The following is a 56,113-nucleotide window of genomic DNA, read 5'->3' as shown; positions in this document are numbered from 1 at the left end:
AGAGTCGTCTTGCCCGCCCCGTTCGAGCCGAGCAGCGCGAACACGGTGCCGGGCGAGACCTCGAGGTCGACGCCTCGCAGGACGTGCAGCTGGCCGTAGGACTTCTCGACGCCTCGGAGCCGGATCGCCGGTTCTGCGGTGGTGGTGGTCATGGTCGTGGTTCCTCTCGTGCGCGTGCGTCCTCAGCGGGCGCGCTGAACGGTGATGTCGCCGGACTGGGTGCGGGCGCGGACGGCGACCGCCTGCTCGGACTCGGCGGGCGCGGCCTCCGCGTCGAGCTTGTTGCGGACGTGGCCGGTCTTGGCGGACAGGTCGAGCCAGGCGGCGACGCCCGGCAGGACGCCGATCGTGACCTGGCCGTGGCCGCTCTCGACCTGGACCGAACCGGTCGAGACCTCCGCGAGCTCGACGCTGCCGTAGGCCGTCCGTGCGGTGACGGAGCCGAGGGCCCGAGCGATCTCGAGGTCGCCGTAGGAGAGCTTCGCGTCGACGTCGCCGCCGACCTCGTCGATCCGGACGGTGCCGTGCGACGCCTTGAGCAGGGCGTCGCCGGTCGCGGTGCCGATGCGGATCTGGCCGTAGTCGGCGGTGACGTCGGCGCCGCCGTCGACGGTCCCGACGGTCACGTTGCCGTGCGAGGCGCGCACCGACAGGTCGCTCGTCGCCTCGAGGTCCACCGAGCCCGACGAGCTCTTGATGCGGGTCGCGCCGAGCCGGCCGACCGCCCGCAGGCCGCCGAGCGCGACCTCCGCGGTCAGCCGGGAACCGGCCGGCAGCTCGACCGAGATGTCGACCGACTCGTTGGGGCCGATCCAGGCGAACCGGGGCCGAGGACCGGTGATGGTCAGACGCTGTCCGTCGAAGTCGACCTTGGTGTCCTGGGCGCCGCGGACGTCGTTCGCCTTGGCCGGGTTGGTGGGCGTGACCGTGACGACGGTGTCCTGACGGTCGCCGGCCACGATGTCGATCGCACCGACCGGCAGGTTGACGGCGAGGTCGATCGGGGTGGGGGTGCTGTACGCGGGCATGCTGACGCCTTCCTTCATTTCGGGTGTGTTCGGCCGGCCCCGCGGGTTCGCGTGGCTGGTGGGTCGTGCGGGTGAGGGCCGGGGCTAGCGCGCCCAGCCGGCGAAGCTGTCTCCGGTGCGCAGCGCCCGCTGCGCGGACCGGCGCTGCTTGGGTTCGAGCGCGGCCGCGACGGCGCGGACGAGCCAGGTGTTGACCGACAAGCCGTCGGCCGTCGCGGCCTCGTCGACCCGGGCCTTGAGGGCGTCCGGGAGGCGGAGCGTGGTGCGCGACGTGCTCACGTCGTCGAGGTCGACGGCCGCGGGTGCCGGCTCGTCGCCCTCGGTCTCCGTGCTCGGCTGCGTGACGACGAACTCGACCTCCCGGCCGCGCAGCCGCAGGTCGACCGAGCCCGGGGCGAGGTCACGCGTGATCTCCCCGACCGCAGCCGACAGGACGTCCAGCAGGACGAGCCGCGCGGCGGCGTCCAGCCCGGCGGCGATCCGCTCGGCCACGGCACGGGTCTCCTCCGTGCCGGTGTCGGCGGTGCTCACCAGCTGGCGCTGGAGGTCGCTGAGGTGCTGTCCGATGTCCATGGCACCAGCGTGACACCATCGTGGTGTCACGTCAAGCCCTTCTGGTGTCACGTGGTGTCACGACCTCAGATCCGGGTCGCGACCACCTGCCACATGCGCGCAGTGCGCAGGTACGGCTCGCGGTCGCAGAGCACGAGCTCGAGCGCCTCGAGCTCGGCGTAGAAGGCGGGATCGCCCTTGCGCTCGTCGTCCGTGAGGTAGTCCGTCACGCACCGCACGCCGTACTGGGTGACGGCGCCGAAGCCCGCGCCGGCGAGCGCCGCGATCGCCTCGTCGGCCTCCACGCGGCGCACGTCGTGCTCGAAGGTGACGGTGCGGATCGTCGGCGCGTCCAGCAGGGCCGTCGCCTCGGCGAGGTCCGCCCGCCGGATGGCGGCCACGAGCACCTCCGCCGTCGGGTTCGGTGCCATGAGCGAGATCGCGCCCGACGTGGCGACCGCGCCTGCCAGCGCCTCGACCGCGAGGGGCGTGGACGGGAGGTGCTGGACGACGTTGTGGCACAGCACCAGGTCGAACGCGCCCAGCCCGAGCGAGCCCAGGTCGCCGAGGTCCGCTCGTATGGTGGCCAGCCCGCGCGAGGCCGCCTGCTCGAGCAGGTCCGTCGACCGGTCGAGCACGGTGACGTCATGCCCGGCGGCAGCCAGGGGCGCGGAGTCGGCACCGTCGCCCCCTCCGACGTCCAGCACCCGTAGCCGGCCGGAACCCAGGGCCGCGCACGTGCGGGCCAGGGTCTCGGCGACGACCCGGTACCGGATCCGCCCCCAGGGCGACTCCTGCCACGTCCGCCACGCGTCGAGGTGCTCGTCGAAGGCGGTCATCGACCCGACCCTAGACGGACCAGTCTCGCCCACCCGCCCCGCGCGTGAGAACCTGCGGGGGTGTCTCACGGCATCGAGGACGTGGCACGTGCAGCGGGCGTCTCCACGGCGACCGTCTCGCGCGCCCTGCGCGGGCTGCCCAACGTGGCGCCGTCCACGCGCGACCGCGTGCTGGCGATCGCGCACCAGCTGGGATACGTCGCGTCGCCCTCGGCGGCCTCGCTGGCCTCTGGTCGCACCCGCACCATCGGGGTCCTGACGCCCTGGATCAGCCACTGGTTCTTCGCGAGCGTGATCGAGGGGGCCGAGCGCACCCTGCGCGCGTCCGACTTCGACGCGCTGCTGCACACGTTCGAGATCTTCCGCGGCGGCCCGCGACGCGTCGTGGACGCCTCGGTCCTGCGGCGACGGGTGGACGGCCTCCTCGTGGTCGGGCTCCCGCTCGCCGACGACGAGATCGGCGACCTGGCCGGGCTGGGGGTGCCGCTGGTGTTCGTCGGCTCCGGTCCGCCGGGCCGCGTCCTCGTCCGCCTCGACGACCAGCTCGCAGCCCGGACGGCGACCGAGCACCTCATCGAGCTCGGGCACACCCGCATCGCCCACCTCACGGGGGACCCCGGCGACGTGCTGCCGTGGTCGCCCGCTGAGCAGCGCGTCGTCGGGTGGCGCGAGGCGATGGCGGCCGCCGGGCTGCCGGCGCCGAAGGAGCTCGAGGTGCACGGGTACTTCGACGTCCCCGGCGCGCGGGAGGCGGCGACGGGTCTGCTGCGGTCCCGCCCCGACGTGAGCGCGGTGTTCGCGTCGTCGGACGAGATGGCGATGGGGGTCGTGCTGGCGGCGGCCGACCTGGGCCTGCGCGTCCCGCAGGACCTGTCGGTGATCGGCATCGACGGGCACGACCTCGGGGACCTCATCGGCCTCACGACGGTCGCGCAGCACGCGGTCGAGCAGGGCGTGCGCGCCGCGACGATGCTCCTGGACCTCGTCGCGGGGGGCGTCGTGCCGCTCATCACGACGTTCCCGACGCGCCTGGTGATCCGCCGGACGACGGGTGCCGCGCCCGTCGGGTGACCCAATCGTTACCTTTCTGTGCGCCCGCTGTGGTTGTGCCTCGGCGCCGTAAGCGCTTACATCGAGGGCACGGCTTCCGTGCGAAACGGGAGGAAACGCCACCCCCAACGATGTGGAGTGCTCGATGAAGAGTGTGCGTACGCGCGGCCTCGTGGTCGCGACGACGGGCGCGGCCCTGGCCCTGAGCCTGGTCGGCTGCTCGAGCGACGACAGCGGCGACGGCGACAGCGACAGCCCGTCGGCCTCGGCCGACTGTGCCGCCTACGAGCAGTATGGCGACCTGAGCGGCAAGGAGGTGTCGGTCTACACCTCGATCGTCGCCCCCGAGGCCGACCAGCAGACCGACTCCTACAAGCCGTTCGAGGAGTGCACCGGCGCCACCATCAAGTACGAGGGCTCGCGCGAGTTCGAGGCGCAGCTCCCCGTCCGGATCAAGGCCGGCAACCCGCCGGACATCGCCTACGTCCCGCAGCCCGGCTTCCTCAAGTCGCTGGTGCAGGACAACCCCGATGCCGTGGTCCCCGCGCCGCAGAGCACGATCGACAACGCGAACAAGTACTACACCGAGGGCTGGGTCAACTACGGCACGGTCGACGGCAAGCTCTACGCCACTCCGCTCGGTGCCAACGTCAAGTCGTTCGTCTGGTACTCGCCGCAGGCCTTCGAGGACGGCGGCTACGCCGTGCCGACGACGTGGGACGACCTGATGACGCTCACCGACAAGATCGCGGCCGACCACCCCGACGCCAAGCCGTGGTGCGCGGGCATCGAGTCCGGCGACGCGACCGGCTGGCCCGCGACCGACTGGCTCGAGGACGTGGTCCTGCGGACTGCCGGGCCTGACGTGTACGACCAGTGGGTCAACCACGAGATCCCCTTCAACGACCCGCAGATCCTCACCGCGCTGCAGACCGTCGGAGGCATCCTCAAGAACCCGGCCGACGTCAACGGCGGTCTGGGTGACGTGAAGTCCATCGCGACGGCGCCGTGGAACGAGGCGGGCAACGGCATCCTCGACGGCACCTGCTTCCTGCACCGCGCGGCGAACTTCTACCAGGCCAACTGGGACGAGGGCGTCAAGGTCCAGGAGGCGCCGACCGACGACGGTGTCTACGCGTTCTACCTCCCGGGCAAGACCGAGGCCGACAAGCCGCTGCTCGGCGGCGGGGAGTTCGTCACGGGCTTCTCCGACCGTCCCGAGGTCGAGGCGTTCCGCACCTTCCTCGCCAGCCCCGAGTGGGCGAACGAGAAGGCCAAGGTCACGGGCCAGGGCTGGATCTCGGCCAACAAGGGCCTCGACGGCACCCTGCTGCAGTCCCCGATCGACCAGCTCTCGTTCAAGCTGCTCACGGACGACAGCTACACGTTCCGCTTCGACGGCTCCGACCAGATGCCCGGTGCCGTGGGTGCCGACGCGTTCTGGAAGCAGATGACGGCGTGGATCGGCGAGGACCAGGCTGACGACGTCACCCTGGCGAACATCGAGAAGGCCTGGCCGGCCTCCTGACCGGTCGAGCGCGGGAGGGGTCGCCCAGGCCGGCGGCTCCTCCCGCGCTCGTGCTCGCCCGCTGTCTCCTGCACCCCACCCGCCCGGACCGCACGACGACGTGCTGACGAGAGGCTGAATCGATGGACTGGCTCCTCCACGCGGACACGACCGGTCACAAGCTCGCGCTGATGGCCGTCGCCATCCTGCTGTTCGTCGCGGTGATGGGGATCGTGCTGTTCGGCATCGACCGCCTCAAGCGCGCACCCACGTGGCTCATCGTCGCCGGGTTCCTCGGCCCGACGCTGCTGTTCCTGGCGTTCGGGCTGGTCTACCCCGGGCTCAACACGATCTGGCTCTCGTTGTTCGACGCCAAGAGCAAGAACTTCGTCGGTGGGGACAACTACGTCACCGCGTTCACGGATCCGCAGTTCCAGGTCGTGCTGCGCAACACGGTCCTGTGGGTCGTGCTCGTCCCGCTGTGCGCCACGGCCATCGGCCTCGTCTACGCCGTGCTCATCGACCGCGCGCGCTTCGAGTCGTTCGCGAAGACGCTGATCTTCCTGCCGATGTCGATCTCCCTGGTGGGCGCCTCGATCATCTGGAAGTTCGTCTACGAGTACAAGCCGGACCAGGGCAACATCCAGCAGATCGGCCTGGCCAACCAACTGCTCGTCTGGGTCGGTCTTCCACCGCAGCAGTTCCTGCTCGACCAACCGTGGAACACGCTGTTCCTCATCGTCGTCATGATCTGGATCCAGGCCGGGTTCGCGATGACCGTGCTCTCGGCCGCGGTGAAGGCGATCCCCGACGACATCGTCGAGGCGGCCCGCCTCGACGGCCTGCACGGCCTCGGCATGTTCCGGTTCATCACCGTGCCGTCGATCCGGCCCGCGCTCGTGGTGGTCCTCACGACGATCGCGATGGCGACCCTCAAGGTCTTCGACGTGGTGCGGACGATGACGGGCGGCAACTTCAACACGTCCGTCGTGGCGTACGAGTTCTACACGCAGAGCTTCCGGGCCCAGAACGCCGGGCTGGGCGCGGCGCTCGCGGTGATCCTGTTCGTGCTCGTCATCCCCATCGTGATCTACAACGTGCGACAGCTGAAGCTCGCGGAGGAGGTCCGATGACCGTCATCCCGCCGACCGATCTCCTGGACGACGAGGTCGGAGACACGCGCAAGAAGGAGGGGCGCCTCTCCCGGGCCGACAAGCGCGCGATCGCGGTCAAGGGCCGGCTCTCGTCGCCGTGGGCCTCGACGATCGCCGTCGTCATCGCCGTGCTGTGGACGATCCCGACGCTCGGTCTCCTGGTCACGTCGTTCCGCCCCCGCGCAGACATCCGCAAGTCCGGCTGGTGGACCCTGTGGCAGGACCCGAACCTGACGCTCGACAACTACCACGAGGTGCTCTTCGGGTCCTCGACGAACCTGTCGACGTACTTCGTGAACTCCGTGGTCATCACGCTGCCCGCGGTCGTCATCCCGATCTCGCTCGCCCTGCTCGCCGCGTACGCGTTCGCCTGGATCGACTTCAAGGGTCGCAACATCCTGTTCGTCGCGGTCTTCGCGCTCCAGGTGGTCCCCATCCAGGTCACGATGATCCCGCTGCTCAGCCAGTACGTGAGTGCGGGCCTGAACGGCTCGTTCTGGGTGATCTGGCTCTCGCACTCGATCTTCGCGCTGCCGCTGGCCATCTACCTGCTGCACAACTTCATGAAGCAGATCCCGCGCGAGCTGGTCGAGGCTGCGCGCGTGGACGGCGCCGGGCACGTGAAGATCTTCTTCACCGTGCTGCTGCCGCTGCTCACGCCCGCCATCGCCTCGTTCGCGATCTTCCAGTTCCTCTGGGTGTGGAACGACCTGCTCGTCGCGCTCGTCTTCGGCACCACGGACACGTCGCCGCTCACGGTGCGCGTCGCCGAGCTCGCCGGCACGCGCGGCCAGCAGTGGCAGCTGCTGTCCGCGGGCGCCTTCGTGGCGATGGTCGTCCCGCTGATCGTCTTCCTGGCGCTGCAGCGCTACTTCGTGCGCGGCCTGCTGGCAGGCTCGGTGAAGGGGTAGCCGGGCTCAGGACTTGATCGCGAACCCCGCCCGCAGCAGGGCCTCGTCACGGGAGGACGGGCCGACGAGCAGCTCGAACGCCCCCGACTCGACCATCCGCACGCCGTCGGCGTCGACGAGCGTGCAGTCCGCCGCCGGCAGCGAGATCGACACCGTGCGCGTCTCGCCGGGAGCCAGGGGCACTCGCCGGTAGGCCTTGAGCTCCTTCTCGGCCCACGTGACCGAGGAGACGACGTCGTGCACGTAGACCTGCACGGTCTCGACGGCCGGCCGCGCACCGGTGTTCCGGAGCGTGACCTCGGCCTCGATCGTGTCGCAGGCGGTGACCGCGGGGGTGAGCACCTGCAGGTCGCCGTACTCGACCGTCGTGTAGGTCAGGCCCTCGCCGAACGCGAACGCCGGGCTCTGCGTGAGGTCGGCGTAGCGCTGGCCGTGCTGGCCGGGGAGCTGGTTGTAGAACGTGGGCTGCTGGCCGACGTGACGCGCGTAGGACAGCGGCAGGCGTCCGCTGGGCTCGATGAGGCCGAGCACCAGCTCGGCGACCGCCCGGCCGCCCCGCATGCCCGGGTTGGCGGCGTGGATGATCGCGGCCGCGCCGTGCGCCGAGGGCGGCAGGACGAGCGGCTTGGAGCTGATCACGACGACGACCATCGGCGTCCCGGTCTCGGCGAGCGCGTCGAGCAGCGCCACCTGCCCACCGATCAGGTCGAGCGTGGCCGTCGAGCGGCCCTCGCCGACGAGCTCGATGCAGTCGCCGACGACGGCGACGACGTAGTCCGCGCCGCGCGCGGCCTCGACGGCCTCGGCGATCAGGGCGTCGTCGGGCTCGGACGGGATGACGACCTGCGGGCGCGGCTGGCCGTCGGGGAAGAACTCGCCCTCGGGGTCGGCGCCGACGGTGAGGATGTCGGCGCCGCGCGCGTGCGTGACGGTCCAGCCTGCGGGGACGTGGTCGCGGAAGCCGTCGAGGACGGTCTGCGTCATGTGGCGCGGGTGGCCCTCGGGCAGCCAGTCGGCCTGGCCCGACGCGCCGGCCCAGTCGCCGAGCTGCGTGTGCTGGTCGTCGGCGTTCGGGCCGACGACGGCGACGGTGCGAGCCGACGTCCCGCCGGCCGCGCGCCCGTCCTCGTCGGCAGAGAAGCCGCCCTCGAGCGGCAGGGTGCCGTCGTTGGTGAGCAGGACGAGCGAGCCGCGGGCGACCTCGAGGTTGAGGGCGGCGTGCTCCGCCGAGCCGATGTGCCGCTCCTGCAGCGCGACGTCGGGGTGGCGAGGGTTCTCGAACAGGCCGAGCTCGAACTTCAGGGTGAGGATCCGCGCGACGGCGGCGTCGACCTGCGCCTCGTCGACCAGGCCCATGGCCACAGCCTCCTGCGCGCCGGCGAAGAAGTTGGGCGTCGTCATCACCATGTCGTTGCCGGCCTTGATGGCCCGCGCGGACGCCTCGGTGTAGTCGGCGGCGATGTGCTGCTCCCACACCATCCGGCCGACGTTGTCCCAGTCGGTCACGAGCGTGCCGGTGTAGCCCCACTCGCCGCGCAGCACGTCGTTGAGCAGCCAGTTGTTGACCGTGATCGGCACGCCGTCCATGGACTGGTAGCCGAGCATGAACGTGCGGCAGCCCTCCTTGGCCACGCGCTCGAAGGGCGGCAGGAACCAGGAGCGCAGCTTGCGTCGTGAGATGTCCGCCTCGCTCGCGTCGCGGCCGCCCTGCGTCTCGGAGTACCCGGCGAAGTGCTTGGCGGTGGCGAGGATCGCCGTCGGGTCGGCCAGGCCGTCGCCCTGGTAGCCGCGGACCATCGCGGAGGCCATCTCGCCGATGAGGAACGGGTCCTCGCCGAAGGTCTCGCTCACGCGGCCCCAGCGCAGGTCGCGCGTGATGCAGAGCACCGGGGAGAACGTCCAGTGGATGCCGGTCGCCGCGACCTCGACGGCGGTCGCGCGGGCGACCTGCTCGACGAGCTCGGGGTCCCAGGTCGCGGCCATGCCGAGCTGTGTCGGGAAGATCGTCGCGCCCACCCAGAACGAGTGGCCGTGGATGCAGTCCTCGGCGACGAGCAGCGGGATCCGCAGACGGGTCTTCGCGGTCAGCTCAGCAGCCTCGCGGACGCGCTCGGGCGACGCGTGCAGGATCGAGCCGGCATGCATCTCCTCGATGGCCGCGACGACGCCGTCCTTGGCGTTCAGCTGCAGCATCTGGCCGACCTTCTCGGGCAGCGTCATGCGACCCAGGAGGTCGGCGACGCGGTCCGCGACGGGCAGCTGCGGGTTCAGGTACGGCATCTCGGCAACCACGGCGGTGCCCCCTCTCGAAACGATTCGAAACGCATGGTAGCGCTTTCACCTACCGAACGGTAAGTCTTCGGAGGGGGTTCCCGCAGCGATTCAGCGGGTCGGCTTCAGGCGGTGCGTCGACCCGTCGCCGACGCGGCGCCGAGCCACGTGTGCGGGTTGCGGTCCCAGCACCACCCGAGCTTCGCCCGACGCTCGCTGATCCACACCGCCGGCACGCGCTGGTTGGTGCCCGTGCGCGACCCCATGAGCGAGAAGCACCGGTTGGGTCGCAGCATGTCCGGCCGGACGACGGCCAGGGCGACGCCCTCGTCGATGGTCAGCGGGACCCGCCCACGCCCGACGACGGTGCGCAGCGCGTCCTCGGGCCGGACGTTGCAGAACTCCGAGCCGGTGTCGATGCCCCACAGCAGGTACGGGCCGGTGGGCACCTCGAGATCGGGCAGCGGGAGGTAGGTCGGCGCCTCGTCACGGTCGATCACGCTGACGCCGAGCTTGGCGCCGCGGCGCATGGCGGGCGCGAGGTCGTTGGCGTCGATCCCGGGGACGACGAGCACGAACGCGACCGCGTCGTCGGCCTGGGTCGCTGCGGGGGTGGGGTCGAGCGCGGCCACCACCTGCGAGACGGGGGCGACGAGTGCGCGGAAGCCCGGCCCGTCGAGCCCCAGCAGCGCGGGAACCCCGAGCTCGACGTACGCGGTCACCTGCCGTTCGAGCTCGGCCACCGCGCCTGCGGTCGCGTCGAACGCGGTCGCGGCGGGCGACGGTGGTGCTGCGGCGGTGGGCAGTGCGGGGTCGACGACGGTCAGCGGGACGCCCATGGGGAGCTCCTGTCCGGTGGGGATGAGGCCCTGGTTCAACGGGCGCTGATCCGCGAGAGTTCCGTGGGTCGGCTCCGCTAGCGTCGTCGACACCCGAACACGGAGGAAGCGATGTCGTTCCAGGCGTACCTCGACACCATCGAGAAGAAGACCGGGCTCACCCCGCGCCAGCTCGTCGAGCAGGCGCACGAGCGCGGCTACGACGACCCGTCGGTCAAGGCCGGCGTGATCCTCGAGTGGCTCAAGACGGACTACGAGCTCGGCCGTGGGCACGGCATGGCGCTCGTCCACGTCATCAAGAACGGGCCGCAGATCAGCACGAAGTTCGTCGGGGACGACGGCGTGCACCGCGACGAGACGGACACCCTCTGGCTCGACGGGATCGCGACGAAGCCCACGCCGTAGCCGCGGCGCTCGCGCGGTGGGAGGCTGGCGGGCATGAGGCCGTTCACGCCGCAGGACTTCGCCGTCCGGCGTCGCCGCGCGGCCGCGCAGGCGCGGACTGCGGGCATGGCCGGCATCCTCGTCGCGCCGGGGCCGGACCTCGCCTACTTCACCGGGTACACCCCGACCGCGGTCACCGAGCGGCTGACGATGCTGGTCATCCCGGCCGAGGGGGACCCCGTCGTCGTGGTCCCGCTGCTCGAGCGCGGTGACCTCGTGCAGGCGACGGGCGGCGAGCTCGAGTCGTCGGCCTGGAACGACGGCGACGACGAGTACGCGACCGCCGCCCGGCTGCTCGCCGCGGACGGCCGCTACGCGGTGTCGGACGCGACCTGGGCGATGCACGTCCTCGGCCTGCAGCGCACGCTCACCGACGCCACCTTCGTCGCGTTCACGGACTCGCTGCCCATGCTGCGCGCCGTCAAGGACGCCGAGGAGATCAGTCGGCTCGCTGCAGCGGGTGCCGCCGCCGACGCCGCGTACGCCGACGTGCTGGGCCTGACGTTCTCCGGCCGCCGGGAGCGGGACGTGGCCGACGACCTCGGCCAGCTGCTGCGCGCGCACGGCCACGAGCACGTCGACTTCACGCTCGTCTGCGCGGGCGAGAACGGCGCGGACCCGCATCACGAGGCCGGCGGCCGCATCATCACCGACGGGGACATGGTGGTGCTCGACTTCGGCGGCCTGATGTGGGGCTACGGGTCGGACACCAGCCGCACGGTGCACGTCGGCGACGACTTCACCGGCCAGGAGCGCGAGGTGCACGACGTGGTCCGGGCCGCCCAGCAGGCGGGTGTCGAGGCGGTCCGCCCGGGCGCCACGTGCCAGGACGTCGACCGCGCCGCCCGCGCGGTGATCACGGACGCGGGATACGCCGAGCAGTTCATCCACCGCACCGGCCACGGCATCGGCACGACCACCCACGAGCCGCCCTACATGGTCGAGGGCGAGGAGCGGCTCATCGAGCCGGGCATGTGCTTCAGCGTCGAGCCGGGGATCTACCTGCCCGGGCAGTTCGGTGTGCGGATCGAGGACATCGTCGTCGCGTTCCCGCCGGGCAGCCCGGACTCGGCCCTGCGCCTCAACACCAGCCCGCGCGAGGTCCAGGTCGTCGCCTGACGGTCACGCCCCGACGTACGCGGCCAGGTGCTCGCCGGTGACGGTCGACCGCGCGGCCACGAGGTCGGCCGGTGTCCCCTCGAACACGACGCGCCCGCCGTCGTGCCCGGCGCCCGGGCCGATGTCGATGATCCAGTCGGCGTGCGCCATGACCGCCTGGTGGTGCTCGATGACGATGACGGAGCGGCCGGAGTCGACGAGTCGGTCGAGCAGACCGAGCAGGTTGGCCACGTCGGCCAGGTGCAGGCCGGTGGTCGGCTCGTCGAGGACGTAGACGCTGCCCTTCTCGCCCATGTGCGTGGCGAGCTTGAGCCGCTGGCGCTCGCCGCCGGACAGCGTGGGCAGCGGCTGGCCGAGGCGCAGGTAGCCCAGGCCCACGTCGGTGAGCCGGGCGAGGATCGCGTGCGCCGCGGGCGTGCGGGCGTCGCCCGAGCCGAAGAACTCCTCCGCCTCTGCCACCGACATGGCCAGGACGTCGCTGATGTCGCGGCCGCCCAGGTGGTACTCGAGCACCGAGGCGTCGAACCTCTTGCCCTCGCACACCTCGCACGTGGTCGCGACGCTCGCCATGATCCCGAGGTCGGTGTAGATCACGCCGGCCCCGTTGCAGTTGGGGCACGCGCCCTCGGAGTTGGCGCTGAACAGTGCGGGCTTGACCCCGTTGGCCTTGGCGAACGCCTTGCGGATCGGCTCGAGCAGACCCGTGTAGGTCGCCGGGTTGCTGCGCCGGGAGCCCTTGATCGCACCCTGGTCGATCGACACGACGCCGGAGTCGGCGGGGATCGAGCCGTGCACGAGCGAGCTCTTGCCCGACCCGGCGACCCCGGTGATCGCGACGAGCACCCCGAGCGGGACGTCGACGTCGACGTCGCGCAGGTTGTTGGCCGTCGCGCCCCGGATCTCGAGGGCGCCGGTCGGCGTGCGGACCGTCTCCTTGACCGCCGCGCGGTCGTCCAGGTGCCGGCCGGTCAGGGTGTCGCTCGCGCGCAGCTCGTCGACCGTGCCCTCGAAGCAGACCGTGCCGCCCGCCGTGCCCGCGCCGGGCCCGAGGTCGACGACGTGGTCGCCGATCGCGATCGCCTCGGGCTTGTGCTCGACGACGAGCACGGTGTTGCCCTTGTCCCGCAGGCGCAGGAGCAGGTCGTTCATCTGCTGGATGTCGTGCGGGTGCAGGCCGATCGTCGGCTCGTCGAAGACGTACGTGACGTCGGTGAGCGACGAGCCGAGGTGGCGGATCATCTTGGTCCGCTGGGACTCGCCGCCCGAGAGCGTGCCGGACGGGCGGTCGAGCGAGAGGTACCCGAGCCCGATCGTCACGAACGAGTCGAGCGTCTCCTGCAAGTTGGTGAGCAGCGGCGCGACCGACGGCTCGTCGAGCCCGCGCACCCACTCCGCGAGGTCGCTGATCTGCATCGAGCACGCGTCGGCGATGCTGACCTCGCCGATCTTCGAGCTCCGCGCACCCTCGCTGAGCCGCGATCCGCCGCACTCGGGGCACGTCGTGAACGTGACCGCGCGGTCGACGAACGCCCGGATGTGCGGCTGCATCGCCTCGCGGTCCTTGGACAGGAACGCCTTCTGCACCTTGGGGACCAGGCCCTCGTAGGTCATGTTGATGTCGCCGACCTTGACCTTGACCGGCTCCTTGTAGAGGAAGTCCGCGCGCTCCTGGGCGGTGTAGTCGCGGATCGCCTTGTCCGGGTCGACGAAGCCGGACCCGGTGAAGATCCGCACGCCCCAGCCGTCGGCGGTGTAGCCGGGGATGGTGAGGGCGCCCTCGTGCAGCGACTTGGAGTCGTCGAACAACTGGCTCAGGTCGATGTCCGTGGCGCTGCCCATGCCCTCGCACCGCGGGCACATGCCGCCCGTGACCGAGAAGCTGCGGCGCTCCTTGACCGTCTGGCCGCCCTTCTCCATCGTCACCGCGCCCGCGCCGGAGATCGAGGCGACGTTGAAGGAGAACGCCTGCGGCGAGCCGAGGTGCGGCTGCCCGAGCCGGCTGAACAGGATGCGGAGCATCGCGTTGGCGTCGGTCGCTGTGCCGACCGTCGAGCGGGCGTTCGCGCCCATGCGCTCCTGGTCGACGATGATCGCCGTGGTCAGCCCGTCGAGGACGTCGACGTCCGGGCGGGCCAGGGTCGGCATGAAGCCCTGCACGAAGCTGCTGTAGGTCTCGTTGATCATCCGCTGCGACTCGGCGGCGATCGTGCCGAACACGAGCGAGCTCTTCCCCGAGCCCGAGACGCCGGTGAAGACCGTCAGGCGGCGCTTGGGGATCTCGACGCTGACGTCCTTGAGGTTGTTCACCCGCGCACCCGTCACGCGGATCCGGTCGTGGCTGTCGGCAAGCGTCATGCGCGCGGCTCCCTCAGTCGGGCGGGAGCGTCCCCGCCGGCTCAGGTCACGAGTATGGCGGCAGCCGCCGACACGAGCGCCCACCCCTTGTCCGTCTCGTCGCGGCGGGGCAGGGTCGTCAGGTATGGACGAGTGGTGGATCTGCGCGACCTGCGCGGTGGAGCACGACGAGCAGCCCGAGGTCTGCACGATCTGCGCCGACGAGCGGCAGTGGGTGCCGGCCTCCGGGCAGGCCTGGACGACTCTGACCGAGCTCGAGGAGGCCGGCGTCCGCGCCGAGATCCACGTGCTCGAGCACGACCTGTACGCCCTGCGCACGACGCCCGATGTGGGGATCGGCCAGGAGTCGAAGCTCGTCGTGACCCCGGACGGCGTGCTGCTCTGGGACCCGATCGGCTACCTCGACGATGCACTGGTCGCGGCCGTCCGCGCGCTCGGCGAGGTCGTCGCCGTGGTCGCGAGCCACCCGCACATGTATGGGGTGCAGGTCGAGTGGTCGCGGCGGCTCGGGGGTGCCCCGATCCTGGTCGCCGAGCCCGACCGCGGCTGGGTTCAGCGCGAGGACGAGGCGATCGCGTCGTGGCAGGGCGACCTCGAGGTCCTGCCCGGCGTCGTGCTGTCCCAGCCGGGCGGTCACTTCCCGGGCAGCGCCGTCGTGCACTGGGCCGCGGGCGCGGGAGGGCGCGGGGTGCTGCTCAGCGGCGACACGATCTTCGCCAACCCCGACCGCACGTCGGTCAGCTTCATGCGCAGCTACCCGAACCGGATCCCGCTGTCCGGCGCGGTGGCCGAGCGGGTGGCGCAGCACGTCGCCCGGCGGCCGTTCGACCGCCTCTACAACAACTTCGCGGGGGTCATCCCGACCGGTGCGCGCGACGTCGTGCTGCGCTCCGCCGCCCGCCACGCCGCCTGGACCCGCGGGGACCACGACGGCCTCACGTGAGCAGGGCGAGGACCTCCGCGGTCGTGCCGGTCTCGCCGAGCTTCGGGAAGATCGACTCCACCGCGCGCCGGTGGTTCTCGGCGTCGCGGTCGCCCATCGCGTCGGTCACCAGGGCGACGTGGTAGCCGTGCTCGTGCGCGGCGCGCGCGGTCGACTCGACGCCCATGCTCGTCGCGATGCCCGTGAGCACCACCTGCGTGATCCCGCGGCGACGCAGCTGGACGTCCAGGTCGGTTCCGTGGAACGCACCCCAGTTCCGCTTGGTCACCACGACGTCCTCCGGGTGGCCGGCGAGCGCGTCGACGATCGTGTCCCAGCCCTCCGGGCGCGGGGTCGACGGGCGGACGGCCTCGGTGCGGCCGGGGGCGGCGTCGGAGCCGTCGGCGGCGAACGAGACGCGGACCAGCACGACGAGCCGGCCCCGGGCGCGGAACGCGTCGGCGAGCTGGACGGTGCGGTCGACGATGTCGGAAGCAGCCACCGGCACCGTCGGTGCGCCGGCGATGCCGTTCTGGAGGTCGATGACGACGAGGGCAGCGCGGTCGTCGATGGTCGTGAGCGTCATGCGGGAACCTCTCGGGTGGTGGGCACGCCGGTGCGGCGCAGGGAACGGTCGAGCAGGGTCAGCACGACGAGCGCCGCAGAGACGGCGACCATGAAGACCGTCAGCTCGTGCAGGCCGGGGGTCGTCGCGCCGTCGTCGAAGAAGGTGGCGGTCGCGGCCGACGAGGCGATCGCGCCGAGGTAGGTGAAGGTGCGCAGCAGGCCCGCGCTCGCGGCGATGCGGCCCTCGTCGGCCTGGTGGTAGAGCGCGTTCTGGTTGGCCAGGCTGTTCAGCCCCTGCGGGACGCCGGCCAGCAGCGCGAGCACCACCAGGACGACGATCGCGGTCTCGGCGTCCACGGCGAGCAGCAGGCCGCAGACGAGCAGGAGCGTGAGCGAGCCCACGACGAGCTTCCCGCGCACCTCGGGCCGCCGGCCGGACACGGTGGTGACGACGATCGCTCCCGCGAACATCGGCAGCAGCACGAGCCCCGCCCCCGACGCGGACAGGCCCCGCCCGGCCTCGAGCCACTGGGTGTACCCGTAGAGGAACGCGTAGGAGACGGTCGAGGCGAGCAGCTGCCGGACGTACGTCGCCAGCTGCGGCCCGTTGCCGCCGAGCACCCGCAGGTCGATGAACGGCTCGGCGGTGTGCAGCTCGCGCCACGCGAAGCCCGCCCCGGCCAGCACGGCAGCCGCGGCCTCGGGCCAGTGCCCCGCCTGCGGGCTCATGAGGAAGAGCATCAGCGAGACGAGGGCCACGGCGAACAGCGCGATCCCGAGCAGGTCGAGGCCGCGCCGCGGACCCCGCTCGACCCGCGGCAGCCGCATGGTCCCGAGCACGAGGCAAGCGATCGACAGCGGGACGTTCACCGTGAATATCGCGCGCCAGCCGCCGATCGCGATGAGCAGTCCGCCGAGCGTCGGGCCGATGACGGCGACCACCTGGTTCGCGACCGCGAGGATCGCCAGCACGCCGCTGGGTGAGTCGATCCCGGTCCGACGCGACTCGCGTCGGATGAGGTACATCGCGGCCGGGTAGCCGGCGCACGTGCCGAACCCGATCAGGACGCGCGCGGCGACGAGCGTGCCGAGGTTGGGGGCGAACGCCCCGACGAGCCCGGCGACACCGACCAGCGCGGTGCCGATCAGGTAGAGCGGCCGGGGACCGTACGTGTCGACGAGCCGCCCGACGACCGGTTGGCCGACCGACGTCGCGAGGTACAGCGAGGTCACCAACCAAGCGGTGTCGGAGGCGGGCACGCCGAGCGCGATGCCGATCGGGACCAGCGCCACCGCCAGCATCGAGGAGTTGACGGGGTTGAGCAGGGACCCCAGCACCATCGGCGGCAGGAGCCGCCGGTCGAACGTGGCGGGCGGGGCGGTCGTCGTCACTGCTCGGTGAGCCGTCCCAGCAGGTGCATCGCCTGCCCGATCGTCGCGAGCTCGTCGGCGTCGAACGCCTCCTCGAGGCTCGTCGCCAGCCACTCGGCCCGCGCCTCCCTGTCGCCCGCTGCACGCTCGCGGCCGGCCTCGGTGAGGTCGACGAGCTGGCGCCGGCCGTCGTCGGGATCGGGCGTGCGCCGGATGAGCCCGTGCTGGTCGAGGGCTGCGAGCGTCGCGGCCATCGACTGCGGGCGCACGCCCTCGGCGGCGGCGAGCGTGCTGGCCGAGCCGATCTCGCCCTTGCCGAGCCGCGTCAGGACGGCGACCTGCGAGGGCGTGAGGTCGTCGGCGCTGCCGACCACCTGCATCCGGCGGCGCAGGCGGGAGAACACGACCCGCAGGTCCCTGGCCACCTCGGCGGCGTTCGTCTGGCTCACGTCGTCCACCGTACGCTCGACAGGCTGAACTGAACAGTTAGGACTGTCTATCCACGATGTGCTGTGCAGATCCTGTGGACGCGCTTGACCCCGCGGCCGCGCCGGCCCGACGGTGAGCCATGGCTCGCGAGCGGACGTGGACGGTGCGTGGACTCGTGGTGCTCCTGGTCGTCGGGGGACTGGCGCTGCAGCTGGTCATCCCCGGGGCCGCGGCCGGCGTCGCGCGCACGTTCCCCGAGGTCACCCACCTCGTCGTGCCCTACTCGCTCGCCGCGATCGCCGCGATCGCGTGCCTGCAGGTCGCCCTCGTGGCGGTGTGGTTCCTGGTCGCCAGCCCGCGCCCTCTCACGAGCCCGAGCCGGTGGATCGCGACGTGTGGCGTCGCGGCGGCCACCGCGATCTCGGCCGTCGTCCTGGTCCACCTCTCTGGCCCGGACGGGACCGGGGGCCCGCTGCCCGTCCTGTTCCTGCTGGCCTCCGTGGTGTGCGGGACCGGGCTGACCGCGTGGGGGCTCCTGGCCGGCCGGGCGCTCGACGAGGCGTCGGTCTTCGCCCGCCCGGCGCGCGACCTTCCTCCGGCGAGCTGGTCTAGCCAGACCTGACAGGGAGCGTGGCCACCAGCGCCGCGACCTCGTGGTCGTCCAGCGTCAGGCCCAGGTCGGCGAGGACCGGGCCGAGCTCGTCGTCCTCGGCCTCCCGCTCGGACACCGTCCCGCCGGGATCGTCGACCCGCAGCGTGCGCCCGGTGAGCCAGCGCAGGCGGTCCTCCTCCTTGCGCTGCACGCGGATCGCGTGCGTGAAGTGGGACCGCGCGCTGGTCGACGTCACGTGGTTCGCGCCCTCGACATCGACCAGATACGTCGCCTCGTCGGGCACGGTGTAGAGCGAGGCCCACTCGCCGGCGCGCTGCTCGGAGAGCCGCCAGCCGCCGGCGACCAGATCCGTCCGGAAGGACCACGCGCCCTGCCGCACCACGGCCCCGTCCCGCAGGACCACGGGCTCGAGCAGCCCGGCGCCGAACCCCGTGTCCGCCAGGACGACCTCGTCACCGACCCGGACCAGCAGCACCAGGTGGGACCGCGGCCGCGGCTGGACGGCCGGGTCCCCGATCCGGGCCAACCGCCGCTCGACGTCATACCCGAGCCGCTCGAGCGCGGCCGCCAGGAGCAGCGCATGCTCGTAGCAGTACCCGCCGCGGCGCTTGCCGACGATCTTCGCGGCGACGTCCGGCAGGTCGACCGAGACGCCGCGGCCCAGCATCACGTCGAGGTTCTCGAACGGGATCGCCGCCAGGTGCGCGCGGTGGATCGTCGCGAGGTCGGAGTCTCGCGCCGCGCCGATCCGTCCCAGGTACGCGTCGAGGTCGAGCCGGTCCACGCCCCACTGGTCGTCCACCCGCAGAAGTCTGCCCGAGTAACCGTGCGGCCGGGAGTCGGCCCGGCGGGCAGGATGGCGACGTGCTCCTCACCGTGACGTCGACGGCCGCCGATGCGACCGACCTGGGCTTCCTCCTGCACAAGCACCCGGACCGGGTGCAGCGGTTCGAGCTGCCCGTCGGTGTCGCGCACGTGTTCTACCCCGAGGCCACGGCGGAGCGATGCACGGTCGCGCTTCTGCTCGAGGTCGACCCCGTCGCGCTGGTCCGCGGGCGGGCCGCGAGCCAGGACCAGTACGTCAACGACCGCCCGTACGCGGCGTCGTCGCTGCTCGCGGTCGCGCTGGGCAAGGTGTTCTCGACGGCCAGGAAGGGCCGCTGCGCCCTGCGCCCGGACCTCGAGGGCGTGGCGCTGCCGCTGACCGTGCGCGTGCCGGCCGTCCCGTGCGCGGACGGCCCGGAGCTCGTCGAGCGGCTGTTCGCGCCGCTCGGCTGGGACGTCGCCGCCCGCACCGCGCCGCTCGACCCGGAGGTCCCGCAGTGGGGCGACGCCCCGTACGTCGACCTCGCGCTCGTCGGGACCCTGACGCTCGCCGACGCGCTCACGCACCTGTACGTCCTGCTGCCCGTGCTCGATGACACCAAGCACTACTGGGTGGGGCCCGACGAGGTCGACAAGCTGCTGCGCGCCGGCGGCGACTGGCTCGCCGAGCACCCGGAGCGCGAGCTCATCACGCGCCGCTACCTCGCGCACCAGCGCGCGTACGTCGACGACGCGAGCACGCGGCTCGACGGCCCCGCGACGGAGCCGGCCGCCCAGCCTGCCCCCCGCGTCTCGCTGGCACGGGTGCGCCGGGACGCGGTCGCCACCGCGCTGCGGGACGTCGGCGCGCACCGGGTCGTGGACCTGGGCTGCGGCGAGGGTGCCCTCCTGCGGGACCTGGTCACCGACCCGGCGTTCACCGAGCTGGTCGGCATCGACGTCGCGGCGCGCGAGCTCGACCGCGCGGGGCGGTGGCTCGAGCGGCTCTCCGACCAGCAGCGTGCGCGGGTCACGCTGCGCCAGTCGTCGGCCACCTATCGCGACCCGGCGATCGCCGGGTTCGACGCGCTCGTGCTCATGGAGGTCGTCGAGCACCTCGACCCGGACCGGCTGCCCGCGCTGGAGGCGACCGTGTTCGCGCACGCCCGCCCGCACGCGGTCGTCGTGACGACCCCGAACGCCGAGTACAACGTGCTCTACGAGCGCCTCCAGCCCGGCGGGATGCGGCACCCGGACCACCGCTTCGAGTGGACCCGGGGGGAGTTCGCCGCGTGGGCCTCGGGCGTGGGCGAGCGGCACGGGTACGCGGTCGAGCTGCGGGACGTCGGCGAGCCCGACGAGGCCCTCGGGGCACCCACGCAGCTCGCGATCCTCACGGAGGTGGCCCGATGATCGGCATCCCCGAGCTCTCGCTCGTCGCGCTCGTCGGGACCTCCGGCTCGGGCAAGTCCACGTTCGCCGCGCGCCACTTCGGGCCGTTCGAGGTCGTCTCGAGCGACTACTGCCGCGGTCTGGTGGCCGACGACGAGAACGACCAGTCGGCCACCAAGGACGCGTTCGAGCTGCTCGGCGCCATCGTCGCCAAGCGGCTGTCCCGCGGGCGACTCACCGTGGTCGACGCGACCAACGTGGGCCGCGAGGGGCGCAAGCAGATCCTCGACCTGGCCCGGGCGCACGACGTGCTGCCCGTGGCGATCGTGCTCGACGTCCCGGTGGCGGTCGCGCTCGAGCGCAACGCCGGGCGCGCGGACCGCGACTTCGGGGCGCACGTCGTCCGCCGCCAGCACGACCAGCTGCGCCGATCGCTGCGCGGCCTCGAACGCGAGGGCTTCCGCACCGTGCACGTGCTGTCGGGCGTCGAGGAGATCGACACCGCGCAGGTCGTGCGCGAGAAGCTGCGCAACGACCTGCGCGACCGGCACGGACCCTTCGACGTGATCGGCGACGTGCACGGCTGCCTGCCCGAGCTCACCACGCTGCTCGGCCGCCTCGGCTACGCGATCACCCGCGACGAGCGCGGCCCGGTCGACGCCGCCCACCCCGACGGTCGCACCGCGGTGTTCGTCGGCGACCTCGTCGACCGCGGCCCCGACAGCCCGGGCGTGCTCCGTCTGGTGATGGGCATGTCGGCGGCCGGCCACGCGCTCGCGGTGTCCGGCAACCACGAGGCCAAGCTGGTTCGCGCGCTGCGCGGGCGGCAGGTCCAGGTCAGCCACGGGCTCGAGACGACGCTCGAGCAGCTCGCCGCGGTGCCCGACGACGAACGCCGAGCGGTGCTCGACTGGTGCGACGGCCTCCTCGCCCACCTGGTGCTCGACGACGGGCGACTCGTCGTCGCGCACGCCGGGCTCAAGGAGGAGTACCACGGGCGCGCCTCGGGCCGGGTGCGCTCGTTCGCCCTCTACGGCGACACGACCGGTGAGACCGACGAGTTCGGCCTGCCCGTGCGCTACCCCTGGGCGCAGGACTACCGCGGCCGCGCCACCGTCCTCTACGGCCACACGCCCACGCCCGAGCCGGAGTGGGTCAACAACACGATGTGCCTCGACACCGGCGCCGTCTTCGGCGGCCGGCTCACCGCGCTGCGCTACCCGGAACGCGAGATCGTCCAGGTCGACGCGGAGCAGGTCTGGTACGAGCCAGCCCGGCCGTTCCCGGCCGTGGCGGACGTCCGCGCCGACGACGACCTCGCGATCACCGACGTGCTCGGGTCGCGCGTCGTGGAGACCGCTCACCACGGCCGCATCACCGTCCGCGCCGAGCAGGCCGCGGGCGCGCTCGAGGTGATGAGCCGTTTCGCGCTGCACCCGCGCTGGCTGCCCTACCTGCCGCCGACGATGGCGCCCGTGGCGACCTCGCCGCGCCCGGACTTCCTCGAGCACCCGGACGAGGCGTTCGCGGCGTTCGCCGCCGTCGACGTGCCGCGCGTGATCTGCGAGGAGAAGCACATGGGCTCGCGCGCCGTCGTGCTCGTGTGTGCCGACGCGTCCGTCGCGGCCCGACGCTTCGGGGGCGAGCCCGGCCGGACCGGTGCCGTCTACACCCGCACCGGGCGGGCGTTCCTGGACGACGACCTCACGGAGCAGCTGCTCGCCCGCGTCCGCGCGGCCGCCGCGCCGGTCTTCGCCGAGCTCGGGACGGACTGGCTGCTGCTCGACGCCGAGCTCCTGCCGTGGTCGCTCAAGGCGGACCCCCTGCTGCGCACCCAGTACGCGGCCGTGGGTGCGGCCGCCCGCCTGGCGCTGCCCGCGGCGCTGTCCGCGTTGGGCACGGCCGCGGCCCGCGGCCTGGACGTCGCCGACCTCACCGCCCGGACCGCGGTGCGGCGCGAGGACGCCGACGCGTACTCGGCCGCCTACCGCCGCTACCGCTGGGACACCGACGGGCTCGACGGCGTGCAGCTCGCGGTCTTCCAGGTGCTGGCCGCCGAGGGCTCGACCTTCCACGACCGCGACCACCTGTGGCACCTCGCGATCGCCGACCGCCTCGTCGCCGCCGACCCCGAGCTGTTCCGCACCACGGGCCGCGTCGTCGTGGACACCGCCGATCCGGCCGAGGCCGTCGAGTGGTGGACGACGCTCACGGCCGCCGGCGGCGAGGGCATGGTCGTCAAGCCGGTCACCAACCTCACGCGCACCCGCCGCGGGCTGGTCCAGCCCGGCCTCAAGGTGCGTGGTCGCGAGTACCTGCGGATCATCTACGGCCCGGACTACACGGTCCCGGAGAACCTGGTCCGCCTCAAGGACCGGCACATCGGCCTCAAGCGCTCGCTCGCCCTGCGCGAGTACGCGCTGGGCCTGGAGTCCCTCGAGCGCCTGGCCCGTGCGGAGCCCCTCTGGCGCATCCACGAACCGGTCTTCGCGGTCCTCGCGATGGAGTCGGACCCGGTGGACCCCCGCCTCTAGCCCCCCGCGAGTGCTACCCCGCGAGTGCTACCCACGCGTGGGTAGCACTCGCGGGTGGTGGGTCAGCGGTACAGGCGGATGTCCGCCAGGGACCACCAGTTGCCGGCCTCGCCCGCGGCATTGACCCGCAGGTAGCGGGCCGTGGTGCGGGTGTCGACCGTGGTCAGCTGGCCCGTGCCGGTCCCGCTGCCGATCGTGTGCCAGATGCGGCCGTCGCGGCTGGCGGTCAGCGTCCACGACCGGGCGTAGTCGCCCAGGTTGTCGCCGCTGTCGATCGCCACCTGCCGGAACGTCTTCACCTTCCCGAGGTCGACCTGCAGGTACTGGCCCGGGGCTTGCGCGGCACCGCTCGACCAGCGGGTCGAGGCGTCCCCGTCGATGGCGAGCGCCGCGTCGGACGGGTTGAGCGACGCGTTCGCGGTGGCGTGCGTCATTGGCACGGCGTGCAGTGCCGGCTTCAGCGCGCGCGAGGCGGGCCACGTGAACGTCGCCAGCGATCCGCCGGGCAGCGTGTACTCGAACGTGCGGTCGCCCACGGCGACCGCGAACGAGCGCGGGTCGTCGTTCTCGTTGTGCACGACGAGCGCGGTCGAGCCGTCCGGGTTCCGGAAGGCCACGTCCATGATCTGGCCGTTCCACCCGGTGGTCCCGAACGACGTGGACCCGATGCGCACGGCGCCCGGCTTCACGAACTTCGAGAGGTGCCCGATCGTGTAGTACTCCGCGTCGGTCCGCACGGTGCCGTCGTCGGCCACCGTCACCAGGCCCGTGCAGGTGTCGCAGCCGCCGAGGTGCGGGCCGCCGTCCTCGCGCAACGCGATGTTCCAGTTGACGACCGACTTGGCCCAGTTCCGGGTCGTGCCGATGGTCAGCGTCCGGGCGTGCCAGGTGAGCGTGCCGCGGAAGATCTGCTCAGGGGTGTCGGTCGCGCCGTGCGAGCCGGAGCACTCCGTGAACCAGATGCCCTTCTTCGGGTAGGCGTCGTGCAGGGCGGTCTGCGCCGACGGGTCGCCGTAGTAGCAGTGGTAGGCGGTGCCGGCGACCCACTTCGCGGCCGGGCTGTCGAGCAGCTGGTACGGGTAGTCCGTGCCCGGGTCCTCACCGGGAGGGGTGTTCGCGGCGTCGTTCGGGTGCGTCTCCCAGTTGTGGTCGTAGCCCAGGATCTGGGTGCGCGGGCTGGCCTTCTTCAGCATCGGGCCGAGCGCCTCGATGACCTTGATCTGCTGCGCGACCGGCATGTCCGTGCCCGGGTACTCGCTGGGCGTGCGGTTCTGCGGCTCGTTCTGCACGGTCAGGTAGTCGACCGGCACGCCCGCCTTCGCGTACGCCTGCACGAACTTCACCAGGTAGCGCGCGTAGGCGTCGTAGATCTTCGGGTCGTCCTTGAGGCGGCCGCCGACGAGGGAGTCGCCGGTCTTCATCCACGCCGGCGGGCTCCAGGGGGTGGCCAGGACGGTGAGCTGCGGGTTGAGCCTCTTGGCCTGGCGCAGCAGAGGCAGCACCTGCTCCTCGTCGTGCGCGATGCTGAACCTCTTCAGCGGGAGGTCCGTCTGGCCGGGGGCGACGTCGTCGAACGTGTAGTGCTCGTCGGCGGCGGTGAAGTCCGACGAGCCGACGGGCTGGCGCAGGAAGCTGACGCCGATGCCCGCGCGGGGGTCGAACAGCTTGCGCATGGTCGCGTCGCGGGTCGCCTTCGGCATCGCGGCCAGGAGCGCCGCGGACGAGTCCGTGATCGAGGCGCCGAAGCCGTCCATCGTCTGGAAGCGCTGGTTCGGGTCGACGACGATCGTCGTGAGGTCCGACGCGTCCTTCGTGAACGCGACCGGCGCGCGCTGGTGCAGCAGCTCGGCGCGGTCGACCGTCGTCACCCACACCTGGGCCTGCGGGTCGTCGTGCCTGGCGCCACCGTGCGCGGCGGCCGGGGTGGTGACCCCGACGACCAGCGCGAGCGCCGCCGTGGCGGCGAACGTGGATCTCCTCATCGCACTCTCCATTGAGTCGAGTCATGTAACATCCTGAAACATCGGACGAATCGCCCGACAAGTGACAGAACACCCGCGATTTGTGTGCCTGTCAACCGCTGCAGCCTGTGAAACAGGAGATGTAACGATGGCGCGGTCCACGGTGCGTGAGGTGGCCGCCGAGGTCGGGGTGTCGATCGCGACGGTCTCCCGGGTGCTCAACGGCCAGGACAACGTGACTCCCGCGACGAGGGCCCGCGTCGAGGCCGCTCTGGCCGCGCGAGGCTCGTCGGCCCCCTCGCCCCGCGCTGCGGCGGGCGTCCGGACCGGGCCGGTCTTCGTGCGCTGCCCCTACGTGCTGTCCGACTACTTCGGCCCGATCGTCTCGTCGATCGCGGAGGCCCTCGACCTGCACGGCCGGAGCATGCTGCTCGACGCGGGCGAGTCCGCACAGGCCGCGCACCCGCTCGCCACCCTGCCAACCCGCGACGTCGCCGGAGCGGTGCTCGTCCTGCCGCCGGAAGCCGACGACGAGCTCGTCGCCCTCCGGAGGCGCGGCTTCCCGTTCGTCGTCGTCGACCCGCGCGTCGCCCCGCCCCGGGACATCGCGGCCGTCTCCGCGGCCCACTTCGCCGGCGCCCGGCAGGTCACCCAGCACCTGCTCGGGCTCGGCCACCGCCGGATCGGCGTCGTCGCGGGTCCGCGCGAGTGGGTCGCGGGCAACGACCGCTACTCGGGGCACGCCGCGGCGATGGTCGACGTCGGGATCCTGCCGCCCCCCGAGCTCGTCCGGTTCACCCACGCCACCTCCGACGACGGCGAGCGAGCGGCCGGCGAGCTGCTCGACCTGCCGGACCGCCCGACGGCGCTGGTCTGCTTCAACGACCAGAGCGCGGTCGGCGCACTGCGCGCCGCCGCCGCGCGAGGGCTGCGGGTGCCCGACGACGTCTCGGTGGCCGGGTTCGACGACCTCGAGCTGAGCCGTGCGACCACACCGCAGCTCACGACGGTCCGGCAGCCCCTCGCGGAGATGGGCCGGATCGCGGTGAGCCTGCTGGTCCGCCTCCTGGAACGCCACAAGCTCGACGCGCTCCACGTGGAGCTCGCGACGGAACTGGTGCCGCGCGGCTCGACCGGCCCGGTCCCACCCGCCTGACCCGGGGGCTGGTGGGCGCCAGCGGTGCCACTTCCACCAGGACTGGGAGCGCGTCCAGTTGCGGCCGGTTCCCACGCCTACTTTCCACTCAGTAAGGGTTGACAGCCGCTGCCCGAACGGTACGTTTTGTCCTACCTCGTGACGGCCGGTGCTGCACCCGACGAGGCGCCAACGAGGGCGCCTCGATCCCAGGTCGGCACGCACCGAGACGAGGCCCGACATTGACCTCCCCTGCAGAAAGGTCGATTCATGCTGCCCACCACGCGCCGCCCGCACCGGCGGACGCACAGCCCTCGGTCAGCCCGGCGCCTCGGCGCCGCCGTCCTCTCCCTCGCCCTCGCGGCAACGGTCGCGGCCGCCGTCGCGTCGCCTGCAAGCGCTACCAACAAGAACGAGCCGGACCTGGGCCCGAACACGATCGTCTTCGACCCGAGCATGCCGGTCGACCAGATCCAGGCGACCGTCGACGCGATCCACGACAAGCAGGTCGACGCCGAGATGGGCGACGGCCGCTACGCGCTGCTGTTCAAGCCCGGCACCTACGGCACGGCCGAGCACCCGCTGCGGTTCCAGGTCGGCTACTACACCGAGGTCGCGGGCCTCGGCCTCAACCCCGGCGACGTCAAGATCAACGGCGCGATCGAGGTCTACAACCGCTGCCTGCCGGTGGAGCCCGGAGCCGACAGCAACTGCATCGCGCTGGTCAACTTCTGGCGGTCGCTGTCGAACCTGTCGATCAACTTCGTCGGGGGCGGCGACGGCTGCCGCGACTCGGCCAACTTCTGGGCCGTCTCGCAGGCCGCGCCGATGCGCCGGGTCGAGCTCACGGGCGCGAACCTCTCGCTCATGGACTACTGCACCGCCGGACCGCAGTACGCCAGCGGCGGCTTCATCGCCGACTCCGCGCTGCCGTTCGTGGTGAGCGGCTCGCAGCAGCAGTTCCTCACGCGGAACAGCTCGGTCGCGGGCTGGAGCAACTTCGTGTGGAACCAGGTGTTCTCCGGCGTGGAGGGCGCGCCCGCGGGCGGCCCGTTCACCGACGACAACAAGTACACGACCCTCGCCGCGACGCCGCTGTCGCGTGAGAAGCCGTTCCTCTACGTCGACGCGAAGGGCAAGTGGAACGTCTTCGTCCCGGACGCGATCAAGGACTCCTCGGGCACGTCCTGGAAGTCGGGCTCGACGGCGGGGAAGTCGATCCCGCTGAACAAGTTCTTCGTCGCCAAGCCCGGTGACAACGTCAAGTACCTCAACGCGGCCCTCCTGGCGGGCAAGCACCTGCTGCTGACCCCCGGGATCTACCACAACAGCAAGCCCATCACCGTGGTTCGGCCCGACCAGGTGGTGCTCGGGCTCGGCCTCGCGACGATCGTGCCCGAGAACGGCTCGGTCGGCCTGCAGACCCTCGACGTCAAGGGTGTGAAGATCGCCGGCATCATGTTCGACGCCGGCGCGCAGAACTCCCCGGCGCTGCTCAAGGTCGGCACGGCGCTGTCGAAGATCGACGGCCTGCTGCGCAAGCAGCACCTGTCCGACCCGAAGGACCCGACGACGCTGAGCGACGTCTTCTTCCGGATCGGCGGGGCGCACGTCGGCAAGGCCACGCAGTCGCTGGTGGTCAACTCGAACAACGTGATCGTCGACCACACCTGGGCCTGGCGCGCCGACCACGGCGTGGGGGGCGTGGGCTGGGACGTCAACACCGCGGAGACCGGCGTGCTGGTCAACGGCAACGACGTGCTCGCCACCGGCCTGTTCTCCGAGCACTACCAGAAGTACAACGTCGTCTGGAACGGCGAGCGGGGCAAGACGATCTTCTTCCAGAACGAGCTGCCGTACGACGCGCCGAACCAGGCCGCCTGGCAGCACGGGAAGACCCTCGGCTACGCCGGCTACAAGGTCAGCGACAAGGTGGCGACGCACGAGGCGTGGGGCCTGGGCAGCTACATCTACACCAACGTCGATCCGACGTTGCACGCCACGAACGCGTTGGAGGTCCCGGAGCGCAGCGGCGTGAAGCTGCACAACATGATCATCGTCTCGCTCAACAACGCTGGGACGATCGACCACGTCGTCAACGGCGTGGGCGGTCCGGCGGTGGGGGCACCGGGCGGGTCGACGACGGCCTACCTGGCGGAGTACCCCGCGCCCTGACGCGGGAGTGACGAGGGGCGGGCCATCGGGAGTGATGGCCCGCCCCTCGTGCGTTCAGGCGTGCGTCAGTACCGGAACGCGCGCACCTCGACCGGCAGGCCGGTGGCCGCGGAGAACCGCTTGCCCCACCCGATCGCCTCGGCCTCGTCGTGCACGTCCACGATCGTGAAGCCGCCCACGTGCTCGGCGGTCTCGACGAACGGGCCGTCGAGCACGTCGCCCTCCGGCCGGATCGTCTTCGCCGCGGTGGGCGGCTCGAGGCCACCCGCGAAGACCCAGAGGCTCGCGGTGCGCAGCTCCTGGTCGAGGGCGTCGACGTCCTTCATGATCTGATCGAGATCGAGGTCACCCGGCGGCGGCCCGGCGGGCTCGACGACGTTGAGCAGGTACTTGGCCATGGCGGTCCTCCTGGTGTCTGCGGTCATGGACATGACGCGCGAGCAGTGCCCGGATCGACAGCCTCAGGGCACGTAGTCGAACGTGTCCGGGTTCGGTCCCGTGCGCTCGTCGCGGTTGAGGCCGTCGATGGCCGCCATGTCCACGCCGTCGAGCTCGAAGTCGAACAGCGCCAGGTTCTCGCGGATCCGCTTCTTCGTGACCGACTTGGGGAAGACGATGTCGCCGCGCTGGATGTGCCAGCGGAGGGTGACCTGCGCCGGCGTGCGGTCGTGCGCCTCGGCGATGCGGACGATGGTCGCGTCGTCGAGCACCTTGCCCTGGGCGATCGGCGACCACGCCTCGGTCGCGATGCCGTGCTCGGTGCCGAACGCGCGGACCTCGGCCTGCGTCAGGTAGGGGTGCACCTCGATCTGGTTGACGGCCGGGACGATCGTGGAGCCGTCGATCAGGCGGCGCAGGTGGTGCGGCTGGAAGTTGGAGACGCCGATGGCCTTCGCGCGGCCCGAGCGGTAGATCTCCTCCATCGCGTGCCACGTCTCGACGAAGTCGCCGACGGTCGGCAGCGGCCAGTGGATGAGGAACAGGTCCACGTGGTCGGTGTCGAGCGCCTCGAGCGTCCGGTCGAACGCGGCCGCGGCCACCTCGGGGTCGTGCGAGTCGTTGTTGAGCTTGCTCGTGACGAAGACCTCGTCGCGCGGCAGGCCCGAGCGCTTGATGGCCTCGCCGACGCCGGCCTCGTTGCGGTACATCTGCGCCGTGTCGATGTGCCGGTAGCCGGCGTCGAACGCGGTGACGACCGCGTCGGCGGTCTTGTCCGGCTCGATCTGGAAGACGCCGAAGCCCAGCTGGGGGATCTCGACGCCGTTGTTCAGGGTGATGACAGGGATGGTCGACATGCCTCCATCAGACCCCGCGCCGGGGCGCTCCGCGATTTGTGGGAGGCCCGCGGCCGTGGCAGCGTCGGCCTTCGCCGTTCGTCGTCCCCCGGAGGTAGCCCGTGTACGTCGTCCCTGACCAGCACGGCCGCACCGCGGTCGTCACCGGAGCGAACAGCGGCACGGGCCTCGAGGCGGCCAAGCGGCTCGCGGGCGCCGGGGCGCACGTGATCCTGGCGGTGCGCGACGTCGGCAAGGGGGAGCGAGCCCTCGCCGAGGTCCGTGCCCTGCACCCCGCGGCGAGCGCCGAGGTCCGGGTCCTCGACCTCGCCGACCTGGCGTCGGTCGAGAAGTTCGTCGTGGGGCTCGACCTGCCGCACGTCGACCTGCTGCTCAACAACGCGGGCGTGATGGCGCCGCCGGAGCGGTTCGAGACGGTCGACGGGTTCGAGCTGCAGCTGGGGACGAACTTCCTCGGCCCGCTCGCCCTCACCAACCGCCTGCTGCCCCTGCTGCTGGCCGCTCCCGCGCCGCGCGTCGTGACGATGAGCTCGATCGCGGCGCACTGGGGCCGGATCCGCACCGACGACCTGCAGTGGACGCGGGGGTACAGCCCGCAGCGCGCGTACGGGCAGTCCAAGCTCGCCGACCTCTACCTCGCACGGCACCTGGCCAGGGTGGCCGACGAGCGGGGGTGGGCGCTGCTCAGCGCGGCCGCCCATCCCGGTTTCACGCGCACCAACCTGCAGACGGCGGGCGCGTCGCTCGGGCGCGACAAGCCGTCCCGCTCGCTGCTCGACCTGCCCTTCGTGCCCGTGCAGGAGGCGGCCGAGGGCGCCGAGCCGATGCTCTTCGCGGCGGCCGATCCCGACGCCCAGCGCGGCGCCTACTACGGCCCGAGCGGCACGTTCAGCCTCGTCGGCCCCACCGGCCCGGCGCGCCTGTCCCGGCACATGCGCGACGAGCGCGCGGCGGCCTGGGTCTGGGACGCGGCCGAGAAGCTGACCGGGACACGCCTGCCGGACGCTCGGTGAGATGCCTATGAGCTGGCTGCGGCCCTTGCCCGGCACCGACCTGACGGTCTCCGCGGTCTGCCTCGGCGGTGGTCCGCTCGGCAGCATGCCGGCCCTCTTCGGTCGTGACGTCCCGGCCGACGAGGCCGTCGCGACGGTCGGCGCCGTGCTGGACAGCCCGATCCGCTTCATCGACACGTCGAACGGCTACTCCGACGGCGAGAGCGAGCGGCGCATCGGGGCGGCGCTCGCTCTCGCGGGCGGGGTGCCGCCGGGCGTCGTCGTCGCGACCAAGGTGGACCCCGTCGGGTCCGACTACTCGGGTGCGCGCGTGCGGGCCTCGGTCGACGAGAGCCGCTCGCGGCTCGGCATCGACGTGCTGCCGCTCGTCCACCTGCACGACCCGGAGGGCCACGACTTCGCCGATCTCACGGCGCCCGGCGGGGCCGTCGACACCCTCGTCGGGCTGCGCGAGTCCGGCGCTGTCGGCGCGATCGGCCTGGCCGGCGGGCGGGTCCAGGAGATCGCGCGGTACCTCGAGCTCGGGGTCTTCGACGTGCTGCTCGTGCACAACCGCTGGACGCTGCTCGACCGCAGCGCGGGCCCGCTCGTCGCCGAGGCGCGGCGGCGGGGCACGGGCGTGCTCAACGCCGCGGTCTTCGGCGGCGGCATCCTGGCGTCGGCCGCGGGCTCGTCCACGACGTACGGCTACCGCGAGGCGCCGCCGGAGGTGCTCGCCGCGGTGTCCGCGATGCACGCCGTGTGCGCCGAGCACGGCACGGACCTGCGCACCGCCGCGCTCCAGTTCTCGTTGCGCGACCCGCAGGTCGCCTCGACGATCGTCGGGATGAGCCGCCCCGCGCGCGTCTCCGCGACGCTCGAGGCCGCGGCCGCCGTGCTCCCCGACGCCCTGTGGCCCGAGCTCGAGGAGCTGCTGCCACCGGCCCGGACCTGGCTGGACGCCGACTGAGGCCCGGCGCGCGTTGGGGAGGAACCGTGAAGGGTCGCCCAACGGCCAGCATGTCGGAGCCCGGTGCGACACTCTCGGGTGGGGGCGTCTGACGGACCCCTCACGACCGTGACGCGAGGGAGAGTCGATGGTGTCCGCCCGCAGGTTCTGGGTGACTGCTGGAGTGGTCGCGTCGCTCGTCGGGCTGACCGCCTGCACGAGCGACCCGCCGGGGCCGGAGGCCGCCGCCAAGACCCTGGGACAGGCGCTCGGCACGGGCGACTTCTCCGACGTCGCGTTCACGGCGCCGTCGTCGACGGCGCAGGCCACGACGCAGCGAGGCAGCGCGTTCGAGGCCCTCGGCGACCGCAAGCCGCAGGTGGTGCTGGCGTCCGTCACGGTGGACCCCGACGACGACGCCAAGGCGACCGCGACCTACGGGTACACCTGGGACGTCGACTCCTCCGACGAGGACTGGACCTATGAGGTCACCGCGGACCTCACGCGGGCCGACGACGACTGGCAGGCCGCCTGGGACCCGGACCTGCTCGCGCCGGACCTGGCGGCGGACGAGACCATCGACGTGGCCCGCGTGCGCGCTCCCCGCGCCGAGGTGCTCGGCGCGGACGACGAGGTGATCGTCACCGACCGGGACGTGTGGCGGATCGGCGTCGACAAGACGCGGGTCGACCCGGCCGACCAGGGCAAGGCGGCGCGCGCGCTCGCGAAGGCGCTCGACCTGGACGCCGCGGCGTACGCGAAGCAGGTTGCGGCAGCCGGCCCGAAGGCGTTCGTCGAGGCGATCGTCGTGCGCGAGGACGACCCGGACTACGACGTGAAGGCACTCGGCAAGCTCGACGGCGTCGACCCGATCCGGGACACGCTCCCGCTCGCGCCGACCCGCTCGTTCGCCCGTCCGATCCTCGGCACCGTGGGCCCGGCGACCGCCGAGGTCGTCGAGAACTCGAAGGGCGCGATCGCCGCGGGGGACCTCACCGGGCTGTCCGGCCTCGAGCGGCAGTACGACGCCCAGCTGCGCGGCCTCCCGGGCCTGACGATCAACGCCGTCAGCGCCGACGGGGTGACCGAGCGGCAGCTGTACAAGACCGACGCCACGCCGGGCAAGCCCCTGCGCACGACGCTCGACGTCGAGCTGCAGCAGTCCGCCGAGAACGTGCTCGCCCAGGTGGAGCCGGCCAGCGCGCTGGTCGCGATCCGGCCCTCCACGGGCGAGGTCCTCGCGGCAGCCAGCGGTCCGGGCGGCAAGGGGATGTCGACGGCGACGCTCGGCCAGTACGCGCCGGGCTCGACGTTCAAGGTCGCCACCACCCTCGCGCTCCTGCGCTCCGGCCTGACCCCGGACAGCCCGGTGACGTGCGCGAAGAGCGAGGTCGTCGACGGCCGGACGTTCAACAACTTCCCCGACTACCCGGCGCAGCACCAGGGGGCGATCGACCTGCGCACGGCGTTCGCGAACTCGTGCAACACGGCCTTCATCTCCCAGCGGGACACTGCCTCGCAGGACGCACTCATCGACGCCGCCGGCTCGCTGGGCCTCGTGCCCGGTGCGACGCTCGGCTTCGCGTCGTTCCTCGGCGCGGTCCCGGCCGACTCCGACGGCACCGACCACGCCGCGACGATGATCGGCCAGGGGCGCGTCCTGGCCTCGCCGCTCGGCATGGCGACGGTGGCGGCGTCGGTGGCGCACGGGTCGACGGTGACGCCGCAGCTCGTCGTCCCCGAGTCGGCCGCGGCCACACCCACCCCCACCGCGTCGGCCGAGCCCAGCCCGACCGAGTCCACCCGTCCGCTCCTGCCCCTGACGCGCGACGAGGCGACCACGCTGCACAGCCTCATGCGCTCGGTCGTCACCGACGGAGGAGCGACGTTCCTGCAGGACGTGCCGGGCGACGAGGTCGCCGCCAAGACCGGGACCGCGCAGTTCGGCCCGACCGACGACCTGCGCAACCACGTCTGGATGATCGCGACGCAGGGCGATCTCGCGGTCGCGGTCTTCGTGGACGAGGGCGTCTATGGTTCGACGACCGCGGGCCCGCTCCTGGAGCAGTTCCTGCGCGCCGCCGCGAAGTAGCCAGCCCGACCGACGTCACCGAACCGCCTCTGGGGGCCACGCATGATCCGACTCGTCGACCGCCGATCCCGCGCGCTCGTGGGAGTGACGGGACTCCTCCTCGCTGCGACGGGCATCCTCGGCGGCTGCACCTCGGACGAGGACCCGACCGTCGCCGGACCCACGTCGGCGGCCGCGACCAACGGGGTCACCAACTCGACGCCGACCGGCACGGAGACGATCCCCACCCTCCCGACCGACGGCACCACGACGATCGCCGGCTGCAAGTTCGTCGAGAGCGACGGCACGGACGGACCCGTGACGTCGAGCCCGGACTGGGAGTGCGTCGACCGCACCGTCATCGCCCGGGTGTGCGACGTCCCGGCGGACTCGCTCACACCCCAGACTGACGCGAAGGCCGGCAAGGACGTGGGCAGCTCGTTCACGACCTCGGACGGGGCCGTCTACGAGCGCGGCGACAGCCTGCCGGCCGAACCCGAGTCACCCGTCTACCACCCGTGGGTGACGTGCGGCACCGATGACATGACCTGGCTGCGCGTCGGGAGCATGGATGCCTTCTCGCAGCCCTCGTCCGCGGCGGTCGCCGCCGCGTGGAGCATGCCCGTCGAGGAGTGGGGGACGCCGGACGAGGTGGTCCGGGCCACGCAGGACTTCACGGCGTCGATGGCCACCCAGAACAGCATCAAGGATCTCGCGACGCCCGAGGGGGAGGCCGCGTACGCCGCCGCGTTCGAGGACGCCGAGGACTACGAGCTAGCCACCTGCGCACCGATCGTCGACGAGATCGGGGGTGCCGCCGGGCACGAGTGCATCCTGGTCGGCACGACCAAGGAACTGACCCTGACGCTGCATCTTCTCGACGGCCTCTGGAAGGTCGACGACGCGCGCGCCGAGGTCGCTGGCGACGTGTAGCGCATACCGTGGCGACCATGAGTCGAGTGGTGGTCACCGGAGGAAGCGGCAAGCTGGGCCGAGCAGTCGTCGAGGAGCTCGCGGCGCACGGGTACGACGTGGTGAATGTCGACGTCGTCCCACCGCCGCCCGGGCAGCCGGCCTCGTTCACGCGCGTCGACCTCACGGACCTCGGCCAGGTCGTCGAGGCGCTCACCGGCATCGACGACCGCTACCAGGGTGTCGACGCGGTGGTGCACCTCGCCGCGATCCCGGCTCCCGGGCTGCGGCCCAGCGGGGCGACGTTCGCCAACAACGTGGTCAGCACGCACCACGTCTTCCTCGCGGCGCGCCAGGCGGGCATCCGCAACGTCGTCTGGGCGTCGTCGGAGACCGTGCTCGGTCTCCCGTTCGACGTGCCGCCGCCGTACGTGCCGGTCGACGAGGAGTACACGGTCCGACCGGAGTCGACGTACTCGCTCGGCAAGGCCGTCGAGGAGGAGATGGCCCGCCACTTCGCCCGGTGGGACCCGACAGCCAAGTACGTGGGCCTGCGGTTCTCGAACGTCATGGTCGAGGCCGACTACGCCGAGTTCGCCTCGTTCCAGGCCGACCCGCGCTCGCGCATCTGGAACCTGTGGGGCTACATCGACGCGCGGGACGGTGCCGTCGCCACGCGGCTCGCGCTCGAGAGCGACCTGACCGGCTTCGAGGCGTTCGTCGTCGCGTCGCCGGACACCGTCATGGAGCGGTCGTCGGCCGAGCTCGTCGCCGAGTACTTCCCGGACGTCACCGTGCGTCGCCCGCTCGTCGGGAACGAGACCCTGCTGGGCATCGAGAAGGCGCGCCGCCTGCTGGGCTGGGACCCGCAGCGCACCTGGCGCTAGCGGGCCCCAGCCCTGTCACAGCGTCAGTCCCGGTTGATCGTGAACGTGGACGTCGTGTTCTTGATGTCCTGGAAGTTGTTCGACAACCGCAGGTTGTGGAACGTCACCGAGCCGACCGCCGGACCCTGACCGGCCTCCGGCTGCTCGTTGACCCAGATGCCGAACCCGGACTTCGCGTCCCAGGCGTCGCCGCTCTTCTTGGCGCCCGTGATCGAGACGTTGGTGAACACCGTGTCGGTGATCGGGTTCTGCGGGGTGGAGCCGACGTAGTTCGTCTGGAACATGATCCCGGAGTACGTGGGGTCGACGATGTCGACGTCACTGACCCGGATGCCCTGGAACTTCTTCGACGCCGAGAACACCCAGATGGCCGGGAACGTCTGGTTGCCCCAGAAGTGCCCGCCCGCCCGGACGATCGAGATGTTCTGGAACGACGTCGGTGACGCCGAGCCGAACTCGTCCATCGGGTACCCGAAGTCCAGCGAGCTGATGGTGATGCCCGAGTAGACCAGGGTGTCCGCGATGTAGATGTTGCGGAACGTGTTGCCGTAGCCGCCGTAGACCGCGAGGCCCGCTGCCCGCCAGGTGACCAGCGAGGTGAGGTTCTCGTAGACGTTGCCGGTCTGCCCCAGGCCGCCCGAGTCGGTGGCCGCGAACAGGGCGAACGAGTCGTCGCCGGTGCCGCGGGCCTCGATGTTGGCGACCCGGTTGTTCGCGCTGCCGTTGGTCATGTTGATGCCGTCGGCGAAGGTGTTGCGGATGCGCGAGTTGGTGATCGTGCTGTTGTCCATGTTGTTCGCCCAGAACATGCAGATCATGTGCTCGACCCACAGGTCGTCGACCGTCATGTTCGCGACGTTGGTGAAGTCCAGCACCTTGCCGGGGCCGTCGATCCGCGACGTGTAGTTGCCCCAGTAGGAGAAGCTGCGGAACTTCGACCCGTTGGCCGACGCCTCGGCGCGGAAGCCGATGTCGGTGTTCTCCTGGCCGCTCGGCGCGTAGAACCGGGTGAACCACGGGCCGGCGCCGATGATGTCGACCGCCTTGCCGTAGACCTGGAACTTGCTCGCGGTGGAGTAGTCGCCGGCGGGCAGGTAGACGCCCTTGAGCTTGCCGGTGGTGTCCTGGCGGAACTTGTCGAGCGCGTCCTGCACGTTCTGGTGCGTGAAGCCCGTGGGCGTGATGTACGCGCTCGTGTCCGGGTTGGGCTTGGCGGTGGCCTGCTCGGTGTTGACGAAGTCGACCGTGACGGGCAGCGGGTTGCTGGCCGTCTTCTGCAGCCGGATGGTGGTGCCGGCCGGGACGGTCGTGCCGAGCAGGATGTTGGCCTCGTCGTAGATGTGCCGGGGGTCGCCCGCGCTCGGGGTGTTGCCCGGGTTGGTCTCGTTGCCGTAGAGCCACGCGAAGCGCGACGACAGGTCGAGCCGCTTGAGGAACGTGCCACCGGCGTAGATGTCGATGGAGCCGTTCTGGCCGGTGCCGGCCGCGTTGTCCGGGATGGAGAAGCGGGTGACCAGGGTGTTCGTGCTGGCCTTGAGCGTCCACTCGACGTAGGCGCCGTTGTCGGACAGCGTGACCGCGCGACGACCGGAGGCCTCGCCGGCCAGGTCGCCGACCGTGCGGTTGGCGGCGAGCACGGTGGCGCCCCCGCCGGTGCGGCCGTCCTCGGCCTCGTAGAAGTCGAACGGCAGGCTCGCGCCGCGGCCGACGAAGATGCCCGCGGTGGCGGTGTTGTTGCCCTGCTTGCCGGCCACCTCGGTCGAGTCCGACGCGGCGACGGAGGTCACCGTGTAGTTGCCGTTGGCCGCGGTCCAGGTGCCCAGCGTGACCTGAGCGCTCGTGGCCCCGGGAGCGACCGCGCCGCTGACCGAGCCGGTGAGCGTCTTGACCGTGGCGCCCGACGAGTCCTTGACCGTGACCGTCAGCGCGTGCGCGCCGCCGGAGGTCGCGACGTTCCCCGCGTTGGTGATCGCACCGGTGAACGTGACGGTCGCACCGGCCGACGGGGTGCTGGGGTTCCAGCTGACCGCCGGGACGATGTCCGAGCTGGGCACGGCCGAGACCGCGAGCTTGGTCGGGTTGCTGAACGAGTTGTTGGCCTCGTTCTGCTCGACGACCGTGTTGGCCGGGTCGACCGTGGCGCCGATCGTGTAGCTGCCCGCGGCGCGGGCACCGATGCTCGCCGAGACCGTGGCCTGGGCGCCGGCGGCGAGGGCGCCGACGTTCGCGGTGCCGGCGGACTCGCCGTCGACCGTGAGACGGACGGTCGTCGCGGCCGACGCCAGCGTCCCGGAGTTGCGGACCGTCGCGGACAGCGTGACGGCGTCCGACTCGACCGGGGCCGCCGGCGATGCGGTGACCGCGGTGACGACGAGGTCCGGGTTGGCGGCCGGCGTGCCGACCACCTCGAGCTCGGCGACCTGGCCGTTGCCCGATCCGGAGTTCGCGGTGAAGACGAGCCGGACGTCGCTGGCCGTGCCGCTCAGCGGGATGGTGACGGCGTTGCCGGACGCGGGCGCGAACGAGTACGCGGCCGACGCCTTGAGCGTGGACCACGAGCCGCTGCCGGTCCTGCCCTCGACCGAGAACGTCTGCGTCCGGGCACCCCAGGCGGCATCCGGGTTGAGCTTGACCGTGACGCCGCTCAGGCTCGAGGCCGACGCGAGGTTGACCGCCAGGGTGCTCGGGTACTGACCGCCCGCGCCCTCCCAGTAGGTGGTCCGGCTGCCGTCGACGGCGTTGCCCGCGACGAAGGTGAACTCGGTCGACGACGCCGTGGCGGGCCGGCCGAGCGCGAGGTTCTGCCCCTGCGGGGGCTGGACCGGGCCGCTGGTGACCGTGAACGAGCCGGACGCCGCGTTGTTGGACTCGTTCTGCTCGACCACGGTGTTGGCGGGGTCGGCGGTCGCGCCGATCGTGTAGGTGCCCGCGGCGCGCGTGCCGATGCTCGTCGTGACCGTGGTCTGCGCACCCGCGGCCAGGACGCCGACGTTCACGGTGCCGACGGTCTGGCCGCCGACGGTGAACGCGAGGGCCGTGGCCGTCGAGGCGCCGTCGCCCGAGTTGCGCACGACGGCCGACAGGGTGACGTCGTCGGTCGGGGAGGGGCTGCCGGGGGTCGCGGCCACGGAGCTGACCACGAGGTCGGCCTTGGCCGGCTGGGTGCTCGTCGTGCCCCAGACCTGCAGCTCGGCGACCTGGCCGTTGCCTGCACCGGTGTTGCCCGTGAACTGCAGGCGCACGTCCGTCGCGGAGCCGGTGACGGGGATCGTCACCTGGTTGCCGCTCGACGGGCTGAAGGCGTAGGCGGCCGATGCCTTGATCGTCGACCACGCACCCGTGCCGGTCCTCGCCTGCACCTCGAACGTCTGCGTGCGGTTGCCCCACGCGGAGTCGGGGTTGACGCGGACGACGACGCCGCTCAGGGTGCTCGTCGCGGCGAGGTTCACCGCCAGCGTGCTCGGGTACTGGCCGTCGGCGCCCTCCCAGTAGGTCGCGGCATTGCCGTCCACCGCGTTGCCCGCGGCGTAGGTCTGGGTGCTCGACGAGGCGGTGGCGGGACGGCCCTGCGCGAGGTTGCTGCCCGTCGGCGGCGTGACCGGAGGCGTCGTCGGGCCGCTGTCGCCCAGCACCTCGAGCTCGGAGAGCTGCGCGGCGGGCCAGCCGGAGTTGGCCGCGAACTGCACGCGCACGAAGCGGACGGAGGAGTCGGTGACGTCGACGCTGACGGTGTTGGTCGAGCCGTTGAACGCGTAGGAGGCCTGTGCCTTGATCGTCGTGAAGCTCGCGCCGTCGGTGGAGCCCTGCACGGTGATCGTCTGGTTGCGGGCGCCCCAGCCGGTGGGGAGCTCGAGCGCCAGGTCGGTGACCGTGGCGGCGGCGCCGAGGTCGACCTGCACCCACTGCGGGAACGCGTTGCTCGACGACTCCCAGTACGTGCCCTGGTTGCCGTCGGTGACGTTGCCCGACGCGTAGGGGGAGTTGGTGCTGCTGGCGGTGGTCGACTTGCCGGCCGCGAGGTTCACGGTGGCGGCGTCGGCCCCCGTGCTCGCGATCGCACCCAGGGGTACGACGAGCGCCACGGTCGCCGTGGCGACGACGGCGCTGCGGAGATTCCTTCTCATGGGTCGTCCTCGATCTCCCGCACGGGGCGGGTCTGGCAGGGCGCGCGTCAGTGAGCGCCCTGCGGGTGAGCTGCGATGGACCTAGCGGTGGGCTGACACGCCGACGGCCGGGTGATCCCCGTCCGGGTGCGGAGGCGCTCGTCGATCTGTTGCCAGCACCGCACAACTTTGTGCGGCCCGGCTGTCGAGTTCTTGCGAACCCTGGATGCTGAGGCTACGAACCCGAAGCGGGAGAGTCAAGACGAACGGGTGAAAAACGGGCAGGGTTCGTCAGGAGGGCCGCGCGCGATCGCCTACCCTCCACCGATGAGCCTGCGTCGCACCGTTGCCCGCGCCTACTGGCGGCTGAGCCGCTGGACCCTGGTGACCGAGCGCGTCTCGCGCGACGAGCCGCGGATCCTGATCGGCGCCCCGCACACGTCCAACTGGGACTTCGTGCTGATGCTGGCGATCGGCGCCGAGGCCGACCTGCGCTTCCGGTGGCTCGGCAAGCACACGCTGTTCAAGCGCCCGTTCGGCCCGCTCATGCGCGCGCTCGGCGGCATCCCGGTCGACAGGCGCGACCCGGCCGGCCTGGTCGACGAGCTCACCGAGCGGATCCGCGAGGGCGGCGCGTTCCACCTCGTCGTGACGCCCGAAGGCACCCGCAGCGGCGACGGCTGGAAGTCGGGCTTCTACCGCATCGCCCGCGCGACGGACCTGCCGGTGACCCTCGGCTACGTGGACCGCGCGACCATGACGACGGGCCTCGGGCCGACGATCCGGCTGACGGGCGACATCCCCGCGGACATGGACGTCGTGCGCGCCTTCTACGCCGACAAGTCCGGCTTCGTGCCGGCGCGGCGCACCGAGCCGCGCCTGCGCGAAGAGATCTGACGCTTCAAGATGCGGGCCGCTCGCACCCGTCGTAACGTCAAGGGGTAGCAAAGAGCGGAGGCAACAGCATGGGTATCGGCGACAAGATCTCGAACGCAGCGGAAGACGCCAAGGGCAAGCTCAAGGAGGGGGCCGGCAAGGCCACCGACGACGAGCGCCTCGAGGCGGAGGGCAAGGCCGACCAGTCGAAGGCCGACCTCAAGCAGGCGGGCGAGAAGGTCAAGGACGCATTCAGCTGACCGTGGAGTGAACCGACGGGCGCGCCGGGACGGTGGGATGCAGGACCGGCGCACACGCCCCACACGGACGAGGGCCCTACCGCTTGCGGAGGGCCCTCTCCCGTGTCCGGATGTCGGTCCTCGTCGTCCCGCGTGGTGACCCGCTGCTCGCGCACCACGTCCGGCCCAACGTGTGATCGGGGCCACACTCGTACGCCTGACCTGCGACGATGCCGCCTCACTCCTCGATAGCGGACGACGTGCGCGGAGCGAGTGAGCCGAACGGGTGAAATGGACGAATGTCCGAAACGCCCCGGTTAGGGATCTTTCCTAACCAGGTGGTCAGCCGCTAATGTCCCACTTGTCAGCGAAACGGCAAACCCTCTGCAAGGAGGGGACGCAAAGCCACGGGACCTACAGGGTCAGCCGGGCTACCGAACAGACAGGACACGTGTCATGGACACCACCGGATACCCCGCAGAGCCCACCGAGACCGTCACGTTCCCGGTCGGCCGCACCGCAGCCTGGTCGGCGATGGCCACCCGGCTCCGCGCCGTCAGCCAGATCCCCGCGCAGCGCGAGGACGTCGCAGCCTGACCTCAGCATCGCCACGTTCAGCCCCGCCGGCCCTTGGGCCCGCGGGGCTGAGCTGCGTCTACGCAGGTCAGGACGCGCGCCGACCCGCGAGACAACCCGGCGGGTGTCGTGACCGAACAGGACGTCCTGGGCTAATCTCGACCCGATCGTGATCGCCAGTCGGGGCGGCACGCAATCTCGAGAGAAGAAGGCCGCATGGACAGCTTTTGGGACTGGTTCGGGCTCCTGATCTATTGGTTCCTCTTCTTCGCCTACCTGGTCATCCTCTTCCAGATCCTCACGGACCTGTTCCGCGACCGCACGCTCGGTGGTTGGGCCAAGGCGGTGTGGATCGTCTTCCTGGTGATCGTGCCGTTCCTCACCGCCCTCGTGTACGTGATCGCGCGCGGCGGCAGCATGGCCGAGCGTCAGGTCGAGGCCATCAAGTCCGCGAAGGCGGACACGGACTCCTACATCCGTGAGGTGGCAGGCAAGTCGCCCGCCGAGCACATCAGCGACGCCAAGGCGCTGCTGGATGCCGGCGTGATCGACGACGCCGAGTTCGCCCAGCTCAAGGCCAAGGCGCTCGCCTGACCTGACTGACCGCGACGACGACGAGGCCCGGCTCCCCCTCGGGGGCCGGGCCTCGTCGTTCTCTCAGAGCTCTCCGCTGCGCTGCAGGACCCGCATCGCGACCCAGCCGATCGGGATGCGGAGCCAGTAGGTGACGACGCGGAAGAGGATCGCGATGGACGTCGCGATGCCGAAGTTGATGCCGGTGACGGCGGTCAGCGAGGCGGCCAGGGCGGCCTCGATCGCGCCCATGCCGCCCGGGGTCGGGACCATCGAGCCGGCCGTGTTGCCGGCGAGGTAGACGATGGCGACCTGGATGAGCGTCGCGTCCTGGCCGAACGCCGCGAGGCACGCGTCGAACGCGAGCACGTAGCCGAGCGTGGTGAGCAGGTTGCTCCCGATCGCCAGCGCAAGGCGCCACGGCTGGCCGAGCACGGCGATCAGGCGCGGCCACGTCTGGCGCAGGGTCGGCATCGTCTTGGCCAGCACCCACTGCCGGACCGCGGGGATGAGCAGGGTCGCGGCGACGACCGCGGCAACTGCCGCGATGATGAGCAGCACCGCCGGCGAGATCGGGAGTGCCGACTCCTGGTTCCCCGACGCCACCGTGAGCACGAGGAGCAGGCCGAGCGTCACGACGAACTGGCTCACCTGCACCAGCGCCACCGTCGCCCCGGCCAGCGTGGCGCTGACGCCTCGGCGGGTGAGCATGCGCAGGTTGAGCGCGGCCGGGCCGAGGCCCGCCGGGGCCGCGAGGGCGACGAAGGTCGCCGCGGTCTGCACGAGGACGGCACGCCACACGGGGATCTTGACCGGCGAGAAGGCGACGACTGCCAGTGCCGCTCCCAGCAGCGTGAGCAGGCCGAGGCCGAACGCCAGCACGCTCCAGCGCCAGTCGCTCTCGGCGAGCGCCTGGGTGATCTCGTCGATGTTGATCTGCGTGACGATGAACAGGACCGCGAGGATCGGCACGACGATCGTCAGGATCGTGCGGGCGCCGAACCGGACGAGCTGGAGGGGCTCGACGTCGGCCTCGGGCAGGCGGTCGACGAGCGCGGTCCGCAGCTCGGCGAGGACCTGCTTGTGCGTGCGCATCTCGTCGCGGGTCTGGCGCGGCAGGGAGATGGTCTGCAGCAGGGGGCCGATCGCCGACAGGTCGTCGTCGGACAGGATGCCGGCCGCCGAGTCGAGTGCGCGGGTGGCACCGACCCGCAGCGCGAGCAGAGCCAGCATCTGGCTCGCATCCATGCGCCGGGCGAGGTCGGACGAGGCGACGTAGCCCTGCTCCCAGCCGGTGAGCCACACGACGGGCGTGCCCGCGATGGTCGCGACGAGGACGGTGTCGCTGGTCAGGGCGCGGTGGGCGATACCGGCCGTGTGGGCCAGGGAGAGCTGGGCCCAGACCTCGGCGAGCAGCTCGTCGGTGAGCTCGGCCGGGTCAAGCTCGGCGAGCGGGACCGCGTGCTCGGGGCGGCGCTGGACCAGCAGCATCGAGTCGTCGGCCTCGGCGATCGCGAGCAGCTGCGGCGTGCGGACGCCGGCGGCACGCACCGCGTAGGTGAGCAGGGCCGCGCGCTCGGTGGCCTGGCGCAGGTTGACGACCGAGCGCCCCTCGAGGCCGCGCAGCCGCAGCGACCGCCACAGCCGGCCCAGCATGCCGACGACCTGGCGGTCGCCGTCGATGACGACGAGGTCGAGGCTCTCGTCGTCCGTGGTGGTCAGCTCGTACGCGCGGTAGCCGGCGGAGCGGATCAAGGCACGGGCGGCGGCGTCCGGGTCGGGCTCGGTGACCCGGCCGACGACGGGGACCGGGGCGGTCTCGGCATCGGGGTCGACCGACTTCTCCACGTCGGGCCCGTCGCCCTCGGGGATCCTGCGTAGGCGGCGGGGTGAGAACCCGGCCCGCCGCACGCCGGCGACGAGCACCTCGCCGTACGCCTGCTCCGAGCGGACGCCGGACAGGAACCGCACGAGCAGGCCCGCCACGCGGCCGACGATCAGCGAGATCGCCAGGCCGGGGAGCGAGACCTGCGCCGTGATCAGGAGGACGCCGATCGCGACCCAGATGAGGTTCCACGACCACGTCACCGTGCGCCGGCGCGATCGAGGCCCGGAGACCGTGAGCAGGCCGGCGAGCATGGCCACGTAGCCGGGCAGCGTGACGGTCCACTGGTCGTTGAGCCGGACCGAGAGGCCGCTGATCAGCTCCTCGCTGCCGACGTGGTGGACCAGCCACAGGACGAGGCCGTTGAGGACCACGGCCAGCACCGCGGCGCCGAGGGCGTCGAGCACCTGGCGCCCCAGGCGCCGGATCGCGAGCTCGGACAGCACGGCGATCGGGACGAGGAGGGTGACCACGCCCTCGAGCACCTGGACCGGGACCACGAGGATCTTGCGCAGCAGGTTCGCGAAGCCCTGCACGTCCTCGGCGACACCGGTGGTGGTGTGCTGCGCGTAGGTGGCCAGGACCATGACGGCGACGATGCCGACCGCGCCGATGACCGTCCCGATGAGGTCGCTCGGGTGGTGGACTCGGGTCTCGGGGTTGTCGTCGACGATGATCGCGGCGGCGGCCCGTTCCTTGCCGGCCGGCGGCTCGACGATCGTGTCCACGGTCGACGGCATCGCTGCGGCCGCGTCGTCGGCGGCCGCGCGACGGTCAGGCGTCGGCCTCGCGGACATAGGGGCGAGTCTAGGCAAGCCCCTGCGAGAACGTGCGGCGGTGGCGGTGTGGGTCGCAGCACGTCCACCAGGTCGCGCCTTCGTGCTCACGGGGTACCCGGACCACTAGCGTGAACTCGCACGACGTGTCGCACAGGACTGCGCGTCGCCCGGGACCACGAGGAGATGTCATGGCCGACCCCACCGCCACCGAGGTCGCGGCCCAGCTGCGCCGCTTCTGGTGGCTGCCCGTCCTGCGCGGCGCCGTGCTGCTGGTGCTCGGGCTGCTCATGCTGTTCCACCCGCTCGACACGCTGACGGCCATCGTCTGGATCGTCGGGATCTTCACCATCGTCGACGGTGTCCTGTCGATCATCGGCGCGTTCCTCGACAAGCGGGACACGGGGATCGCCTGGCCCGTCGTCGGCGGGCTGCTCACGATCGCGATCGGCGTCGTCCTGCTCGCCTGGCCGCAGGCGACCGTCGCCGTCGTGTTCTACATGGTGGCGTTCTGGGTGATCCTGCTCGGCGTCATCGGGATCATCGGGTCGATCGTCTCCCACAAGCACGACAACCCCACGTGGTTCTTCCCGCTCACGTTCGGGCTGATCAGCCTCCTGGTGGGTCTGCTGCTCGTGACGAACCCGCAGACCTCGCTCACCGTGGTCATGGTGCTGGTCGGCCTGTTCGCGCTGGTCTCGGGGGTCGTGCTGGTCGTCGGAGGATTCGCCGCCCGGTCGCTCGCGGGCAAGATCGAGGGCGACACGAAGGTCATCGAGCTCTGACCGCTCGTTCCTGAACGCACGACAGCCGCGCAGGCTCCCCCCATCGCGGGGGACCTGCGCGGCTGTCTTTCGTGCGGGACCACACGCCCGACCAGGTGCGGGCGCTCCTACGCGGCGCGTCGCTCGTACTCGATCGGTGCGTGCGTGGCCAGGAGCCGTTCGAAGGCGAGGTCCACGACGCGCCGGCCCGTCTCGGGCTCGTCTCGTGAGGGTTGTGGTGCGGGTGTGGATGGTGGGGGTGCGTGGGAGGCGTACCTGTGGCCGGTGGGGGTGGTGGTGACGACGGTGTGCTGGTGGGTCTCGGGTGTGAGGGTCTGGGTCCAGCCGGGGGCTTGTTTGGTGTGGTTGCACGCTTCGCACAGGCCTTGGCTGTTGGTGGCGTCGGTGGGTCCGCCTGCGGCGGCGGGGGTGATGTGGTCGATGTGGCGGATGGGTGCCCCGCAGTAGGGGGTGCGGCAGATGCCTTGGTCGCGTAGCCGTAGGAAGGTGGCCAGCCCGTCGGGGTGGAAGCGTTGTGTGGTGCTCATCGCGACGAGCTGCCCGTGGGGGTCGGCGTAGAGGCGTCGCAGCCACACGGCGTGGGTGTCGAGGCCGGCGGCGATGAGCTCGCGGGCGATCTGGGCGGGCACGGGTGCGGGGCTGGTGCCGGGGGTGTCGAGGTGGGCGGGGTCGTGCCCGGCGCCGAGCAGGGTGGTGTCGGACAGGACCAGGTTCACGGTCACCGGGATGTCGTCGGGGTCGGCCAGGCCGGTGATGCGCTGGATGAGGGTGTCGGCCATGATCTGCCCGTGCCCGCGCGGGTCGCCGCCCTGGGTCGTGCGGGCCAGGTCGGCAGCGGTCTTGAGCGCGGCGAACGCGGCGATGCCGTGCTTCATCGGGACCAGCGCGGACAGGTAGCACATGGTGTCGGGGGCGGGGCGGATGCTCACGCGTCGTTCGCCTTCCGCGCGCCGTGCCCGGCGCACGACGGCGGAGGGGTCCAGGCGGGCGGCATGTCCACGGGCCAGGGCGGCCAGTGCCCGGGTCCCGACCCCGTCGAGGGTGGCGGGGTCGGCGCACAGCAGCCGGTCGACCTCGGCGCGGTCCTCGCGTTCGAGGCAGGCGGTCTCGGCGACCAGGATCATCGCCCGGTACTCCGAGAGCCGCCCGGCGCGCAGGGCCGCGAAGGTGTGCGGCATCTCGGCGGTCCACACCTTCGCCGCGCCGAGCAGCACCGATCCGCGGTGCGGGGACTCACGCCGCGCGAGCCCGACCTGCGCGGCCACGCCCTGCCCGCGCCGCCGGGCGGGGACCCCGGCGACCGCCTGCCGGTCCCGCTCCGCGGTGTCCAGCGCGACGGACAGCACGGCCTGGGCGGCGCACACCGTCGACTTCAGCTCCTCCAGCGCGGCGATCAGATCGACCGCTACGGGGGACTCGAGGGACGCGATGGCCGGGCCGGCCACCTGCTCGAGCATCGCGCGGAACCGCTGGATCCCACCTGCATCTGCCCGCGCGTCAGCGCGAGCAGCGGGGTCCACGGGAGCGATCGTCACCCCGCCAGTCTATCGAACACACGTTCGACTCGCCAGACTTGTCCACAGAGAGATGGGGCCGACCGGCCGCCCGGAATCGACCCGGCTACGACAGGTGCAGCGAGTCCCGCACGTGCGCCGGCAGCAACGAGTACCCGACGAACACCACGGTGTCCATCACGGTGTGCGCGATGACGAGCGGCATCACGCGCCGCTTGCGCCGGTAGTACTCGGAGAACACGAGCCCCATCACGAAGTTGCCCAGCAGCGCCCCCCACCCCTGGTACAGGTGGTAAGACCCGCGCAGGGCGGCGCTCGCGACGACGATGTACGGCTCGCGCCACTTGAGGTCGCGCAGCCGCTCCATGAGGTAGCCGACCGCGACGACCTCCTCGAGCAGCGCGTTCTTGAGCGCGAGCAGGATGAGCATCGGCACGGTCCACCAGTAGGTGTCGAGCGCGGACGCCTGCACCTGCACCGCGAAGCCCATGGCGCGCGCGACGGCGTAGAGCCCGAGTCCGGGCAGCCCGATGAGCGCCGCGAGGCCGACGCCCACGCCGAGGTCTCGCAGGGGCCGCGCGAACGTCAGCCCGATGCGTCGGGTGGCGGAGCGCCCGTTGGCGGACAGCAGGTAGAGCGCGAGGGCGACCGGCATGAGCGCGAAGACGATCGCAAGGCCCTGGTAGGTCAGGTCGAGCCAGGGGCGCGGCGACAGGGTCGGGTTGAGCGTCGTGGTCTGGTCGCCCAGCGCGGGCCCTGCGGTGAGCCGGTCGATGATGTTGACGACCGCGTACACGGCCGACCGGCCCAGCGACAGGCCGAGCACGATCCAGATCTCGACGGTCAGCCGTCGCCGCACCGCCCGCTCGTCGGGCTGCGGAACCTTCTCAACCACCTGCTGCTCGGCCACGCGCGCAGCGTAGACCCGGGCGCTGAGCACCCGCCGGACGCCACCAGGGAGGAACCTGGGTGCGAGCCGGACGGGTCAGGAGAAGCGGCGCAGGCGCAGCGAGTTCCCGACGACGAGCACCGACGACAACGCCATGGCGGCCCCCGCGATCATCGGGTTCAGCAGCCCGAGCGCGGCGAGGGGGATCGCCGCCACGTTGTACGCGAAGGCCCAGAACAGGTTCTGCCGGATGACGGCCAGCGTGCGGCGGGCCAGGCGGATCGCCTGCGCCGCAGAGCGCAGGTCGCCGCGCACCAGGGTCAGGTCGGCGGCCTCGATGGCCACATCGGTCCCGGTGCCCATGGCGAGGCCGAGGTCGGCGGCCGCCAGGGCTGCCGCGTCGTTCACGCCGTCGCCGACCATCGCCACCCGAGCACCCGACGCCTGCAGCCGCTCCACGACGGCGACCTTGTCCGCGGGCAGCACCTGCGCGATCACCTCGGTGATGCCGACCGCGCGCGCGGCGACCTGCGCCGCGCCGGGGTTGTCGCCGGTCAGCAGCACGGGCCGCAGGCCGAGCGCCCGCAGCTCGTCGACCGCCTGCTGGGAGGTGTCCTTGACGGGGTCGCGCAGCACGAGCGCGCCCCGCACGGAGCCGTCCCAGGCGACCATCACGGCGGTCGCGCCGTCGGCCTCGGTCGCGTCGAAGCGGTCCTGCAGGGCGGCGGTGTCGATGGCCTGCTCCTGCAGCCAGGTGGGGCGCCCGACGAGGACGCGTCGCCCGAGCCCGACGCCGGAGTGGGCGGTCCTGACGACGCCGACGACACCGCGGCCGGGCTCGGCACGGAAGTCGTGCACCTGGTCGGACCCGATGACGACGCCGTCCCCGCCCACGTCCCCGTCCGGGGAGGTCGCGGCCGCGGCGATCGCCTGCGCGATCGGGTGCTCCGCGAGCTGCTCGACCGCGGCCGCGTAGCGCAGCACCTCGTCGGGCGACGCCCCCGGAGCGGTCAGCACGTCGACCAGCGCCATGCGGCCCTGGGTCACGGTGCCGGTCTTGTCGAGCACCACGGTGTCGACCGCGCGCGTCTGCTCGAGGATCTCCGGCCCCTTGATGAGGATGCCGAGCTGGGCGCCGCGCCCGGTCCCGACGAGCAGCGCCGTCGGCGTGGCCAGGCCCAGCGCGCAGGGGCACGCGATGATCAGCACGGCGACTGCCGCGGTGAACGCTTGCTGCGGCTCCGCGCCGGAGACCAGCCACGCGACGAGCGTCCCGAGCGCGAGCACCAGCACGACCGGGACGAACACGGCGGAGATGCGGTCTGCCAGGCGCTGCACGGGCGCCTTGCCGGTCTGCGCGGCGGTGACGAGCCGGCCGATCTGCGCCAGGCGCGTGTCCTCGCCCACGCGGGTCGCACGGACGACGAGGGAGCCCGACCTGTTGATCGTCGCGCCCGTCACCTCGTCGCCGGGACCCACGTCGACGGGCACGGGCTCGCCGGTCAGCAGCGAGGCGTCGACCGCGCTCGCGCCGCTGACGACGACGCCGTCGGTGGCGACCTTCTCGCCGGGCCGGACCGCGAACTCGTCGCCGACGCGCAGGGCCGCGACGGGCACCCGGCGCTCGGACCGGCCGGTCGGCCCGGTCTCGATCAGCGCGACGTCCTTGGCCCCGAGGTCGAGCAGCGCGCGCAGGGCGTCGCCCGCCCGACGACGCGAGCGGTGCTCCGCGTACCGCCCGGCGAGCAGGAACGTGGTGACGACAGCGGCCACCTCGAAGTAGAGCTCCGGTGCTGCCCCCTCGTGCGCCGCGCGCGGCCACAGGGACGGCGTCATCGTCATGCCGAGCTCGCCCGCCCCGCCGAGCAGCAGCGCCCACAGCGACCAGCCGGTCGCGGCGACGATGCCGATCGAGACGAGCGTGTCCATGGTCGACGCGCGGTGGCGCGCGGCCCGGAACGCGGCGCGGTGGAACGGCCACGCGGCCCACGTCACGACGGGGAGTGCGAGCACGGCGACCACCCACTGCCACCCGGTGAACTGCAGCGTGGGCACCATCGACAGCAGCACGACGGGCACGGTGGCGACCGCGGCGACCCGGAGGCGCGCGCGCAGGTCGGCACCGCGGGCGTCGGTGGGGGCCGACGTGTCCTCGTCGGGATCCATGTCGTGACCCGGTGCCATCGAGTGGCCGGACAGCGCGTGCTCGCGCGGGTCCATGCCGGGCATGTCAGGGCTGTGATCGTTGCCAGCCGCGCTGGTCCGGGTGACCTTCGCGTCGTACCCCGCTGCGCGCACCGCGGCGACGAGGGCGTCGGTGTCGGCGGTCGCCCCGGTGCCCTCGTCGGGCACCCGGACCTCGACGTGCGCCGACTCCAGCGGGAGGTTCACGGTCGCCGAGACGCCGGGCAGCCGGCCCAGCCGCTTCTCGACGCGCGCGACGCACGAGGCGCAGGTCATGCCCTCGATGGCGAGGTCGACGACGGCCACGGGCTTGTCGGTCACAGCAGCGACCTCCGCGGGGTCAGCACGTAGCCGGCCTCGTCGACGGCGCCCGCGACGGCCTCGTCGGCCAGCGGGGCGTCGGACGTGACGGTGACCTGCGAGGACCCGCCGACGACGAGCGCGATGTCGACGCCGCGGACACCGGGCAGGGCGGTGAGCTCGGTGGTGACGTGCTGGACGCAGTGCGCGCAGGTCATGCCGTCGACGCCGAAGGTGGTGGTCTGGCTCATGAGTTCTCTCCTCGGGGGACGGGGTTCAGCTGCGGACGAGGCGGGCGATGGCGTCGGACGCCTCCTTGACCTTCGCGGCGCCCTCCTCGGGCGACTGCCGGGCCGCGTCGACGACGCAGTGGGCCAGGTGGTCCTCGACGAGGCCGATGCTCACGGCCTGCAGCGCCTTGGTCACGGCGGCGATCTGGGTCAGGACGTCGATGCAGTAGACGTCCTCGTCGACCATGCGGGCGATGCCCCTGACCTGGCCCTCGACGCGACGCAGGCGCTTGAGGTAGTCGTCCTTGGCGTCGGTGTATCCGTGCACGATGGCCTCCTGGGTGTCGTCGGGCGTCCGACGGCACCAACAAGGTACCCCCCAGGGGTATTCCCGACGGCGGGATGAAGGCCCCGCGGGCGGCACAATGGCTCCATGCGAGTCTCGGCGAAGGCTGACTATGCGGTGCGGGCGTGCGCCGAGCTGGCGGCGAGCCCGCACGGCGACCCGGTGGCGGCCGACGTGCTGGCCGCAGGCCAGGGGCTGCCGGTCAGCTTCGTCGAGCGGATCCTCGGTGACCTGCGCCGCGCGGGCATCGTCGCCAGCGTCCGGGGCCGCTCGGGCGGCTACCGGCTCGCCCGCGAGGCCGGCCAGATCACGCTCGCCGAGGTCATCCGGGCGGTCGACGGCCCACTGGTCACCGTCCGTGACGTGCGGCCGCCCAGCCTGGCTTACGAGGGCTCCGCGGCGGCACTGCTCGACGTCTGGGTCGCGCTGCGGGTTAGCGTCCGCGAGGTGCTCGACCAGGTGACGCTCGAGTCGCTGGTCAGGGGCGCGCTGCCCGAGCACGTGCGGACCATGGCGGCCAGTGCGGGCGCGTGGGAGAACCCCTGAGCCTCGTCCAGCCGGTGGGCATTCGTCTCATGATGTGAATGCAGACTTGAACACCGACCCCTCGGATCGGGATTATCGACCAATCGCGCCGGCGTCGTCGGCCGGTTCCCCCCGTTCCCGAGGTAGGTCCCCCCGTGCGCAAGCTGGTCCTCCTGGCCGTCGTCGGCCTCGCTGCCCAGCTCGTCGACGGCAGCCTCGGCATGGCGTACGGCGTCACCTCGACGACGCTCCTGCTCGCCATCGGTACCAACCCCGCGGCTGCGTCGGCCACGGTCCACCTGGCCGAGATCGGCACGACGCTCGCCTCGGGCGTCTCGCACTGGCGGTTCGGCAACGTGGACTGGCGCGTGGTGCGCCGCGTCGGTGTGCCGGGCGCGATCGGCGCCTTCCTGGGCGCGACCTTCCTCGCGAACCTCTCCCTCGACGTCGCGGCTCCGGTCATGTCCGCGATCCTGCTCACGCTGGGCCTCTACATCCTCGTGCGGTTCACCGTGAAGGGGCTCCGCAAGGACCGCCTGGGGCAGCCCCTGCGCAAGCGGTTCCTCGCGCCGCTCGGCCTGTTCGCGGGCTTCGTCGACGCCACGGGCGGCGGTGGGTGGGGCCCGGTCGGGACGCCCGCGCTGCTCGCGTCCGGCCGGATGGAGCCGCGCAAGGTGATCGGCTCGATCGACACGAGCGAGTTCCTCGTCTCGATCGCCGCGAGCCTCGGCTTCCTGCTGGCGCTCGGCTCGGCAGGGATCGACGTCGCGTGGGTGCTCGCGCTGCTGATCGGCGGGGTGATCGCCGCGCCCATCGCCGCGTGGCTCGTCCGCCTGATCCCGCCGCGGATCCTCGGCTCGGCGGTCGGCGGCGTCATCGTCCTGACGAACACGCGCACGCTGCTGCGCTCGGACTGGCTGAACCTCGGCGGGACGACCACCGCGGCGCTGGTCCTCGGGTTCGTCGCGCTCGTCTGGGCCGCTGCCGTGGCGTGGTCGGTGCGCGCGTACCGCCGGGAGGCCTCGGCGGAGGCGGCCGAGGCCGAGCTCGAGGCGCTCACCGCGCAGCCCGCCGCGACGCACTGAGAGGTGCGCCTCCCGCGGCCGGGGCATACTCGGCGCGATGAGCAGTACGCCCCCGGGGCCGATGGCGGACCCCGACGACGAGCAGCCGGGCGCCCGGCCGACCGCGTGGCACCCCACGCCTGCGGTCCCGTTCCCTCGTCCGGCGCCGCCCGACGAGCCGGCGGTCCTCACCGGCACCCCCGTGCCGCCGCCGTCCCCACCCGCGCGGAGCGAGGTCCCCGGGTGGCCCCTGCGCGCGAGCTGGCGACCCCGGGTCACGGCGTTCGCGCTCGACGTGACGGTGATGACGGCGCCGCTGCTGATCGCGCTCGCCTACGACGACGCGGTGGTGGCCGGGCTCGGGATCGCGTGGTGGCTGGCGTGGTTCGTCGGCAACCGGGTGCTGGCGCAGGGCCGGTACGGGGCGTCGCTGGGCAAGCAGCTCACCGGGCTGCGCCTGGTCCGCGAGAGCACCGGGCTGCCTGTCGGCGCCCGCGGCGCGCTCGTGCGCGAGCTCGCCCACGTGACCGACGCGGTGCTGCTCGTCGGCTTGCTCCGCCCGCTGTGGGACGCGCGCCGGCGCACCTTCGCCGACTCGCTGTGCGCGACGGCGGCTGTGCAGCTCCCGGACTAGGCCTGGGCGGCCGCCCGAGCCGCGGCCGGGAGGGCCGCCTCGATCGCGCTCAGCGCATCGTCGTCGTGCGCGGCCGAGACGAACCACGCCTCGTACGGCGAGGGCGGTGCGTACACGCCTCCCTCGAGCAGCGCGTGGAAGAACGGCGCGTAGCGGAACGACTCCGTGGCCAGGACCGATGCGTAGTCACGGGCGCCCTCGGTCGCCGCGTCGGGGCCGAACATGATCGAGAACAGGTTGCCCGCGTACTGCACGGCGTGCGGCACGCCCTCGGCGGCGAGCGCGGCGCTGACCGACGCGCGCAGCCGCGCGGAGGCCGCGTCGACCGTCGCGTAGACGCCGGCGTCGGCGAGCTGCAGCGTCGTGAGCCCGGCGGCCGTGGCGACCGGGTTCCCGGACAGCGTGCCCGCCTGGTAGACCGGCCCCGACGGCGCGAGCTGCGCCATCACGTCGCGGCGACCGCCGACGGCCGCGACCGGCAGGCCGCCGCCGATGACCTTGCCGAAGGTGAACAGGTCCGGCGCCCAGCCCTCGCGCAGGCCCTCGAGCCCCCACCAGCCGGAGTAGCCCACGCGGAAGCCGGTGAGCACCTCGTCCTGGATGAGCAGCGCCCCGTGCTCGAGCGTGATGCGGCGCAGCTCGGCGTTGTAGCCCGGCAGCGGCGGGACGACACCCATGTTGGCGGGCGCGGCCTCGGTGACGACGGCCGCGATCCGGTCGCCGTGCGCGACGAACACGGTCTCGAGCGCGTCGAGGTCGTTGTAGGGGACGACGATCGTCTCGGCGGCGGTCGCCGCGGAGACGCCGGCCGAGTCGGGCAGGCCGAGCGTCGCGACACCCGAGCCGGCCTGGGCCAGCAGCGCGTCGACGTGGCCGTGGTAGCAGCCGGCGAACTTCACGACGAGGTCGCGGCCCGTGAACGCGCGCGCCAGGCGCAGCGCCGTCATGGTCGCCTCGGTGCCGGTCGACACCAGGCGGATCGACTCGGCGGCGGGCACCCGGTACCGGACCGCCTCGACGAGGTCGACCTCGGTGGTGGTCGGGGCGCCGAAGCTCAGGCCGCGCGCGGCGGCCTCCTGCACGGCGGCGACGACCTGCGGGTGCGCGTGCCCGAGCAGCGCCGGACCCCAGGAGCCGACGAGGTCCACGTACGTGCGACCGTCGACGTCGGTGACGTGCGCACCGCTCGCGCTCGCGACGAACAGCGGCGTGCCACCGACCGCCCCGAACGCGCGCACCGGCGAGTTCACCCCGCCGGGGATCACGGACTGGGCGTGCGCGAACACCTCGGCGCTCGTCGTCGGGCTCATCGGGTCTCCTCCGCCAGCCATCCGGCCAGCTCCGTCGCGTAGTACGTCAGTACGTGATCGGCACCGGCGCGTCGGATGCTGAGCACGGACTCGAGAATCGCCCGTCTGCGCTCGATCCACCCGTTTGCCGCAGCGGCCTCGATCATCGCGTACTCGCCCGACACCTGGTAGGCGGCGACCGGCACGGTCGAGGCCGCGGCCACGTCCGCCAGCACGTCGAGGTAGGACATGGCCGGCTTGACCATGACGACGTCCGCGCCCTCGGCGATGTCGATCGCGATCTCGCGGGCCGCCTCGCGGCGGTTGGCCGGGTCCATCTGGTACGTGCGGCGGTCACCCTCGAGCTGCGACTCCACGGCCTCGCGGAACGGGCCGTAGAACGCGCTCGCGTACTTCGCGGCGTACGCCAGCACCGCGACGTCCTGGTGCCCCGCGTCGTCGAGGGCGTCACGGACGACGGCCGTCTGGCCGTCCATCATCCCGCTGAGCCCGACGAGGTGGGCGCCGGCCGCCGCCTGCGCGAGCGCCATGTCGGCGTACCGGACCAGCGTCGCGTCGTTGTCGACCGTGCCGGTCGGGGTCAGCACCCCGCAGTGGCCGTGGTCGGTGAACTCGTCGAGGCACAGGTCGGCCTGCACGACGAGAGCGTCGCCGGCCTCCGCCACCGCGTCCGCGATCGCGAGGTTGAGGATGCCGTCCGGCTCGGTGGCCTGCGAGCCGACCGCGTCGCGCACCGCCGGGATCGCGAAGAGCATGACGCCGCCGAGTCCCGCGGCGGCGGCCTCGGCGACCGCCTGCTTCAGCGAGTCGCGGGTGTGCTGCACGACGCCCGGCATCGAGGTGATCGGGCGCGGCTCGGTCAGGCCCTCGCGCACGAAGACCGGGAGCACGAGCTCGGCGGGGTGCAGCCGCGTCTCGGCGACGAGGCGGCGCATCGCGGGGGTCGCGCGCGTGCGGCGCAGGCGTACACGTCCGGGGGTGGGGGTCATCTCAGCGCTCCTCGGCTGCGTGTGCTGCTGCGTGTGCTGCTGCCTGCGACAGGGCCTCGACGAGGCCCGTCATGGTCTGGGTGGTGGCCGTCGCCGCGAGGGGGAGGCCGACGCGGTGCGCCTCGGCGGCCGTCGTCGGCCCGATCGCCACGAGCAGTGTGCCCGACGGCGGCGCACCGAGCTGGGCGACGAGCTCACGGACCGTGCTGGTCGAGGTGAGCAGGGCGGCGCGGATGTCACCGCCCGCCCACGCCTCCCGCACCTCCGCCGGGGGCGGGTCCGCCGGCACCGTGCGGTAGGCCACGACGTCGTCGACCTGCCAGCCGCGCGTGCGCAGGCCGTCCGTCAGGGTCGGCGCCGCCAGGTCGCCGCGCGGGAACAGGACGCGGGTCCGCTCGCCGCGCGGCGCGGGCCAGGCGGCGACGAGCGACTGGGCCGTGGACGGCGCCGGGGGGGTGAGGTCCACCTCGACGCCCGCGTCGCGCAGGGCGCGGGCGGTGCCCGGGCCGACGGCCGCGACGGAGACCTCGGCCGTCAGGTCCGCCAGCGTCCGGCCCGCTGCCGCGGCACGCGCCGCCAGCACCGGCACCGCGGCGGCGCTCGTCAGGACGAACCAGCGGTACCAGCCCGCGCCGAGCGCGAGCAGCACGTCGTCGAGCGGGCCGAGGTCCTCGGGGGGGACGGTCGCGATGAGGGGGACGACCTCGGCGGACGCACCCGCGGCGGCGAGCGCGACGACGGCGGGGCTGGTGCCGGCCACGGGCCGGGGGACCAGGACGCGCCAGCCCGCCAGGGGGCTGGTCATCGGGTCGCGCCGAGCTCGGCCAGGTCGGCGGCTCCCGCCGCGAGCAGGTCCTCGGCGAGGCGGGTGCCGAGCGCGCGTGCGGCGTCCTCGGTGGGGCCGGGCGTGCTCGCCGAGCGGCGCAGGGTCGCGGTGCCGTCCGGGCGGGCGACGACGGCGTCCATGCGGATCGCGTCGTCGGTCACGGTGGCGAGGGCACCGATGGGCGCCGCGCAGCCGGCCTCGAGGCGGGCGAGCAGCGCGCGCTCCGCGACGACGGCCAGGCGGGTCGGGGCGTGGTCCAGCGCCCGCAGGGCGGCGGCGAGCGGGGCGTCGTCCGGCTCCGTGGCGCGGACCTCGATCGCCAGCGCGCCCTGCCCGGGGGCCGGTGCCATCACCGCGGGGTCGAACAGCTCGGTGACCGCGTCGAGGCGCCCCAGCCTGGCGAGGCCCGCA

50 protein-coding genes and 1 riboswitch (2 of these 51 only partly in view) are annotated in these 56,113 nt (G+C 72.4%); of the genes, 25 read left to right on the top strand and 25 right to left on the bottom strand.

From position 1 onward, the window contains the following. The 4 genes from EDF34_RS14890 to EDF34_RS14875 all read right to left on the bottom strand — a co-directional run. Positions 1 to 152: the 5' portion of an ABC transporter ATP-binding protein gene (locus tag EDF34_RS14890; protein ID WP_123372273.1), read on the bottom strand. It extends 631 nt beyond the left edge of the window; the window shows 152 of its 783 coding nt (coding positions 1-152); it begins with the start codon at positions 150 to 152; its stop codon lies off the left edge, out of view. A gap of 30 nt (positions 153 to 182) precedes the next feature. Further along, entirely contained in the window at positions 183 to 1,028 is an 846-nt protein-coding gene (locus tag EDF34_RS14885; RefSeq protein ID WP_123372272.1) for a DUF4097 family beta strand repeat-containing protein, read from the bottom strand. Positions 1,029 to 1,112: 84 nt separating this feature from the next. After that, positions 1,113 to 1,601: a histidine kinase gene (locus tag EDF34_RS14880; protein WP_123372271.1), complete on the bottom strand. Its 489-nt coding sequence runs from the start codon at positions 1,599 to 1,601 to the stop codon at positions 1,113 to 1,115. A 65-nt stretch (positions 1,602 to 1,666) separates the two neighbouring features. Then, positions 1,667 to 2,419, bottom strand: coding sequence for a methyltransferase domain-containing protein (locus EDF34_RS14875; RefSeq protein ID WP_123372270.1), 753 nt, complete (start codon positions 2,417 to 2,419; stop codon positions 1,667 to 1,669). 60 nt (positions 2,420 to 2,479) lie between these two features. Between EDF34_RS14875 and EDF34_RS14870 the strand changes: the two genes are divergently transcribed. The 4 genes from EDF34_RS14870 to EDF34_RS14855 all read left to right on the top strand — a co-directional run bounded on the left by EDF34_RS14870 (position 2,480) and on the right by EDF34_RS14855 (position 7,041). Then, entirely contained in the window at positions 2,480 to 3,490 is a 1,011-nt protein-coding gene (locus EDF34_RS14870) for a LacI family DNA-binding transcriptional regulator (RefSeq protein ID WP_123372269.1), read from the top strand. A 124-nt stretch (positions 3,491 to 3,614) separates the two neighbouring features. Then, the gene (locus EDF34_RS14865; RefSeq protein ID WP_123372268.1) at positions 3,615 to 4,997 is read left to right on the top strand and encodes an ABC transporter substrate-binding protein; all 1,383 of its coding nucleotides are present in this window, start codon (positions 3,615 to 3,617) and stop codon (positions 4,995 to 4,997) included. A 122-nt stretch (positions 4,998 to 5,119) separates the two neighbouring features. Further along, positions 5,120 to 6,109: a carbohydrate ABC transporter permease gene (locus EDF34_RS14860; protein WP_123372267.1), complete on the top strand. Its 990-nt coding sequence runs from the start codon at positions 5,120 to 5,122 to the stop codon at positions 6,107 to 6,109. Beyond that, positions 6,106 to 7,041 (top strand): carbohydrate ABC transporter permease, encoded by a 936-nt coding sequence (locus tag EDF34_RS14855; protein ID WP_123372266.1) that lies wholly within the window; start codon positions 6,106 to 6,108, stop codon positions 7,039 to 7,041. Before EDF34_RS14860 ends, EDF34_RS14855 begins: the two co-directional genes overlap by 4 nt. Before the next feature lie 6 nt (positions 7,042 to 7,047). On the opposite strand, the gene EDF34_RS14850 is transcribed toward EDF34_RS14855, so the two are convergent. Both EDF34_RS14850 and EDF34_RS14845 read right to left on the bottom strand, forming a co-directional pair. Further along, positions 7,048 to 9,321: a glycoside hydrolase family 3 N-terminal domain-containing protein gene (locus tag EDF34_RS14850; protein ID WP_199737916.1), complete on the bottom strand. Its 2,274-nt coding sequence runs from the start codon at positions 9,319 to 9,321 to the stop codon at positions 7,048 to 7,050. A 116-nt stretch (positions 9,322 to 9,437) separates the two neighbouring features. Then, entirely contained in the window at positions 9,438 to 10,151 is a 714-nt protein-coding gene (locus EDF34_RS14845; RefSeq protein WP_233575407.1) for a DUF5701 family protein, read from the bottom strand. A gap of 111 nt (positions 10,152 to 10,262) precedes the next feature. On the opposite strand from EDF34_RS14845, the gene EDF34_RS14840 reads away from it, so the two are divergent. Both EDF34_RS14840 and EDF34_RS14835 read left to right on the top strand, forming a co-directional pair. Next, positions 10,263 to 10,556 carry a DUF4287 domain-containing protein gene (locus tag EDF34_RS14840; RefSeq protein ID WP_123372264.1) on the top strand — a complete coding sequence of 98 codons (294 nt, stop codon included), beginning with the start codon at positions 10,263 to 10,265 and terminating at the stop codon, positions 10,554 to 10,556. A 33-nt stretch (positions 10,557 to 10,589) separates the two neighbouring features. Next, complete coding sequence (locus EDF34_RS14835; protein ID WP_123372263.1) at positions 10,590 to 11,714, top strand: Xaa-Pro peptidase family protein; 1,125 nt, start codon at positions 10,590 to 10,592, stop codon at positions 11,712 to 11,714. Positions 11,715 to 11,717: 3 nt separating this feature from the next. Here EDF34_RS14835 and EDF34_RS14830 read toward each other — a convergent pair whose 3' ends face one another. After that, complete coding sequence (locus tag EDF34_RS14830; RefSeq protein ID WP_123372262.1) at positions 11,718 to 14,069, bottom strand: excinuclease ABC subunit UvrA; 2,352 nt, start codon at positions 14,067 to 14,069, stop codon at positions 11,718 to 11,720. A gap of 124 nt (positions 14,070 to 14,193) precedes the next feature. Between EDF34_RS14830 and EDF34_RS14825 the strand changes: the two genes are divergently transcribed. Then, entirely contained in the window at positions 14,194 to 15,012 is an 819-nt protein-coding gene (locus EDF34_RS14825; RefSeq protein WP_123372261.1) for an MBL fold metallo-hydrolase, read from the top strand. Here the strand turns inward: EDF34_RS14825 and EDF34_RS14820 are convergent. From EDF34_RS14820 to EDF34_RS14810, 3 genes are read right to left on the bottom strand one after another with little or no spacing between them, the layout of a single operon-like run. Beyond that, on the bottom strand, positions 15,005 to 15,577 hold the full coding sequence (locus EDF34_RS14820) for an isochorismatase family protein (protein WP_123372260.1): 573 nt from the start codon (positions 15,575 to 15,577) through the stop codon (positions 15,005 to 15,007). The two genes, EDF34_RS14825 and EDF34_RS14820, sit on opposite strands and share 8 nt — an antisense overlap. Next, positions 15,574 to 16,950: an MFS transporter gene (locus EDF34_RS14815; protein ID WP_199737915.1), complete on the bottom strand. Its 1,377-nt coding sequence runs from the start codon at positions 16,948 to 16,950 to the stop codon at positions 15,574 to 15,576. The genes EDF34_RS14820 and EDF34_RS14815 overlap by 4 nt, the downstream gene beginning before the upstream one ends. Next, complete coding sequence (locus tag EDF34_RS14810) at positions 16,947 to 17,378, bottom strand: MarR family winged helix-turn-helix transcriptional regulator (RefSeq protein ID WP_199737913.1); 432 nt, start codon at positions 17,376 to 17,378, stop codon at positions 16,947 to 16,949. Before EDF34_RS14810 ends, EDF34_RS14815 begins: the two co-directional genes overlap by 4 nt. Positions 17,379 to 17,497: 119 nt before the next feature. Here EDF34_RS14810 and EDF34_RS14805 point away from each other — a divergent pair, with 119 nt between their 5' ends. After that, a complete protein-coding gene (locus EDF34_RS14805; RefSeq protein ID WP_123372258.1) occupies positions 17,498 to 17,980 on the top strand; it encodes a DUF2975 domain-containing protein in 483 nt (160 codons plus the stop codon). Here EDF34_RS14805 and EDF34_RS14800 read toward each other — a convergent pair. Further along, positions 17,967 to 18,773 carry an arylamine N-acetyltransferase gene (locus EDF34_RS14800; RefSeq protein WP_158615099.1) on the bottom strand — a complete coding sequence of 269 codons (807 nt, stop codon included), beginning with the start codon at positions 18,771 to 18,773 and terminating at the stop codon, positions 17,967 to 17,969. The genes EDF34_RS14805 and EDF34_RS14800 overlap by 14 nt on opposite strands. Positions 18,774 to 18,835: 62 nt before the next feature. On the opposite strand from EDF34_RS14800, the gene EDF34_RS14795 reads away from it, so the two are divergent. After that, positions 18,836 to 20,188 (top strand): 3' terminal RNA ribose 2'-O-methyltransferase Hen1, encoded by a 1,353-nt coding sequence (locus EDF34_RS14795; RefSeq protein ID WP_123372256.1) that lies wholly within the window; start codon positions 18,836 to 18,838, stop codon positions 20,186 to 20,188. Continuing rightward, positions 20,185 to 22,701, top strand: a complete 2,517-nt coding sequence (locus EDF34_RS14790) for a polynucleotide kinase-phosphatase (protein WP_123372255.1) — start codon at positions 20,185 to 20,187, stop codon at positions 22,699 to 22,701. The genes EDF34_RS14795 and EDF34_RS14790 overlap by 4 nt, the downstream gene beginning before the upstream one ends. A gap of 62 nt (positions 22,702 to 22,763) precedes the next feature. On the opposite strand, the gene EDF34_RS14785 is transcribed toward EDF34_RS14790, so the two are convergent. Further along, positions 22,764 to 24,683, bottom strand: a complete 1,920-nt coding sequence (locus EDF34_RS14785; protein ID WP_123372254.1) for a discoidin domain-containing protein — start codon at positions 24,681 to 24,683, stop codon at positions 22,764 to 22,766. A 127-nt stretch (positions 24,684 to 24,810) separates the two neighbouring features. On the opposite strand from EDF34_RS14785, the gene EDF34_RS14780 reads away from it, so the two are divergent. Continuing rightward, complete coding sequence (locus tag EDF34_RS14780; protein ID WP_123372253.1) at positions 24,811 to 25,818, top strand: LacI family DNA-binding transcriptional regulator; 1,008 nt, start codon at positions 24,811 to 24,813, stop codon at positions 25,816 to 25,818. A gap of 249 nt (positions 25,819 to 26,067) precedes the next feature. Beyond that, the gene (locus EDF34_RS14775) at positions 26,068 to 27,972 is read left to right on the top strand and encodes an adenylyl cyclase (protein WP_123372252.1); all 1,905 of its coding nucleotides are present in this window, start codon (positions 26,068 to 26,070) and stop codon (positions 27,970 to 27,972) included. Between the two features lie 65 nt (positions 27,973 to 28,037). On the opposite strand, the gene EDF34_RS14770 is transcribed toward EDF34_RS14775, so the two are convergent. Next, the gene (locus EDF34_RS14770; RefSeq protein ID WP_123372251.1) at positions 28,038 to 28,370 is read right to left on the bottom strand and encodes a YciI family protein; all 333 of its coding nucleotides are present in this window, start codon (positions 28,368 to 28,370) and stop codon (positions 28,038 to 28,040) included. 63 nt (positions 28,371 to 28,433) lie between these two features. Continuing rightward, positions 28,434 to 29,267 carry an aldo/keto reductase gene (locus tag EDF34_RS14765; protein ID WP_123372250.1) on the bottom strand — a complete coding sequence of 278 codons (834 nt, stop codon included), beginning with the start codon at positions 29,265 to 29,267 and terminating at the stop codon, positions 28,434 to 28,436. Between the two features lie 101 nt (positions 29,268 to 29,368). Between EDF34_RS14765 and EDF34_RS14760 the strand changes: the two genes are divergently transcribed. From EDF34_RS14760 to EDF34_RS14740, 5 genes are all read left to right on the top strand, one after another. Then, on the top strand, positions 29,369 to 30,280 hold the full coding sequence (locus tag EDF34_RS14760; protein ID WP_123372249.1) for an SDR family oxidoreductase: 912 nt from the start codon (positions 29,369 to 29,371) through the stop codon (positions 30,278 to 30,280). 1 nt (position 30,281) lies between these two features. After that, complete coding sequence (locus tag EDF34_RS14755; RefSeq protein ID WP_123372248.1) at positions 30,282 to 31,229, top strand: aldo/keto reductase; 948 nt, start codon at positions 30,282 to 30,284, stop codon at positions 31,227 to 31,229. Between the two features lie 127 nt (positions 31,230 to 31,356). After that, positions 31,357 to 33,300: a penicillin-binding transpeptidase domain-containing protein gene (locus EDF34_RS14750; protein WP_123372247.1), complete on the top strand. Its 1,944-nt coding sequence runs from the start codon at positions 31,357 to 31,359 to the stop codon at positions 33,298 to 33,300. Positions 33,301 to 33,384: 84 nt separating this feature from the next. Further along, positions 33,385 to 34,212, top strand: coding sequence for a hypothetical protein (locus tag EDF34_RS14745; protein WP_158615098.1), 828 nt, complete (start codon positions 33,385 to 33,387; stop codon positions 34,210 to 34,212). Positions 34,213 to 34,229: 17 nt separating this feature from the next. Continuing rightward, the gene (locus EDF34_RS14740; RefSeq protein ID WP_123372396.1) at positions 34,230 to 35,078 is read left to right on the top strand and encodes an NAD(P)-dependent oxidoreductase; all 849 of its coding nucleotides are present in this window, start codon (positions 34,230 to 34,232) and stop codon (positions 35,076 to 35,078) included. Between the two features lie 23 nt (positions 35,079 to 35,101). Here EDF34_RS14740 and EDF34_RS14735 read toward each other — a convergent pair whose 3' ends face one another. Further along, positions 35,102 to 39,202 (bottom strand): CARDB domain-containing protein, encoded by a 4,101-nt coding sequence (locus tag EDF34_RS14735; protein WP_123372245.1) that lies wholly within the window; start codon positions 39,200 to 39,202, stop codon positions 35,102 to 35,104. Between the two features lie 306 nt (positions 39,203 to 39,508). Here EDF34_RS14735 and EDF34_RS14730 point away from each other — a divergent pair, with 306 nt between their 5' ends. The 4 genes from EDF34_RS14730 to EDF34_RS14720 all read left to right on the top strand — a co-directional run bounded on the left by EDF34_RS14730 (position 39,509) and on the right by EDF34_RS14720 (position 41,466). Beyond that, positions 39,509 to 40,078, top strand: coding sequence for a 1-acyl-sn-glycerol-3-phosphate acyltransferase (locus EDF34_RS14730; protein ID WP_199737911.1), 570 nt, complete (start codon positions 39,509 to 39,511; stop codon positions 40,076 to 40,078). Between the two features lie 68 nt (positions 40,079 to 40,146). Further along, positions 40,147 to 40,317 (top strand): CsbD family protein, encoded by a 171-nt coding sequence (locus tag EDF34_RS14725; RefSeq protein WP_123372244.1) that lies wholly within the window; start codon positions 40,147 to 40,149, stop codon positions 40,315 to 40,317. A 343-nt stretch (positions 40,318 to 40,660) separates the two neighbouring features. Then, positions 40,661 to 40,735, top strand: a riboswitch (cyclic di-GMP riboswitch). A gap of 17 nt (positions 40,736 to 40,752) precedes the next feature. Further along, the gene (locus EDF34_RS17555; RefSeq protein ID WP_158615097.1) at positions 40,753 to 40,893 is read left to right on the top strand and encodes a hypothetical protein; all 141 of its coding nucleotides are present in this window, start codon (positions 40,753 to 40,755) and stop codon (positions 40,891 to 40,893) included. A gap of 195 nt (positions 40,894 to 41,088) precedes the next feature. After that, entirely contained in the window at positions 41,089 to 41,466 is a 378-nt protein-coding gene (locus EDF34_RS14720) for an SHOCT domain-containing protein (RefSeq protein ID WP_123372243.1), read from the top strand. 63 nt (positions 41,467 to 41,529) lie between these two features. Here EDF34_RS14720 and EDF34_RS14715 read toward each other — a convergent pair whose 3' ends face one another. Further along, positions 41,530 to 44,127, bottom strand: coding sequence for a flippase-like domain-containing protein (locus EDF34_RS14715; RefSeq protein ID WP_123372242.1), 2,598 nt, complete (start codon positions 44,125 to 44,127; stop codon positions 41,530 to 41,532). A gap of 170 nt (positions 44,128 to 44,297) precedes the next feature. On the opposite strand from EDF34_RS14715, the gene EDF34_RS14710 reads away from it, so the two are divergent. After that, positions 44,298 to 44,891, top strand: a complete 594-nt coding sequence (locus EDF34_RS14710) for an HdeD family acid-resistance protein (RefSeq protein ID WP_123372241.1) — start codon at positions 44,298 to 44,300, stop codon at positions 44,889 to 44,891. A gap of 107 nt (positions 44,892 to 44,998) precedes the next feature. Here EDF34_RS14710 and EDF34_RS14705 read toward each other — a convergent pair whose 3' ends face one another. The 5 genes from EDF34_RS14705 to EDF34_RS14685 all read right to left on the bottom strand — a co-directional run bounded on the left by EDF34_RS14705 (position 44,999) and on the right by EDF34_RS14685 (position 50,336). Next, the gene (locus EDF34_RS14705; RefSeq protein ID WP_148076650.1) at positions 44,999 to 46,426 is read right to left on the bottom strand and encodes a DUF222 domain-containing protein; all 1,428 of its coding nucleotides are present in this window, start codon (positions 46,424 to 46,426) and stop codon (positions 44,999 to 45,001) included. 85 nt (positions 46,427 to 46,511) lie between these two features. Continuing rightward, on the bottom strand, positions 46,512 to 47,315 hold the full coding sequence (locus tag EDF34_RS14700; protein WP_233575406.1) for a CPBP family intramembrane glutamic endopeptidase: 804 nt from the start codon (positions 47,313 to 47,315) through the stop codon (positions 46,512 to 46,514). Positions 47,316 to 47,390: 75 nt separating this feature from the next. Continuing rightward, the gene (locus EDF34_RS14695; RefSeq protein WP_123372393.1) at positions 47,391 to 49,754 is read right to left on the bottom strand and encodes a heavy metal translocating P-type ATPase; all 2,364 of its coding nucleotides are present in this window, start codon (positions 49,752 to 49,754) and stop codon (positions 47,391 to 47,393) included. Between the two features lie 41 nt (positions 49,755 to 49,795). Then, entirely contained in the window at positions 49,796 to 50,029 is a 234-nt protein-coding gene (locus tag EDF34_RS14690; RefSeq protein ID WP_123372239.1) for a heavy-metal-associated domain-containing protein, read from the bottom strand. Positions 50,030 to 50,054: 25 nt separating this feature from the next. Continuing rightward, positions 50,055 to 50,336: a metal-sensitive transcriptional regulator gene (locus EDF34_RS14685; protein WP_123372238.1), complete on the bottom strand. Its 282-nt coding sequence runs from the start codon at positions 50,334 to 50,336 to the stop codon at positions 50,055 to 50,057. A 105-nt stretch (positions 50,337 to 50,441) separates the two neighbouring features. On the opposite strand from EDF34_RS14685, the gene EDF34_RS14680 reads away from it, so the two are divergent. The 3 genes from EDF34_RS14680 to EDF34_RS14670 all read left to right on the top strand — a co-directional run bounded on the left by EDF34_RS14680 (position 50,442) and on the right by EDF34_RS14670 (position 52,577). Beyond that, entirely contained in the window at positions 50,442 to 50,900 is a 459-nt protein-coding gene (locus EDF34_RS14680; protein WP_123372237.1) for an Rrf2 family transcriptional regulator, read from the top strand. Between the two features lie 134 nt (positions 50,901 to 51,034). Next, on the top strand, positions 51,035 to 51,964 hold the full coding sequence (locus EDF34_RS14675; RefSeq protein ID WP_123372236.1) for a sulfite exporter TauE/SafE family protein: 930 nt from the start codon (positions 51,035 to 51,037) through the stop codon (positions 51,962 to 51,964). 37 nt (positions 51,965 to 52,001) lie between these two features. Beyond that, complete coding sequence (locus EDF34_RS14670) at positions 52,002 to 52,577, top strand: RDD family protein (protein ID WP_123372235.1); 576 nt, start codon at positions 52,002 to 52,004, stop codon at positions 52,575 to 52,577. On the opposite strand, the gene hemL is transcribed toward EDF34_RS14670, so the two are convergent. The 4 genes in view from hemL to hemC are tightly spaced (at most 1 nt apart) and all read right to left on the bottom strand, a layout consistent with a single transcriptional unit that may run on beyond the window. Beyond that, on the bottom strand, positions 52,574 to 53,887 hold the full coding sequence (hemL, locus tag EDF34_RS14665) for a glutamate-1-semialdehyde 2,1-aminomutase (protein ID WP_123372234.1): 1,314 nt from the start codon (positions 53,885 to 53,887) through the stop codon (positions 52,574 to 52,576). The genes EDF34_RS14670 and hemL overlap by 4 nt on opposite strands. After that, a complete protein-coding gene (gene hemB, locus EDF34_RS14660; RefSeq protein ID WP_123372233.1) occupies positions 53,884 to 54,876 on the bottom strand; it encodes a porphobilinogen synthase in 993 nt (330 codons plus the stop codon). The genes hemL and hemB overlap by 4 nt, the downstream gene beginning before the upstream one ends. Before the next feature lies 1 nt (position 54,877). After that, on the bottom strand, positions 54,878 to 55,681 hold the full coding sequence (locus EDF34_RS14655) for a uroporphyrinogen-III synthase (protein WP_123372232.1): 804 nt from the start codon (positions 55,679 to 55,681) through the stop codon (positions 54,878 to 54,880). After that, positions 55,678 to 56,113: the end of a hydroxymethylbilane synthase gene (gene hemC / locus EDF34_RS14650; RefSeq protein WP_123372231.1), read on the bottom strand. Its footprint extends 518 nt past the window's final position; only the last 436 of its 954 coding nucleotides appear in the window; its start codon lies beyond the right edge, outside the window — the gene reads right to left on this strand; its stop codon occupies positions 55,678 to 55,680. The genes EDF34_RS14655 and hemC overlap by 4 nt, the downstream gene beginning before the upstream one ends.

It is taken from the genome of Cellulomonas sp. PhB150, from assembly GCF_003755175.1.
In the GTDB taxonomy this organism is placed as follows: domain Bacteria; phylum Actinomycetota; class Actinomycetes; order Actinomycetales; family Cellulomonadaceae; genus Cellulomonas.
The sequence above is the reverse complement of the archived record's forward strand: the minus strand, read 5'-3'. Positions and strand labels throughout refer to the sequence as shown.

What these genes read in the sequence shown, in the direction of transcription:
- EDF34_RS14885 (WP_123372272.1), bottom strand. Translation starts at nt 1,028, where the DNA reads ATGCCCGCGTACAGCACCCCCACCCCGATCGACCTCGCCGTCAACCTG.
- EDF34_RS14880 (WP_123372271.1), bottom strand. Translation starts at nt 1,601, where the DNA reads ATGGACATCGGACAGCACCTCAGCGACCTCCAGCGCCAGCTGGTGAGC.
- EDF34_RS14875 (WP_123372270.1), bottom strand. Translation starts at nt 2,419, where the DNA reads ATGACCGCCTTCGACGAGCACCTCGACGCGTGGCGGACGTGGCAGGAG.
- EDF34_RS14865 (WP_123372268.1), top strand. Translation starts at nt 3,615, where the DNA reads ATGAAGAGTGTGCGTACGCGCGGCCTCGTGGTCGCGACGACGGGCGCG.
- EDF34_RS14860 (WP_123372267.1), top strand. Translation starts at nt 5,120, where the DNA reads ATGGACTGGCTCCTCCACGCGGACACGACCGGTCACAAGCTCGCGCTG.
- EDF34_RS14855 (WP_123372266.1), top strand. Translation starts at nt 6,106, where the DNA reads ATGACCGTCATCCCGCCGACCGATCTCCTGGACGACGAGGTCGGAGAC.
- EDF34_RS14850 (WP_199737916.1), bottom strand. Translation starts at nt 9,321, where the DNA reads ATGCCGTACCTGAACCCGCAGCTGCCCGTCGCGGACCGCGTCGCCGAC.
- EDF34_RS14845 (WP_233575407.1), bottom strand. Translation starts at nt 10,151, where the DNA reads ATGGGCGTCCCGCTGACCGTCGTCGACCCCGCACTGCCCACCGCCGCA.
- EDF34_RS14840 (WP_123372264.1), top strand. Translation starts at nt 10,263, where the DNA reads ATGTCGTTCCAGGCGTACCTCGACACCATCGAGAAGAAGACCGGGCTC.
- EDF34_RS14835 (WP_123372263.1), top strand. Translation starts at nt 10,590, where the DNA reads ATGAGGCCGTTCACGCCGCAGGACTTCGCCGTCCGGCGTCGCCGCGCG.
- EDF34_RS14830 (WP_123372262.1), bottom strand. Translation starts at nt 14,069, where the DNA reads ATGACGCTTGCCGACAGCCACGACCGGATCCGCGTGACGGGTGCGCGG.
- EDF34_RS14825 (WP_123372261.1), top strand. Translation starts at nt 14,194, where the DNA reads ATGGACGAGTGGTGGATCTGCGCGACCTGCGCGGTGGAGCACGACGAG.
- EDF34_RS14820 (WP_123372260.1), bottom strand. Translation starts at nt 15,577, where the DNA reads ATGACGCTCACGACCATCGACGACCGCGCTGCCCTCGTCGTCATCGAC.
- EDF34_RS14805 (WP_123372258.1), top strand. Translation starts at nt 17,498, where the DNA reads ATGGCTCGCGAGCGGACGTGGACGGTGCGTGGACTCGTGGTGCTCCTG.
- EDF34_RS14790 (WP_123372255.1), top strand. Translation starts at nt 20,185, where the DNA reads ATGATCGGCATCCCCGAGCTCTCGCTCGTCGCGCTCGTCGGGACCTCC.
- EDF34_RS14785 (WP_123372254.1), bottom strand. Translation starts at nt 24,683, where the DNA reads ATGAGGAGATCCACGTTCGCCGCCACGGCGGCGCTCGCGCTGGTCGTC.
- EDF34_RS14780 (WP_123372253.1), top strand. Translation starts at nt 24,811, where the DNA reads ATGGCGCGGTCCACGGTGCGTGAGGTGGCCGCCGAGGTCGGGGTGTCG.
- EDF34_RS14775 (WP_123372252.1), top strand. Translation starts at nt 26,068, where the DNA reads ATGCTGCCCACCACGCGCCGCCCGCACCGGCGGACGCACAGCCCTCGG.
- EDF34_RS14770 (WP_123372251.1), bottom strand. Translation starts at nt 28,370, where the DNA reads ATGGCCAAGTACCTGCTCAACGTCGTCGAGCCCGCCGGGCCGCCGCCG.
- EDF34_RS14765 (WP_123372250.1), bottom strand. Translation starts at nt 29,267, where the DNA reads ATGTCGACCATCCCTGTCATCACCCTGAACAACGGCGTCGAGATCCCC.
- EDF34_RS14755 (WP_123372248.1), top strand. Translation starts at nt 30,282, where the DNA reads ATGCCTATGAGCTGGCTGCGGCCCTTGCCCGGCACCGACCTGACGGTC.
- EDF34_RS14750 (WP_123372247.1), top strand. Translation starts at nt 31,357, where the DNA reads ATGGTGTCCGCCCGCAGGTTCTGGGTGACTGCTGGAGTGGTCGCGTCG.
- EDF34_RS14740 (WP_123372396.1), top strand. Translation starts at nt 34,230, where the DNA reads ATGAGTCGAGTGGTGGTCACCGGAGGAAGCGGCAAGCTGGGCCGAGCA.
- EDF34_RS14735 (WP_123372245.1), bottom strand. Translation starts at nt 39,202, where the DNA reads ATGAGAAGGAATCTCCGCAGCGCCGTCGTCGCCACGGCGACCGTGGCG.
- EDF34_RS14730 (WP_199737911.1), top strand. Translation starts at nt 39,509, where the DNA reads ATGAGCCTGCGTCGCACCGTTGCCCGCGCCTACTGGCGGCTGAGCCGC.
- EDF34_RS14725 (WP_123372244.1), top strand. Translation starts at nt 40,147, where the DNA reads ATGGGTATCGGCGACAAGATCTCGAACGCAGCGGAAGACGCCAAGGGC.
- EDF34_RS17555 (WP_158615097.1), top strand. Translation starts at nt 40,753, where the DNA reads ATGGACACCACCGGATACCCCGCAGAGCCCACCGAGACCGTCACGTTC.
- EDF34_RS14720 (WP_123372243.1), top strand. Translation starts at nt 41,089, where the DNA reads ATGGACAGCTTTTGGGACTGGTTCGGGCTCCTGATCTATTGGTTCCTC.
- EDF34_RS14715 (WP_123372242.1), bottom strand. Translation starts at nt 44,127, where the DNA reads ATGTCCGCGAGGCCGACGCCTGACCGTCGCGCGGCCGCCGACGACGCG.
- EDF34_RS14710 (WP_123372241.1), top strand. Translation starts at nt 44,298, where the DNA reads ATGGCCGACCCCACCGCCACCGAGGTCGCGGCCCAGCTGCGCCGCTTC.
- EDF34_RS14695 (WP_123372393.1), bottom strand. Translation starts at nt 49,754, where the DNA reads ATGACCTGCGCCTCGTGCGTCGCGCGCGTCGAGAAGCGGCTGGGCCGG.
- EDF34_RS14690 (WP_123372239.1), bottom strand. Translation starts at nt 50,029, where the DNA reads ATGAGCCAGACCACCACCTTCGGCGTCGACGGCATGACCTGCGCGCAC.
- EDF34_RS14680 (WP_123372237.1), top strand. Translation starts at nt 50,442, where the DNA reads ATGCGAGTCTCGGCGAAGGCTGACTATGCGGTGCGGGCGTGCGCCGAG.
- EDF34_RS14670 (WP_123372235.1), top strand. Translation starts at nt 52,002, where the DNA reads ATGAGCAGTACGCCCCCGGGGCCGATGGCGGACCCCGACGACGAGCAG.
- hemL (WP_123372234.1), bottom strand. Translation starts at nt 53,887, where the DNA reads ATGAGCCCGACGACGAGCGCCGAGGTGTTCGCGCACGCCCAGTCCGTG.
- hemB (WP_123372233.1), bottom strand. Translation starts at nt 54,876, where the DNA reads ATGACCCCCACCCCCGGACGTGTACGCCTGCGCCGCACGCGCGCGACC.
- EDF34_RS14655 (WP_123372232.1), bottom strand. Translation starts at nt 55,681, where the DNA reads ATGACCAGCCCCCTGGCGGGCTGGCGCGTCCTGGTCCCCCGGCCCGTG.